This is a genomic window from Peribacillus sp. SRI_006 (assembly GCF_057586375.1).
Window position 1 is genome coordinate 115,344 of record NZ_JBYCZT010000005.1, and the last position, 57,671, is coordinate 173,014.

54 protein-coding genes and 1 pseudogene (2 of these 55 cut by a window edge) are annotated in these 57,671 nt (G+C 40.9%); 42 read left to right on the forward strand and 13 right to left on the reverse strand.

Going from position 1 to position 57,671, the window contains the following annotated elements; translation table 11 throughout:
* Positions 1–134, forward strand: partial view of an acyl-CoA thioesterase gene (locus AC2YHV_RS08500; RefSeq protein WP_034314279.1) — the 3' portion only. 409 nt of this gene lie to the left of the window's left edge; the window shows 134 of its 543 coding nt (coding positions 410–543); its start codon lies beyond the left edge, outside the window; its stop codon occupies positions 132–134.
* 114 nt (positions 135–248) lie between these two features.
* On the opposite strand, the gene AC2YHV_RS08505 is transcribed toward AC2YHV_RS08500, so the two are convergent.
* Positions 249–884 carry a Bax inhibitor-1/YccA family protein gene (locus AC2YHV_RS08505; RefSeq protein WP_034314277.1) on the reverse strand — a complete coding sequence of 212 codons (636 nt, stop codon included), beginning with the start codon at positions 882–884 and terminating at the stop codon, positions 249–251.
* Between the two features lie 494 nt (positions 885–1,378).
* Between AC2YHV_RS08505 and AC2YHV_RS08510 the strand changes: the two genes are divergently transcribed.
* The 8 genes from AC2YHV_RS08510 (at position 1,379) to AC2YHV_RS08545 (ending at position 8,567) form a co-directional block, all read left to right on the forward strand.
* Positions 1,379–2,404 carry an ABC transporter ATP-binding protein gene (locus tag AC2YHV_RS08510; protein ID WP_487373033.1) on the forward strand — a complete coding sequence of 342 codons (1,026 nt, stop codon included), beginning with the start codon at positions 1,379–1,381 and terminating at the stop codon, positions 2,402–2,404.
* Positions 2,382–3,308: an ABC transporter ATP-binding protein gene (locus AC2YHV_RS08515; protein WP_053534228.1), complete on the forward strand. Its 927-nt coding sequence runs from the start codon at positions 2,382–2,384 to the stop codon at positions 3,306–3,308. Before AC2YHV_RS08510 ends, AC2YHV_RS08515 begins: the two co-directional genes overlap by 23 nt.
* Before the next feature lie 15 nt (positions 3,309–3,323).
* Positions 3,324–4,289, forward strand: a complete 966-nt coding sequence (gene opp4B / locus AC2YHV_RS08520) for an oligopeptide ABC transporter permease (RefSeq protein WP_057278962.1) — start codon at positions 3,324–3,326, stop codon at positions 4,287–4,289.
* 22 nt (positions 4,290–4,311) lie between these two features.
* Positions 4,312–5,211 carry an ABC transporter permease gene (locus tag AC2YHV_RS08525; protein WP_057279040.1) on the forward strand — a complete coding sequence of 300 codons (900 nt, stop codon included), beginning with the start codon at positions 4,312–4,314 and terminating at the stop codon, positions 5,209–5,211.
* A 19-nt stretch (positions 5,212–5,230) separates the two neighbouring features.
* Complete coding sequence (opp4A, locus tag AC2YHV_RS08530) at positions 5,231–6,994, forward strand: oligopeptide ABC transporter substrate-binding protein (RefSeq protein WP_487373034.1); 1,764 nt, start codon at positions 5,231–5,233, stop codon at positions 6,992–6,994.
* Positions 6,995–7,099: 105 nt separating this feature from the next.
* Positions 7,100–7,258, forward strand: a complete 159-nt coding sequence (locus AC2YHV_RS08535; protein ID WP_487373035.1) for a hypothetical protein — start codon at positions 7,100–7,102, stop codon at positions 7,256–7,258.
* 32 nt (positions 7,259–7,290) lie between these two features.
* The gene (locus AC2YHV_RS08540; protein ID WP_153246153.1) at positions 7,291–7,428 is read left to right on the forward strand and encodes a hypothetical protein; all 138 of its coding nucleotides are present in this window, start codon (positions 7,291–7,293) and stop codon (positions 7,426–7,428) included.
* Between the two features lie 92 nt (positions 7,429–7,520).
* Positions 7,521–8,567, forward strand: a complete 1,047-nt coding sequence (locus AC2YHV_RS08545) for a M42 family metallopeptidase (protein WP_239860598.1) — start codon at positions 7,521–7,523, stop codon at positions 8,565–8,567.
* A 192-nt stretch (positions 8,568–8,759) separates the two neighbouring features.
* Here AC2YHV_RS08545 and AC2YHV_RS08550 read toward each other — a convergent pair whose 3' ends face one another.
* The gene (locus AC2YHV_RS08550) at positions 8,760–9,182 is read right to left on the reverse strand and encodes a pyridoxamine 5'-phosphate oxidase family protein (RefSeq protein WP_053534231.1); all 423 of its coding nucleotides are present in this window, start codon (positions 9,180–9,182) and stop codon (positions 8,760–8,762) included.
* A gap of 183 nt (positions 9,183–9,365) precedes the next feature.
* Between AC2YHV_RS08550 and AC2YHV_RS08555 the strand changes: the two genes are divergently transcribed.
* Positions 9,366–10,178, forward strand: a complete 813-nt coding sequence (locus AC2YHV_RS08555) for a cyanophycinase (protein ID WP_487373036.1) — start codon at positions 9,366–9,368, stop codon at positions 10,176–10,178.
* The gene (gene cphA / locus AC2YHV_RS08560; protein ID WP_487373037.1) at positions 10,175–12,796 is read left to right on the forward strand and encodes a cyanophycin synthetase; all 2,622 of its coding nucleotides are present in this window, start codon (positions 10,175–10,177) and stop codon (positions 12,794–12,796) included. Before AC2YHV_RS08555 ends, cphA begins: the two co-directional genes overlap by 4 nt.
* Positions 12,797–12,880: 84 nt before the next feature.
* Here the strand turns inward: cphA and yidC are convergent, their stop codons facing one another.
* Both yidC and AC2YHV_RS08570 read right to left on the reverse strand, forming a co-directional pair.
* Positions 12,881–13,666, reverse strand: coding sequence for a membrane protein insertase YidC (gene yidC, locus AC2YHV_RS08565; protein ID WP_222620141.1), 786 nt, complete (start codon positions 13,664–13,666; stop codon positions 12,881–12,883).
* A gap of 28 nt (positions 13,667–13,694) precedes the next feature.
* The gene (locus AC2YHV_RS08570; protein ID WP_034314256.1) at positions 13,695–13,982 is read right to left on the reverse strand and encodes a hypothetical protein; all 288 of its coding nucleotides are present in this window, start codon (positions 13,980–13,982) and stop codon (positions 13,695–13,697) included.
* Between the two features lie 293 nt (positions 13,983–14,275).
* Here AC2YHV_RS08570 and AC2YHV_RS08575 point away from each other — a divergent pair, with 293 nt between their 5' ends.
* The gene (locus AC2YHV_RS08575) at positions 14,276–14,545 is read left to right on the forward strand and encodes a hypothetical protein (protein WP_487373038.1); all 270 of its coding nucleotides are present in this window, start codon (positions 14,276–14,278) and stop codon (positions 14,543–14,545) included.
* Between the two features lie 511 nt (positions 14,546–15,056).
* On the opposite strand, the gene AC2YHV_RS08580 is transcribed toward AC2YHV_RS08575, so the two are convergent.
* Positions 15,057–15,872: a glycerophosphodiester phosphodiesterase gene (locus tag AC2YHV_RS08580; RefSeq protein WP_487373039.1), complete on the reverse strand. Its 816-nt coding sequence runs from the start codon at positions 15,870–15,872 to the stop codon at positions 15,057–15,059.
* 177 nt (positions 15,873–16,049) lie between these two features.
* Here AC2YHV_RS08580 and AC2YHV_RS08585 point away from each other — a divergent pair, with 177 nt between their 5' ends.
* Positions 16,050–17,366, forward strand: a complete 1,317-nt coding sequence (locus tag AC2YHV_RS08585) for an MFS transporter (RefSeq protein WP_487373040.1) — start codon at positions 16,050–16,052, stop codon at positions 17,364–17,366.
* A 53-nt stretch (positions 17,367–17,419) separates the two neighbouring features.
* Here the strand turns inward: AC2YHV_RS08585 and AC2YHV_RS08590 are convergent, their stop codons facing one another.
* Positions 17,420–17,836, reverse strand: a complete 417-nt coding sequence (locus AC2YHV_RS08590; RefSeq protein ID WP_106027726.1) for an organic hydroperoxide resistance protein — start codon at positions 17,834–17,836, stop codon at positions 17,420–17,422.
* 168 nt (positions 17,837–18,004) lie between these two features.
* Between AC2YHV_RS08590 and AC2YHV_RS08595 the strand changes: the two genes are divergently transcribed.
* The 3 genes from AC2YHV_RS08595 to AC2YHV_RS08605 are packed head-to-tail and all read left to right on the forward strand — an operon-like array spanning position 18,005 to position 21,337.
* Positions 18,005–18,388, forward strand: a complete 384-nt coding sequence (locus tag AC2YHV_RS08595; protein ID WP_057278975.1) for a GntR family transcriptional regulator — start codon at positions 18,005–18,007, stop codon at positions 18,386–18,388.
* Positions 18,385–19,284, forward strand: coding sequence for an ABC transporter ATP-binding protein (locus tag AC2YHV_RS08600; protein ID WP_487373041.1), 900 nt, complete (start codon positions 18,385–18,387; stop codon positions 19,282–19,284). Before AC2YHV_RS08595 ends, AC2YHV_RS08600 begins: the two co-directional genes overlap by 4 nt.
* A complete protein-coding gene (locus AC2YHV_RS08605) occupies positions 19,259–21,337 on the forward strand; it encodes a DUF6449 domain-containing protein (RefSeq protein WP_487373042.1) in 2,079 nt (692 codons plus the stop codon). The genes AC2YHV_RS08600 and AC2YHV_RS08605 overlap by 26 nt, the downstream gene beginning before the upstream one ends.
* On the opposite strand, the gene cspD is transcribed toward AC2YHV_RS08605, so the two are convergent.
* Positions 21,315–21,518, reverse strand: a complete 204-nt coding sequence (gene cspD, locus AC2YHV_RS08610; protein ID WP_034314240.1) for a cold-shock protein CspD — start codon at positions 21,516–21,518, stop codon at positions 21,315–21,317. The two genes, AC2YHV_RS08605 and cspD, sit on opposite strands and share 23 nt — an antisense overlap.
* An 894-nt stretch (positions 21,519–22,412) precedes the next feature.
* On the opposite strand from cspD, the gene AC2YHV_RS08615 reads away from it, so the two are divergent.
* Positions 22,413–23,987: a peptide chain release factor 3 gene (locus tag AC2YHV_RS08615; protein ID WP_034314233.1), complete on the forward strand. Its 1,575-nt coding sequence runs from the start codon at positions 22,413–22,415 to the stop codon at positions 23,985–23,987.
* Between the two features lie 150 nt (positions 23,988–24,137).
* On the opposite strand, the pseudogene AC2YHV_RS08620 reads toward AC2YHV_RS08615, so the two are convergent.
* A pseudogene (locus tag AC2YHV_RS08620) lies at positions 24,138–24,305 on the reverse strand (transposase); the annotation flags it as partial.
* Between the two features lie 1,019 nt (positions 24,306–25,324).
* Here AC2YHV_RS08620 and dcuS point away from each other — a divergent pair.
* The 5 genes from dcuS (at position 25,325) to nhaC (ending at position 32,806) form a co-directional block, all read left to right on the forward strand.
* A complete protein-coding gene (dcuS, locus tag AC2YHV_RS08625) occupies positions 25,325–26,920 on the forward strand; it encodes a DcuS/MalK family sensor histidine kinase (RefSeq protein ID WP_487373043.1) in 1,596 nt (531 codons plus the stop codon).
* Position 26,921: 1 nt separating this feature from the next.
* Positions 26,922–27,629: a response regulator gene (locus AC2YHV_RS08630; RefSeq protein ID WP_034314228.1), complete on the forward strand. Its 708-nt coding sequence runs from the start codon at positions 26,922–26,924 to the stop codon at positions 27,627–27,629.
* A gap of 292 nt (positions 27,630–27,921) precedes the next feature.
* A complete protein-coding gene (locus tag AC2YHV_RS08635) occupies positions 27,922–29,616 on the forward strand; it encodes an NAD-dependent malic enzyme (protein WP_487373044.1) in 1,695 nt (564 codons plus the stop codon).
* A gap of 119 nt (positions 29,617–29,735) precedes the next feature.
* Complete coding sequence (locus AC2YHV_RS08640) at positions 29,736–30,683, forward strand: AEC family transporter (RefSeq protein ID WP_063576982.1); 948 nt, start codon at positions 29,736–29,738, stop codon at positions 30,681–30,683.
* A 743-nt stretch (positions 30,684–31,426) separates the two neighbouring features.
* A complete protein-coding gene (gene nhaC, locus AC2YHV_RS08645; protein WP_098865239.1) occupies positions 31,427–32,806 on the forward strand; it encodes a Na+/H+ antiporter NhaC in 1,380 nt (459 codons plus the stop codon).
* A 110-nt stretch (positions 32,807–32,916) separates the two neighbouring features.
* Here nhaC and AC2YHV_RS08650 read toward each other — a convergent pair whose 3' ends face one another.
* Complete coding sequence (locus AC2YHV_RS08650; protein WP_268564740.1) at positions 32,917–34,110, reverse strand: FtsW/RodA/SpoVE family cell cycle protein; 1,194 nt, start codon at positions 34,108–34,110, stop codon at positions 32,917–32,919.
* A gap of 775 nt (positions 34,111–34,885) precedes the next feature.
* On the opposite strand from AC2YHV_RS08650, the gene AC2YHV_RS08655 reads away from it, so the two are divergent.
* From AC2YHV_RS08655 to AC2YHV_RS08670, 4 genes are all read left to right on the forward strand, one after another.
* Positions 34,886–36,445, forward strand: coding sequence for an aldehyde dehydrogenase family protein (locus AC2YHV_RS08655; RefSeq protein WP_487373045.1), 1,560 nt, complete (start codon positions 34,886–34,888; stop codon positions 36,443–36,445).
* Between the two features lie 259 nt (positions 36,446–36,704).
* Positions 36,705–37,487 carry a TerC family protein gene (locus tag AC2YHV_RS08660; RefSeq protein WP_487373046.1) on the forward strand — a complete coding sequence of 261 codons (783 nt, stop codon included), beginning with the start codon at positions 36,705–36,707 and terminating at the stop codon, positions 37,485–37,487.
* A 354-nt stretch (positions 37,488–37,841) separates the two neighbouring features.
* Positions 37,842–38,585, forward strand: coding sequence for an RNA polymerase sigma factor SigI (sigI, locus tag AC2YHV_RS08665; RefSeq protein WP_054397036.1), 744 nt, complete (start codon positions 37,842–37,844; stop codon positions 38,583–38,585).
* Positions 38,582–39,865 carry an anti-sigma factor domain-containing protein gene (locus AC2YHV_RS08670; protein ID WP_487373047.1) on the forward strand — a complete coding sequence of 428 codons (1,284 nt, stop codon included), beginning with the start codon at positions 38,582–38,584 and terminating at the stop codon, positions 39,863–39,865. The genes sigI and AC2YHV_RS08670 overlap by 4 nt, the downstream gene beginning before the upstream one ends.
* Positions 39,866–39,916: 51 nt before the next feature.
* On the opposite strand, the gene AC2YHV_RS08675 is transcribed toward AC2YHV_RS08670, so the two are convergent.
* Complete coding sequence (locus tag AC2YHV_RS08675; protein ID WP_034314196.1) at positions 39,917–40,108, reverse strand: alpha/beta-type small acid-soluble spore protein; 192 nt, start codon at positions 40,106–40,108, stop codon at positions 39,917–39,919.
* 175 nt (positions 40,109–40,283) lie between these two features.
* On the opposite strand from AC2YHV_RS08675, the gene AC2YHV_RS08680 reads away from it, so the two are divergent.
* From AC2YHV_RS08680 to AC2YHV_RS08745, 14 genes are all read left to right on the forward strand, one after another.
* Positions 40,284–41,693: a TrkH family potassium uptake protein gene (locus tag AC2YHV_RS08680; RefSeq protein WP_328097657.1), complete on the forward strand. Its 1,410-nt coding sequence runs from the start codon at positions 40,284–40,286 to the stop codon at positions 41,691–41,693.
* A gap of 190 nt (positions 41,694–41,883) precedes the next feature.
* Positions 41,884–43,206, forward strand: a complete 1,323-nt coding sequence (locus AC2YHV_RS08685; RefSeq protein WP_323602002.1) for an ATP-binding protein — start codon at positions 41,884–41,886, stop codon at positions 43,204–43,206.
* Between the two features lie 106 nt (positions 43,207–43,312).
* Positions 43,313–44,542 carry an acyl-CoA dehydrogenase family protein gene (locus AC2YHV_RS08690; protein WP_098865233.1) on the forward strand — a complete coding sequence of 410 codons (1,230 nt, stop codon included), beginning with the start codon at positions 43,313–43,315 and terminating at the stop codon, positions 44,540–44,542.
* Positions 44,539–45,312, forward strand: a complete 774-nt coding sequence (locus AC2YHV_RS08695) for an SDR family oxidoreductase (RefSeq protein ID WP_187050693.1) — start codon at positions 44,539–44,541, stop codon at positions 45,310–45,312. The genes AC2YHV_RS08690 and AC2YHV_RS08695 overlap by 4 nt, the downstream gene beginning before the upstream one ends.
* A 37-nt stretch (positions 45,313–45,349) precedes the next feature.
* The gene (locus AC2YHV_RS08700; RefSeq protein WP_487373094.1) at positions 45,350–46,960 is read left to right on the forward strand and encodes a long-chain-fatty-acid--CoA ligase; all 1,611 of its coding nucleotides are present in this window, start codon (positions 45,350–45,352) and stop codon (positions 46,958–46,960) included.
* A gap of 72 nt (positions 46,961–47,032) precedes the next feature.
* Complete coding sequence (locus AC2YHV_RS08705) at positions 47,033–47,596, forward strand: TetR/AcrR family transcriptional regulator (RefSeq protein ID WP_487373048.1); 564 nt, start codon at positions 47,033–47,035, stop codon at positions 47,594–47,596.
* Positions 47,597–47,639: 43 nt separating this feature from the next.
* On the forward strand, positions 47,640–48,524 hold the full coding sequence (locus AC2YHV_RS08710; RefSeq protein ID WP_487373049.1) for a 3-hydroxyacyl-CoA dehydrogenase family protein: 885 nt from the start codon (positions 47,640–47,642) through the stop codon (positions 48,522–48,524).
* A complete protein-coding gene (locus AC2YHV_RS08715; protein ID WP_063576974.1) occupies positions 48,524–49,303 on the forward strand; it encodes an enoyl-CoA hydratase in 780 nt (259 codons plus the stop codon). The genes AC2YHV_RS08710 and AC2YHV_RS08715 overlap by 1 nt, the downstream gene beginning before the upstream one ends.
* A 15-nt stretch (positions 49,304–49,318) precedes the next feature.
* On the forward strand, positions 49,319–49,720 hold the full coding sequence (locus AC2YHV_RS08720; protein WP_411739709.1) for an acyl-CoA thioesterase: 402 nt from the start codon (positions 49,319–49,321) through the stop codon (positions 49,718–49,720).
* A 29-nt stretch (positions 49,721–49,749) separates the two neighbouring features.
* The gene (locus AC2YHV_RS08725) at positions 49,750–50,811 is read left to right on the forward strand and encodes a phosphotransferase family protein (RefSeq protein WP_487373050.1); all 1,062 of its coding nucleotides are present in this window, start codon (positions 49,750–49,752) and stop codon (positions 50,809–50,811) included.
* 4 nt (positions 50,812–50,815) lie between these two features.
* The gene (locus tag AC2YHV_RS08730; protein WP_487373051.1) at positions 50,816–51,574 is read left to right on the forward strand and encodes a 2-phosphosulfolactate phosphatase; all 759 of its coding nucleotides are present in this window, start codon (positions 50,816–50,818) and stop codon (positions 51,572–51,574) included.
* Between the two features lie 29 nt (positions 51,575–51,603).
* Positions 51,604–52,383 carry an SDR family NAD(P)-dependent oxidoreductase gene (locus AC2YHV_RS08735; protein ID WP_057278992.1) on the forward strand — a complete coding sequence of 260 codons (780 nt, stop codon included), beginning with the start codon at positions 51,604–51,606 and terminating at the stop codon, positions 52,381–52,383.
* Positions 52,384–52,400: 17 nt separating this feature from the next.
* On the forward strand, positions 52,401–53,180 hold the full coding sequence (locus AC2YHV_RS08740) for an enoyl-CoA hydratase/isomerase family protein (RefSeq protein WP_487373052.1): 780 nt from the start codon (positions 52,401–52,403) through the stop codon (positions 53,178–53,180).
* A 16-nt stretch (positions 53,181–53,196) separates the two neighbouring features.
* Complete coding sequence (locus tag AC2YHV_RS08745; protein ID WP_034314170.1) at positions 53,197–54,174, forward strand: quinone oxidoreductase family protein; 978 nt, start codon at positions 53,197–53,199, stop codon at positions 54,172–54,174.
* A gap of 69 nt (positions 54,175–54,243) precedes the next feature.
* Here AC2YHV_RS08745 and AC2YHV_RS08750 read toward each other — a convergent pair whose 3' ends face one another.
* Complete coding sequence (locus AC2YHV_RS08750) at positions 54,244–54,579, reverse strand: DUF3905 domain-containing protein (protein ID WP_034314168.1); 336 nt, start codon at positions 54,577–54,579, stop codon at positions 54,244–54,246.
* Positions 54,580–54,701: 122 nt separating this feature from the next.
* On the opposite strand from AC2YHV_RS08750, the gene AC2YHV_RS08755 reads away from it, so the two are divergent.
* Both AC2YHV_RS08755 and AC2YHV_RS08760 read left to right on the forward strand, forming a co-directional pair.
* Positions 54,702–54,866, forward strand: a complete 165-nt coding sequence (locus AC2YHV_RS08755) for a hypothetical protein (protein ID WP_057278994.1) — start codon at positions 54,702–54,704, stop codon at positions 54,864–54,866.
* Entirely contained in the window at positions 54,859–55,005 is a 147-nt protein-coding gene (locus tag AC2YHV_RS08760) for a hypothetical protein (protein ID WP_164468810.1), read from the forward strand. Before AC2YHV_RS08755 ends, AC2YHV_RS08760 begins: the two co-directional genes overlap by 8 nt.
* A 35-nt stretch (positions 55,006–55,040) precedes the next feature.
* Here AC2YHV_RS08760 and AC2YHV_RS08765 read toward each other — a convergent pair whose 3' ends face one another.
* Together AC2YHV_RS08765 and AC2YHV_RS08770 are read right to left on the reverse strand one after the other, a co-directional pair.
* On the reverse strand, positions 55,041–56,801 hold the full coding sequence (locus tag AC2YHV_RS08765) for a B12-binding domain-containing radical SAM protein (protein WP_095391730.1): 1,761 nt from the start codon (positions 56,799–56,801) through the stop codon (positions 55,041–55,043).
* A gap of 204 nt (positions 56,802–57,005) precedes the next feature.
* A protein-coding gene (locus tag AC2YHV_RS08770; protein WP_063596374.1) for an acyltransferase family protein crosses the window boundary here: on the reverse strand, positions 57,006–57,671 show its 3' portion. Its footprint extends 360 nt past the window's final position; only the last 666 of its 1,026 coding nucleotides appear in the window; the start codon falls outside the window, past its right edge; its stop codon occupies positions 57,006–57,008.

Below are 57,671 nucleotides of genomic sequence, written 5' to 3' on the forward strand. Positions count from 1 at the left end.
TGAATTTAAATGAATCAGCAAAACAACGGGCCCAAATAAGGAAAAAAAGAAGGGAAGATACACAGTTCATTGCAAGTACTTTCGGTGTGAAACTTCCATGGACCGATCAATCAAATCCAGGATTATATAAATAAGATAGGCATCCCTTCAGCCGTTCTTATTGATGATCGAGACCATATGGAAAAAATTACGTGAAAAGACGCTTGGATAATTCCAAGCGTCTTGTTTATGTTCCCTTGTTAGGTCTTTTAGTCATCGCTAGCTAAAATACCAAAGAAACGCAAGATGTTAATGAATAGGTTAATGAAATCAAGATATAGATTCAACGCCATGAGCGGTACTTCTTCGGCTGTTACCCCGTAATGCTTCATTCGATTGAAATCATATAAAATATAACCGCTGAAAACTAAAATCCCTATAAATGAAAAGACCAGCATGGCTGTAGAACTTAATGGAAAGAAAATGTTGAAAATGCTAATGACGACTAAAGCTAGCAAGGCCGCAAATAACATCCCCCCCAAGAATGAAAGGTCCCTTTTGGTGGTTGTGGCATAAACAGCCAGTCCTCCAAATACGACTGTCGTCGTAACACCTGCCAGGATCACCACATTTGCCCCTGCTGCGGCTAGGTAGTGGGCAATGATCGGATAGGTCGTAATTCCGGAAATCAACGTGAAAATATACAAAAATGTGTAACCGATGGCTTTTTTCCTTCGCAATATGAATGCTCCAATCAACATGGCAATCTCAAGTATCGCCAAGGGAAGAAACAAGGATGGCGGAACAAGAGTGCCGAGAGCCATACCTAAAACGGAAACGGCAAGAGATAAAGCGAACGTCCGCATGACGGACGGCATATATGTTTGTACAGTTTGTGAATACATTCAATCACCCCATCATTTATTTTCTACCGTTTTCTACGAGTCTGTTTTAAAAAGGTTTCATTGCATACAATGAAAATTTGGTGTTTTTTTAAAAGTATTGAAATATATATGAAGTAATTACCTTTTCTATGATATTCTTACAAATATACTAATTTTTCTGAAATATTAAAATACTTTAAACGAAACCTTTCCGCGGTAAGTAAAGCGCTAAGGTCAATAAATAGACATAAACTTCAAAAAAAGCTATCTCGAAATAATAAATCCGAAATTATTGATTCTATATATTTAATAGGACTTCAAAACTTTACTGTATAACAGTTATAAAGGAAACGTTTTTATGTTGCAGAAAATTATTCCTAAAGTTATAAAATATGAAAAAAATGTGATTATTTTCTATAAAAACTATTGTATAATTGTAAAAAAATGATTAAAATTTTAAATAATTATCAGAAGATTAATTATTTTCCCGATAAAATAGTTTAGGGGGAGCAAGGATGAAGAAAGCTATTTTACAAATAGAAAACCTAACTACCTCATTCCGAATCGGTAACAAATATCATGCAGCGGTGGATGATGTTTCGTTTACGGTGAATGAAAATGAAATTGTAGCAGTTGTTGGAGAATCAGGTTGTGGAAAGAGTGCATTGGCCTTATCCATCATGCAATTACATAATAAGCAGAGAACGAAATCCGAAGGAAACATCCATTATAAAGGCCAAAATCTCCTTAAGTTGAATGATGTACAAATGAATAAAGTCCGTGGTAAAGAATTGGGTATGATATTCCAGGAACCTTTAACGGCTTTGAACCCTCTCATGACCATCGGAAAACAGATCGAGGAGAATCTTGATTACCATACTGAACTCTCCAGTGCTGAAAAAAAGAAAAGGACGATTGAACTTTTGACACAAGTGGGAATTCCATACCCTGAACGGACGTACAAGCAATATCCGCATGAGCTTTCGGGCGGAATGCGGCAAAGGGCTATGATCTCGATTGCCATTGCTTGCAACCCTGCACTGGTCATCGCTGATGAACCCACGACGGCTTTGGATGTTACGATCCAAGCGCAAATACTTGATCTGCTGAAGGATATCCAAAGCAGGACAAAAATGGGGATCATCTTAATTACACATGATCTGAGCGTCGTAGCTGAGGTCGCTGACAGAATCGTTGTCATGTATGCAGGTCAGGTAGTGGAAACGGGAAGTGTTAAAGAGATATTCAGCAATCCGCTGCATCCATATACAAGGTCATTATTGAATTCGATTCCTTCGGCCGCAAACGAGAAAAACCGTTTGCATGTTATCGAGGGAATCGTTCCATCGATAGCCAAAATGGATCGGATCGGATGCCGCTTCCAAGATAGGATTACATGGATACCAAAACATGCGCATGAAGAGACACCCCGGCTTCACGAAGTGGGCAACGGTCATTTTGTCCGCTGTACCTGCTATAAAGCATTCTATTTTCAAGCTGAAGGAGATGCATCGGCTCATGACATTACTAAAATTAGATAATCTAAAAGTGCATTTTCCAATAAGGGGCGGTTTTTTTCGAAGGGTGGTCGATCACGTAAAGGCAGTTGACGGTGTCTCCTTTGAGTTGCAGCAAGGGGAAACATATGGTTTGGTCGGGGAATCCGGAAGCGGCAAGTCCACGACAGGCAAGGCAGTGGTCAAACTGAATGAAGTGACATCCGGACAAATCCTGTTTGAAGGCAGGGATTTAGCATCTTTAAGTAGAAGAGAAATTAAGCCGTTCAGAAAAGATATCCAAATGATTTTCCAGGACCCGTATTCATCATTGAATCCCAAGAAGAGGGTACTTGACATCATTGCCGAACCGCTGAGGAACTTCGAACGGTTATCCCCTTCAGAGGAAAAGAAAATCGTACAGGACTTCTTGGACAAAGTCGGACTGAGTCCGGAATCGATTCACAAGTATCCTCATGAATTTTCTGGGGGGCAGCGCCAGCGAATCGGGATTGCCCGATCATTGACATTGAAACCTAAACTGATCATTGCGGATGAACCGGTGTCAGCACTGGATGTTTCCGTTCAGGCACAAGTATTGAATTTTCTTCAGGATCTCCAACAGGAGTTCAATTTGACTTATTTATTTGTCGGGCATGATTTAGGTGTAATCCGGCATATGTGTGACCGGATGGGTGTTATGTATCGAGGTAGATTGGTAGAGGAAGGCAAAAGCGAGGAAATCTATGAAAATCCCCAACATATATACACGAAGCGCCTGATTGCCGCCATTCCTGATTTAGAGCCGGAAGTCCGCGAAGATAAAGTGCAGCTTAGAAAAAAACTCACCTCGGAATATGAGTCTACCTACTCAAAATATTTCGATGAGAACGGACGTGCTTACGATTTGAAGCCAATCTCATCGACACATAGAGTCGCATTACAATAAGGAGGTGGAAGGAATATGTGGAAATTTATCCTAAGACGATTATTAGTAATGATCCCGCAGCTCTTTTTATTGAGCATCATCGTTTTCATGATGGCAAAAGCAATGCCGGGAGATGCACTGTCCGGCCAGGAAATCAACCCTAGGGCCAATCCAGCCGAGCTTGATAGGATCAGGGAAGAGCTGGGTTTGAATGATCCTTGGTACCAACAATATCTAAGGTGGGCATCCAATGCAGTACAGGGGGATTTCGGTGTTTCCTATACACATAAGACGCCCGTTATGGATGTGATCGAAGACAGGCTTTGGAATACGGTGTTCCTGGCGTTGGTCACGCTGATCTTTACATATATGCTTGCGATACCATTAGGCATACTTAGTGGAAGGTATAACGATACCTGGGTGGATAAAACCGTTACGGGTTATAGCTATTTAGGGTTTGGCACGCCAATTTTCATTTTTGCTTTAATCATGTTATTCGTTTTCGGATTTGCCCTTGATTGGTTCCCGTCTGGAGGCAGTGTCGATTCAAAAGTGGATGAAGGAACATTCGCCTATGTTTTAAGTAAGATCAATCATTTAATTTTACCAGCGTTAAGTACAGCTTTAATTGCAACAACAAGTACGATCCAATATTTGCGAAATGAAATCATCGATAATAAAATCAAGGATTTCGTAAGGACAGCGCGTTCGAAGGGAGTGCCCGAATCAAAAGTGTATTCACGGCATATCCTGAGAAATTCCTTTTTACCGATAGCAGCATTCTTAGGTTATGAAATTACTGGATTGGTCGGCGGCGCGGTCATAATCGAGACCATTTTCAGTTATCCGGGACTTGGGCAGCTTTTCCTTAGTTCAGTCAGTCTGCGGGACTTCAGTGTTGTCACGGCCATCGTCATGATGACGGGATTTGCCACTCTGCTTGGCACCCTTCTTTCGGACATCATACTTAGTGCGGTCGATCCGCGCATACGGATAGAATAGGAGCGGGGTGAGTCGTATGGAAATGAAAGTGGAAACCGGTAAGAACATACAAGTTAATGATGTGAGCCCTTCAGGTATCAAGATCATCTGGCAGGAAATCAAGAAAGACAAGCTTGCCATGGGCTCATTGATTATATTAGCAGCCATATTGCTTTTTGTTTACGGTGCGTCGTTTTTCATGGACGCCAAGGAAATAGCCAAGGTCGATTTTCTCTCCATTTATTTGGAACCATCCTCAGACTATTGGCTTGGAACCGATTATGGCGGCCGGGATGTATTCGGCCAACTGATAATCGGTACCAGAAATTCATTCACGATCAGTTTATTCATTACATTATTCACGGCTATCATCGGTTTATCATTAGGGCTTCTGGCGGGCTACTTCGGCGGGGCAACCGATAATGTGATCATGCGTGTCATCGATTTCGTGATTGCCCTGCCGCAATTGATGTTCATCATCGTTGTGGTCACGATTGTGCCGATCTTCAATGTATATGTTTTCATTTTAATCATGACGATGTTTTTATGGACAGGAAAGGCCAGGCTGATACGTTCAAAGGCTTTGTCTGAGCGTGAGCTGGATTATATCCACGCCTCACAGACACTCGGGACGCCACATTGGAAAATCATCCTGTTTCAGCTTCTGCCCAATGTCAGTTCATTGATCATCGTCAACTTCATTTTGAACCTTGCAGGCAATATTGGCTTAGAATCCAGTTTGACTTTCTTAGGGTTCGGCCTTCCGGAGAGCACCCCGAGTTTAGGGACGCTCATCAGTTATGCTCGAAATCCAGATGTTCTGGAAAACAAGTGGTGGATATGGGTACCCGCATCACTCATGATTTTAGTGTTGATGCTGAGTATAAATTTCGTTGGTCAGGCGTTAAAACGCGCAGCCGATGCAAGACAAAGAAGAGGATAAAAAAAGGGGAGTGTAGGATATGAAAATCAAAAGCTACAGTAAGGTATTAAGTGCATTGGCCATTTCGTCTCTACTGCTTGCTGCATGTTCGAATGATACGGAGAAATCGTCAACGAAAGAGAAAAAAGGGAAAGATGTAGAACAGGTCGATACTTCTAAATTCCCGACAAAGACGACAAATCAAGGAGAGCCGATTAAAGGCGGCCATTTGACATATGGTTTGGTATCAGATACCCCGTTTGAAGGGATATTAAACAAGGTTTTCTATCAAGGCGAACCCGATAACCAAGTTATCACATTCTTTGATGAGGATTTATTGGATACAGACGAAAACTATGTATATACGAATGAAGGTGCCGCTTCATATGAGATTTCAGACGATCATAAAACGGTTACGCTGACGATTAAGGATAATGTAAATTGGCAAGATGGAAAACCTGTGACAGGCGCCGATTTGGAATATGCATATCTTGTCATGGGAAGCAAAGATTACAAAGGTGTCCGCTATGATGAACAAATGGCTTTAATCGAGGGTATGGAAGAGTATCATGAAGGGAAAGCGGATAAGATTTCAGGCATTAAAGTCGACGGCAAAAAAATCATATTCACCTTCAAAAAAGCGAATCCTTCCGTCACGACCGGATTATGGACATACCCGCTTCATAAAGAATACTTAAAAGATGTTCCGATTGCAGAGTTGGAATCTTCGGATAAAATCCGTAAAAATCCGATTGGGTTTGGACCATTCAAAGTGAAGAAAATCGTTCAAGGGGAAGCGGTGGAATTTGAAGCGAATAAAGATTATTACCGCGGTGCACCTAAATTGGACAGTATCACATTGAAAGTCGTGAATCCGTCTGTTGTCGTCAAGTCACTTGAAAATGGTGACCTCGATGTAGCGGAGGTCTTGGCTGAACAATATGATCAGGCCAAGGAATTGGATAATGTCGAATTATTGGGGAAAGTTGAATTGGCCTATTCCTATATTGGATTCAATTTCGGCTACTATGATAAAGAAAAAGAAGAAAATATTATGGATGAGAATCCGAAATTCGGGGACAAACGCCTTCGTCAGGCGATGGCATATGCCATCAATAATGAAGAAGTTGGCGAAAAGATGTACAAGGGCCTTCGCTTCCCTGCCAACTCTGTCATTACACCGAACTTTAAATATAATAACAAAGATGTAAAACCATATGAATATAATCCTGAAAAGGCTAAGGAACTTTTGGATGAAGCAGGGTTTGTAGATACGAATAATGATGGCATTCGTGAAGATGCTGATGGAAAAGAGTTCAAAATCAACTTTGCTTCCATGAGCGGTTCCGATGTTTCCGAGCCACTGGCAAGATATTATATCCAGCAATGGGAACAAGTAGGGTTGGACGTCGAATTGCAGGATGGAAGGCTGCATGAGTTCAATTCATTCTACGACCTCCTGAAAAAGGATAATGACGAAGTTGATGTTTATTCAGCAGCATGGGGCGTCGCTTCCGATCCGGATCCATCAGGAATATGGTCAAGGTCTGCAGAATTTAACTATACCCGCTGGGTGAGTGAAAAAAATGATGAGCTTCTTGCTAAAGGGATTTCAGAGGAAGCCTTTGATGATCAATATCGAATCGATACGTATAATGAGTGGCAGGAATTGATCCATGAAGAGGTTCCGGTCATTCCGACATTATTCCGTTATCAATTGACTGGAGTGAATGAACGCGTTACAGGTTACGATTATCTCGCAGGCCGTCAATATCAATGGCATAATGTTGGGGTAACGAAATAATTTAAGCTGACTATCGGCTGCCTTTATGGCGGTCGATTTTTTGCGTTTCAATGGAGTGGATAAAGGTTATATAGATAATAGTAAGTAATTGGAAGGGTGATATTGATGGAAGTGAGAAATCCTAATGAAACAAAGAGAGAGTTAGAAATATTGTTTACTGAATCGGTTGGCCGTTTACTGAAACCTCTCGAAGAGGACGAAAAGAGAATTGCCTTCTTGGAATATATGAAGGAAATGTCCAACAAACAAAGACAATTGAAGTGAAGTTGAACTTTCATCACTAAGGAGGTTTTTTTATGAGAAACGAAGATATGGACAGATACAAGGTATGGCGCGATAAGTGGAAAAGAAGAGTGAATATGGAGAATTTAGCGTTATATGGAATTGCAACATTAGCTATGGCCATCTTGCCTGTCATGGCTTTCATGGGTTAAATCTATTAAAGGGCCGCCTTTTGGCGGTCTTTTAATATGTTAAAAGTTGCCATGAAAAGATATAATGAACAAAGAGGAAAGGAGAGATATGCATGAGCGTGATCGAAGAAAAAGAAATCGTATCTTACATAAAAGAATTGGTGTCCATACCCAGCCCCTCCGGCTATACTGAACAAGCCATTAAATACGCGGCCGATTTCATGGAGCAGAGGAAGGTTTCATATAACATCACGAATAAAGGGGCATTGCTTGCTACATTAAAAGGCGAAGATGATAACAAACATCGCTTGCTGACTGCCCATGTCGATACATTGGGGGCCATGGTAAAGGAAATCAAAGCGAATGGCCGCCTTAAATTGACGATGATCGGCGGATTCCGCTGGAACTCGGTGGAAGGGGAATATTGTAAAATCCATACAGCTGACGGAGCCATTATCACCGGGACCATTTTAATCAACCAGACCTCTGTCCACGTATATAAAAATGCCGGCGATGCGAAGCGTGATGATGAGACAATAGAGGTCCGGATAGATGCTGTCGTGAAAACCAAAGCGGAAACCGAGGCAATTGGCATTTCTGTTGGAGATTTTGTCTCCTTTGAACCGAGAGTGGAAGTGACGGATACAGGCTTTTTGAAATCAAGGCATTTGGATGATAAAGCTAGCGTGGGCATCCTCCTTCATATCATTGACCTCATTTCCACAGGAAAGATAAAATTGGCATATACGACCCATTTCCTGATTTCCAACAATGAAGAAATCGGCTATGGCGGAAATTCCAATATCCCTGAGAAAACAGTCGAATATCTTGCTGTCGATATGGGCGCGATCGGTGATGGACAAACGACGGATGAATTCAGCGTTTCCATTTGCGCAAAGGACTCCTCGGGTCCTTATCATTATAAACTGCGTCAGCATCTGGTCTCACTTGCCCAAGCAAATGCCGTCGACTACCGTGTCGATATTTATCCATTTTACGGATCGGACGCTTCCGCTGCCATCCGGGCAGGATATGATGTCGTCCATGGCCTGATCGGACCGGGAATCGATGCATCACATGCCTTCGAGCGGACACATGTCTCTTCATTAAAGCATACAGCCAATCTGATTTTGCATTATATCCAATCAGAGTTGGTATAATCGTGAGAAAGGCCCGCACTCCTATCATAGAAGTGCGGGCTTTTACTTGTTTTTTAGGATATTTCATTAAAGTCGTGAGTTTGGTGCGTAATACTCGTGAATTTCGGTGTTTTACTCGTGAGTTTGTGCGTAATACTCGTGAGTTTTGGTGTTTTACTGGTGAATGTCGCTCAAATACTCGTGAATGACAAATTATAATGATAATTCTTGTGGAGGTTCACCATTGTTGTTCATCAACCGTATGCTTTCCGGCTTAATTTGCAGAATTAAATAATTTGGATCTTTCGGACCTTCGAACCACTTTTCAAAGGATTCATTCCATAATTTATCTTTCAGTTCCTGTGAATCGTTTATTTTCGAGGTACCTGAGATTTCCAGGTAAGAATCGCCCAATCCTTCATTATCATAGCCGATCAGGATATGAACATTAGGGTTCTTTTCAATTTCGTCGATTTTTTCCGTCTTTCCGCTCGTTGGTGTGTATAAAGTTAATTCATCGTTAAAAAACGTCATATAGCGTGAATGTGGTTTGTTGTTTTCAACTGAAGATAAAACTCCTATTTTATGATCACGGATGATGTTCAATACTTTTTCTTTTATTTGGTTTTGGCTCATTTTTATACACTCCTTTTATTTTTTACTCTATTACTTTTCCTCTTTTTTCATTAAGTTAAACAAAATTATGCAGTTTGCCATTTTTATGAATGAATACCGAAAGAAGTTGCCATACTAGTCATTATGTGTTCTGTTTAGAGCAATTTCATGATGTGAATCCATTTGTAAAGGTGAGTATGATGAATGAATTGTGGTGAATTACTTATCATTGGCGGGGCAGAGGATAAGTGCCTTGAAGGTGAAGTATTAAATAAATTTGTCGAGCTTGCAACCCATAGCGAAGGCGGAATAGGAATATTGCCTACAGCGAGTGAAATTCCTGAGGAAGTGAGTACAGAGTATATCAAGATTTTCAGGGATTTAGGTGTGGACAGGGTGGAAGTGATCAAGCTGGATTCAAGGCAGGATGCAGACGATCCGGCAATTTGTGAACAGCTTGCATCTTTTTCCGCCATCTTCATTTCAGGGGGAAACCAAAGCCGATTGTCTGAACTGATTGGAAAAACAAAGTTCCACGATGCCCTTTCTAAAGCCTGGCATGAAGGAATGGTGATAGCAGGGACAAGTGCTGGTGCTTCGATTTTAGGTAAGTATATGATCGTTGCTGCTGACACGATGCTGAATGACAATAAGTTAAGTGTTGAAATTGGCGTAGGTTTCGGCTTCCTGGACGGACTGATAATCGATCAACATTTTTCCCAGCGTGGCCGGTTTGATCGTCTGTTAAGTGCAATAGCAGGGAAAAAAGAAATTATGGGTATTGGCATTGATGAAAATACAGCAATTTTAGTTAAAGACGGTCATTTTGAAGTAGTCGGCCAACATCAAGTATTGGTTCTTGATGGCAGCTCCAGTGATTATATCAATATCACATCTTCTGATAATGGCAGTGAAGAGTTGACTCTTTCGGGATTCAACCTTCATGCACTAACCAGGGGATACCGTTTTGACCTGCTTAAAAGGAAATTGTTGATGAAAAAGGGGATCCAACAATGAAGATCAATCGAGTCCGTTATTTAAAAGGACCTAATTATTTTGCTTATACACCTACGATTTGCATTGAATTGGATATAGGGGAACTGGAACAGAAACCATCTGATTCAATACCTGGATTCAATGAAAAATTGTTAAAGGTGCTCCCGAACTTGGGAAGCCATACATGTTCAAAAGGGTATCGAGGCGGATTCGCCGAAAGGCTGAGAAAAGGAACATGGATGGGACATATATTGGAGCATATGACGATTGAGCTTCAAAACTTGGCCGGAATCGAAGCCATTCGGGGAAAAACGATAATGATGGAAAAGAAGGGTTTTTATTATGTTACCTTTGACTATCAGGAGCCTCACTCAGGTCTTCAAGCTTTTTTAGCAGCAAAAGATATCGCGGAGGCCATCCTGAATGGTGAAAAACTTATAAATGTACAATCTTATGTAAAACAAATAGAGCAGTTATATTATAAAAATAAACTGGGGCCAAGTACCGAAGCCATTTTTAAGGCAGCGCAAGCAAAAGATATCCCTGTCGAGCGAATGGGTGATGAAAGCTTATTGCGTTTAGGAACAGGTACAAGGCAGAAGTATGTCCAGGCGACAATCTCTAGCCAGACTTCGAATATTGCGGTTGAGAATTCATGTGACAAAGCATTGACCAAATCCATTTTAAGAGGATGTGGCCTCCCTGTACCTGAAGGGGAAGTTGCCCATTCCATTGAAGATATCTTTGCCTCGGCGGACAGGCTGGGTTTTCCGCTGGTCATAAAACCGTATAATGGGAGACAGGGTCAGGGTGTCATCACCCATATCAAAAATAAGGATGAGCTATTCAATGTGATCAATTGTTTGGAGCTGCATGTGGAGAAGTATATTATCGAACGGCATATTGAAGGACATGATTATCGGTTACTGATAGTTAATGGAGAACTTATCGCCGCCAGTTTGAGGCTTCCACCCTATGTTATTGGCAATGGCAAGGAAACGATACGCAGTTTGATAGAAAAGGAAAATTGTAATGATTTGCGGGGAGAAGGTCATGAAAAGCCGATGTCAAAAATCCCACTTACACATACCGTGACGTGTTACTTGGAAAAATCGAATCGGACGCTCGATACGATTCCGAATCAAGGTGAATTGGTTCAAGTTGTCGGCAATGCAAATCTTTCGACTGGCGGAAAGGCAATCGATGTAACGGACCAGGTTCATCCGACCATTAAGAATATGGCTGTTGCAGCTGCGAAAGCGATCGGTTTGGATATCGCCGGAATAGATTTTATTTGTGAGGATATATCAAAACCGATTGAACATTCAAAGACTGCAATTATTGAAGTGAATGCTGCACCGGGAATTCGAATGCATCATTATCCGAGTGAAGGGAAAAAAAGGGATGTAGGCAAAGCCATTGTCGATTATTTATTTCCGACCAGGGAAGAGGCGGCTATACCGATCATTGCAGTGACCGGAACAAATGGCAAGACGACAACAACCCGATTGATTCATTATTTTCTTACTAATGAAAAAACAAAAGTTGGGATGACAAATTCTGATGGAGTATATATCGGCGATGAGGTATTGGATCACGGTGACTGCAGTGGCCCTGTCAGTGCAAGAATGGTATTGGCCCATCCTGAAGTCGATATTGCCGTATTGGAAACGGCCCGGGGCGGGATTCTGCGTGAAGGTCTTGCTTTTCGTAAATGTGATGTGGGAATCATCACCAATGTAAGTGAGGATCACCTCGGCCGTGATGGAATCGATACATTGGATGATCTCATTAAATTAAAGAGGCTGGTAGCTGAAGTCGTAATGAAAACAGGCTATTGTGTACTGAATGCAGATGATCCGAATGTAGCTGCCATGAACGCTTATACTGATGGGGAGGTCATTTACACCTCTACAGATGCCACCCAGCCTCACGTGCAAGCTGCGATAGATAAGGGATGTAAAGTTTGGTACGTCAATGAAAACGGCGTCATTTGTCATTCAGCTGATGGAGTCATCCATCCATTTATGGATTGCACCATGGTTCCAATTACGATTTCCGGCATGGCACGTCATAATATCGCCAATTTACTTCAGGCGTTAGCCGCAGCCGAAACACAAGGCATTTCCATGGAAGAACTAAGAAGGAAGGCTGCCACATTTATGCCTGATACGAATTTGTCCAAAGGACGGTTCAATTTGAAAAAGTTGAAAGAGCGCACGATCATCATCGACTATGCTCATAATGAAGCGGGATTGAAGGCCATATTCGAAACTGTCAGTGCCTATAACAAAAATCATCTTATCACTGTTTTGGCAGGGCCGGGGGACCGTATTGATGAAGAACTTATCAGACTCTCCAAGGTAGCGGCCATTAATTCCGATCTGTTCATCATTAAAGAAGACGATGATTTGCGGGGGAGGGAGCCGTTAGAAGTAGCCGGGCTGCTTCAGGATGCTGCGGTAGAAGCTGGGTTACAAAAAGATCGGACATTCATCGAACCTAATGAATTGGACGCATTCATAAAAGCCTGGGAGAAATCACAACCGGGTGACCTATTATTGTTCTTTTACACGGATTTCGAATATGTAGAGAGATTTTTCGAAAAGGTTTCTACAAATCCGTTGCCGAAGAAATAAAACAAAGTGATCTCACCCAGGAAATCGCTTCACTTTCCAGCGTAAGTGGAAAATGAATGTAAGAAAAAAGCTAATCCAAATGGATTAGCTTTTTTTCATGACCGTTTCATTTGCAGCCGGGACAGCGGCATGGTCTTTTTTATATATTCGCTTAAGCACGATTGACTGAACAATCATGAATATACCTCCGATAGACCAATATAGTGGCAATGCAGCAGGAGCAGAGAAAGAAATGAATAAAATCATTGCTGGTGAGAGCAAGCTCATCATCTTCATTTGTTTCTGCTGTTCTTCCGGCATTTGTCTCACGGAAATGGCCGATTGGAAGTAATAAATGACACCAGCGATTATCGCCATGGCAATATTCGGCTGACCTAGGCTGTACCAAAGGAAACTATGGGTCGCAATTTCATGGGAACCTTGAATCGCATAATAAAAGCCCATTAGGATCGGCATTTGAATTAAGAGCGGCAGGCAGCCCATGTTTAAAGGATTGACTCCATGTTTTTGGTAAAGCTGCATCATTTCCTGCTGAAGGGCCTTTTGTTTAGCAGGATCTTTCGTCTCTTTGATTTTCTGCTGGATTGCTGTCATTTCCGGTTTCAACCCATTCATCTTCGTCTTCATGCTAAGCTGTGTTTTGTATTGTTTGGCAGTCAGTGGTAGCAAAACAAGGCGAATCAAAAACGTCATCATGATGATGCTTAAACCATAGTTGCCATTAAATAAACCAGCATTGAATTCCAGCATTTTTGTCATGGGGTTAACCAATGCAGTATGAAATGGTCCGCTCGTTGCTGCTGAGCAACCAGTCAAAAGGGTCGTTGCCAAAAATAGGACGGCAATTAAAAACATGTTTTTCTTCTTCAATATAATTTCCTCCTCGAATTGTTAATGTTTAAACAACTAGAAGGAGGCTTGGCTCATCGGAATCATCTGGTGAATCTTTTTGCCGGATAAAGGTGAAAAAGCGCTGTGCACCGCGCCAGTCAAAGGTGCTGCCTGTATGAACAGGGGATTTACTTTTATCTGTATGAACGGAAGCTTGATATTTGTCATTCAAGAGCGATTGCTTTTTATTTAAGAAGTAAAACGCGGCCAGTGGAAAGACAAAGGTAAATAAGTAACCTGCCCATACCGCATGGCGAACGGTTTGATAATCGAATTCTAATAATAATTCCCACATAGGAATCCCTCGTTTTTTCTAAGATAAGAAAATTTGTCCAAAAATGATTTAGGGCCTGACATGACTTTTGACCACATTTAAATCATTACCAACACTATATCAATTCTAGGGCAAGAAAGCTAAAAAATATAGGGGTTTTTTCAAAAAATAAACAGGGAATATTTTCTGATGCATAAATTTCAAAAATAGATCAAATGGAAATCAAATTCGAGACCGTTCAGAGCAAAGGTTGCACAAATGGTCATTCGTCTACATACGGATAAATGGAAGTTCAAATTATGAGGTGAAAAGGTATGAAACCATACGATTCATTCAATCAACAGAACGACCATAACGGTAATGAACGAAATGCACATCTCCGAAATATGGGCAATCATTTCATGGCAGGGGCATATCCATTAGAGAATCAGATGATGGATGTAAGGACTCCTCCTGGCCCGCCTGGTCCGTCCTACGGAGGGGGCCAGCCACCGCCTCATATAGCTCCGCCATTATTCACTCCACAACTTCATGAAGGAACGTATAAGGCAATGGACACTGGGTCAATGAAAGGGTGCTTATAAAAACATACGTATATTTGGCTTAAGAATGGCCGTTCATTTTGGTTTTACCCAACATATGTCGGATATAATTCAGTGGCAGGTTATCGTTGGAGACGAAGTCAACAGCGATGGGCCTATTATGGGACGGACGCGCATGAAATACAATACTTTCATTGTTATTAAAAAACAAAAAACAATCCGCATTTGCGGATTGTTCAGAATGTAGACAAACTCGATGAAAACCGAGTTTGTCTACATTTTTTTGCTTGTACAAATTTGGACATTGATTGGAACGTAGGGCACTCGCTTTCCGCGGTCGGTCCGGACTCGGCGCATTTGCGCCTGTGGGGTCTCCCTTGGACTCGCTATTCCCGCAGGAGTCTCGCACACCCGCTCCAATCAACTATGTTTTTGCCTACAGTCTTTTGTTCTTAACCTTTAATCAAAATTTCAAAGTGAATTTTAAAAGGGATTCGGAATGGTCTCACCCTGAACCGTGTAAAGAACTAGTTATCACTTATCATTCAAAGTTTCAATCCAAAAAATAATCTGGAAAATCGGAAATGATCCCATCTACCTGCATCATTTTGAACATATGTATTTGTTTTTTATTGTTGACGGTCCATGTAAATACTTTCATCCCGTGCTTTTGGATTCGCTTTTGCAGCTTCGTACTCAAAATCGTTTGTTTTGGATTCAAAAATGATGCAAACTCGGCAATCTCTTTTATTTTTTGGTCATTGATTCGCCGTTTTATCAAAACGCCCACTTGTATGTCCGGCATTAATTGATGAAACCTTTTCATGGATTCCATATCGAACGAATGAACCATTATCTTATTTTTACTTGTTGAACATTCTTGGAATTTACCTAATTCTTCGGCAAGTTTCTCTTCTATGCCGGGATAAGCAGAGGGATGTTTCAATTCGACTAAAATTCCGGCCTCAGACCCGAAATTCTCCAATACCTCACTTAGTAAAGGTATCCTTTCGTTTTTATAGCGAGAATGATACCAGCTTCCTGCATCCAGTTCCTTTAATTCGGCTGCCGTGTAATCACGGAGGTTCCCTTTGCCGTTTGTGGTTCGATCCAAGGTGGGATCATGATGAACCACAAGGACATCATCTTTACTGAGATGGATATCCACTTCCAGGAAATCAGCACCCAATTCAATGGCTTTTTTATAAGATGCCATTGTATTCTCGGGGCAATATCCAGATGCACCTCGATGTCCAATTTTAATGGGGGAATGCTGCTTTATTAAGCTTTCAGGGAAATCACTTTTTGATCCTTTAGCGTAGAACAGGACAAGCATGGTTATCACGATAATAAGTAAAAATGCGGTCATCTTTCACACTCCTATCAGGCACAATGATTAAAAGTTAGCAGGACAGTCTCATTTCATAATATTACATGTTAGGCAGGAAAAAATCATGTTTTACACAATGTTATAATCCGACTTAAAGGATTTATTGGAAAGGTATGGAATACATATAATTTAAGTATCAATAAGGAGGGAAAGCAGATGGAATTGCAGGTGAAACCGAAGTCTAAAAAATGGAAGGGGAATTTTGGTTTATATTTTTCCCTTCCCATTCTCTCTTGGGCGTTTTACGATTTTGCCAATACGATTTTTTCTTCTAATATCAATACGATTTTCTTTCCATTCTTCCTCCAGGAACAGATTGGGGAAAATGCCGTTCTTGATCAGATTGCGAGTACCTTCATCTCCTACGCTAATGCGATTGCCAGTTTGTTTCTCGTTTTGTTTTCCCCGCTGTTCGGTGTCATGATCGATCGAACGGGAAAAATGAAAAAATACATTATGATTTTCACACTCATTTCCGTTGTATGTACATTTTTAATGGGGGTATTCGGGGGGACGCCGTTGGATGGAAAGATTCTGGGCATTCCCGTTTCCTTGGCGATCGTCATTCTTTTATTTGTGATAGCAAAGTTTTTCTATCATTCGAGTCTGGTTTTCTATGATACGATGATGAGTGATTTAGGCACGAAACAGCAATTGCCGCTAATATCAGGGTTTGGCGTGGCGGTAGGCTACCTTGGAACGTTAGTGGGACTGTCAATCTATCCATTCATAAGTAAAGGGAGTTCACATGAAGCCTTCATACCCACGGCCATTTTATTTCTGGTTTTTTCCCTTCCCTTATACTTTTTTTTAAAAGAATCTCCAAAACAGCAAAAAGCGAAAGAACCTTTTTTATCAGGTTATAAGGAAATTAAATCAACATTTAAAGAGATGCGCTCCTACCGATCGGTTTTTACATTCATGATTGCTTATTTCTTTTTAAATGATGCAATTGCGACCACTATCGGCATGATGGCCGTATATGCCAAGACTGTTGTTGGATTTTCCTCCAGCGGATTCATTTTGCTATACCTGGTATCGACAGTATCGAGCATTGCCGGATCGTTTCTGTTTGGATACATCACACAGTCGAAGGGACCGCGGCTGGCTGTGACGTATGTGGGGGTTCTGCTCTTGGTCGCTTTATTTATAGCGGTCTTCGCACAAACCGCCCTTTGGTTCTGGGTTGCAGGGAGTATGTTCGGAATTTCGCTAGGTTCGATGTGGGTGACATCACGGACCTATATCATTGAATTGACTCCAGATGAGAAGAGGGGGCAATTTTTTGGACTATTTGCATTCTCTGGAAAAGTCTCTTCAATAATCGGTCCGCTATTATATGGAACGATAACGTTGATATTCCACGACCTCGGTACATTGGCGAGCAGGATGGCACTAGGGTCATTGATCATCATGGCGATAATAGGTCTTGGCTTTCTTTTGAAACTGAAGGGATTGGAAGAAGTGAAATAAGAAAAAGGGACTGGAGCCGGTCTTAATGCCGTATCCAGTCCCTTGCTTAAACGTTATACCAAAATCAAGGTGACATCGACGTTTCCGCGTGTTGCTTTTGAATAGGGGCAGGTCATGTGTGCTTTTTTGGCGAACTCTTCGGCTTCTTCCCTGCTTAGGTCGGGAATCGAAACATCCAACCTTACAGCCAATTTAAAACCGCCGTCTTCCTCATCTTTACCGATCGTTACATTTGCCGTCACGGACGTATCGGCCTTTTTCTTTTCTTTTTGCAGTACAAGATTCAAGGCACTGTCAAAACATGCCGCGTAACCGGCTGCGAATAACTGTTCAGGGTTTGTGGCGCGCTCACCGGAACCACCTAATTCCTTCGGTGACCTCACATCGAAATCCAGAATCCCGTCCTCTGATTTAATATGTCCTTCACGACCACCGTGTACGGTAACTGTAGCTGTATATAATGGTTTCAATGAAAACAACTCCTTTATTCATTCTTACTATCATTACTTCCCTGCTGTAAGTCTTGTTAAACAAAATGAAAGCGAGTATTGTTTGAAAATGGTATTAAATTGGAAGATATTGTTTTATAATGTACTGTATTAGGAGATGTAATACACCCATTGCAGGGAGGGTTCATGATGTTTGAATTGGATGTTCAAAGTGGAAAGCCGGTATATGAGCAATTGATGGATAAGTTAAAGGAACTAATGATCAATGAAGTTTTACAGGAACATAATCAGCTCCCATCCATCCGAATATTGGCTCAGGAATTGACCATCAATCCAAATACGATCCAGAAAGCGTACAAGCAGCTTGAGTCTGACGGGTTTATATATACCTTACCAGGCAAAGGGAATTTCGTGGCACCTCCTAAATCCTTCAAAAATTCATTGAAAGAAGAAGAGATCAGAAACGAGCTTTCAAAGGTACTTGCTGAAGCTCTGTATATCGGAATCGATAAACATGAAATTTATAGAATAATAAAGGAAATCAGTCCATTGGCAAAGGGGGGGGATTCATGATTGAAATTAAACAGGTGAGTAAATTATATGAAGGGAAAGAAGCTATCAAAAACGTCACCTTGGTTATACAAAAAGGCTCCATATTCGGGTTATTAGGTTCAAATGGGGCGGGGAAAACGACTCTATTAAAAATGCTATCAGGCAACCTGATACAGGATGCAGGTGAAGTTCTTATTGATGGATCATATGTGTTTGAAAACCGTGAAGTGAAAAATCGTTGTTTCTTCCTTCCTGACACGCCTTATTTCCTGGCTAACTATACCATCACGCAAATGGCAGGTTTTTATAGCCATATTTATAACGAGTGGAATCAAGAACGTTTCTATCAATTACAGGAAGTATTCCCGATACCCGTCCAAAATAAAATACATAAACTATCGAAGGGGATGCAGAGACAGGTTGCTTTTTGGCTAGCACTCTCGACGATGCCGGAAGTTCTAATATTGGATGAACCGTTTGATGGATTAGATCCGGTCATGCGAAAAAATGTGAGACAGTTGTTGATTCAGGATGTTTCGGAAAGGGATATGACGATTTTACTATCGTCCCATAATCTCCGGGAAATTGAAGATTTAGCCGATCATGTAGGGATTTTGCATAAGGGTGAGCTTGTTATCCAAAAGGTTTTGAATGACTTGAAAGCTGATGTACATAAAGTGCAAATTGCCTTTAAGCACAAAATTCCCCATGGTTTATACCGCGGAATTCAAATCCTTAACAAGGAAAGACGCGGCAGCGTGATCGTTTGTATCGTTAAAGGTAGTGAAGCCATGATTAAATCGCATTTTAATCAGTTTCAGCCGGAAATATTAGATATTCTCCCCCTTACTCTTGAGGAGATATTCATTTATGAAATGGGGGATATCGGTTATGTCATCCAGAATAACCTGGTTTAATAGGGAACTGATTATCTATATTTTCAGAAGTACTGGCTGGATAGGTTTCCTATATCTTGTAGGCCTCATATTTGCGCTGCCTCTGGAAATGTTAGCGATTATCTTGAATGGGAACAATGAATATGTGGAATTCGAAAACCTTTTTTCCTGTCAGCAGATGATACAGTTTGTTTTGGTCATCGTTATTCCAGTATTACTTGCCATCTTCCTTTTTCGGTTTTTACAAATGAAACAAGCCTCAGACTTCATTCATAGTTTACCGATTACGAGACGCAGCATCTACGCTCATATGATTGGAACGGGGATTGGCTTCATGGGTTTGCCGATTTTACTTACAGGTTCAATATTGATATTATTTCACTCGGCAATTGATATAGAACGGCTATATACCATGACGGATATATGGTCTTGGATGGGGACAACATTTATTTTGGAAGCTTTGATTTTTTCCGTTGCCGTTTTACTTGGAATGGTTACGGGATTATCAGCCTTTCAAGGAGTGCTGACCTATATTTTTCTTACTTTGCCGGTGGGGCTTTTTGTTTTGTTTGCAGCCAATGTGAAATTTTTGATAGCAGGATTTTCTGCAGAGTATTATCTAAGTGCCAATATGAATGGCATCTCCCCATTATTAGCAGCAACGGAGATGGAAAAAATCACTTTCTTCTCTATTAATACATTAATTTATAGTATATTAACCTTTCTTTTTCTGATCAGCTCTCTTTTTCTCTATGAGAGGAGAAAGCTGGAGCATGTGTCTCAGGCATTTGTTTACCCGAAGATTAAGCCAGTGTTTAAATTCGGCCTGACATTATGCATGATGCTGTTTGCAGGGCTTTATTTTAGCGAAACGACAGGCGAACCTGGGTGGATTTTTTTTGGATATGCCGTCGGTTCTTTGCTTGGATATTATTTAGGGGAAATCGTCCTGCAAAAGACTTGGCGAATACGGGTCAACCTGAAAGGTTATGTAGCGTTTATAGCAGCTGTCATTGTGCTGGCACTCATTATAAAAATAGATCCCCTTCAGTATAAGACCAAGATTCCTGATGAAAAGATGATTAGCCAAATTTATATTGGTGATTCTCCTATATTTTTTGAAGGAAATGACACGTCGAATAATGCTTCCAATTATCTTAAAGAGAAGGAAAATATTGAAGCGATCAGGTTATTGCATCAGGAAATCATCGATAAGGGTAAAAAGGTTTCCATTGGTGAATGGAATGATGGTCAATCCGTATTTCTGATGTATGAACTCAAGAATGGAAAACGGTTAGCAAGAGAGTATCATTTGCAGAATTACGATTCATACATGCCACTATTGGCGAAAATATATGAGTCTAATGAATATAAAAAAATGGTTAATCAGGTATTGAATGTTTCCGCTGAAGACGTTTCTAAAATCAAGATAACGGCAAGCGGCCAAGTGGACAAATCCATAACGATCACGGACCGTCAACAGCTGGAAGCTGCAGTGAAGGCATTGTCGGAGGATCTGAATAATCAATCGTTCGCGCAAATGACTTCTTCTTTTGGTGATTATGCCTCCATAGAGATACTTTTGAAAAATAACAAAACCATTTATATGAATTGGGACTCTTCATATACTCAGTTTTCAGAATGGATGGTAAGTACCGGACAATCGGAACAAGCGCGGTTAATGGCTGATGATATTTCTTATATCCTGGTTGCAAAGTCCGATTCGAAAATTTATCACACGAATTCTGAAAGTGAACTTGCACAGCAGATTGAACAACAGCCAAATCGCTTGAAAATTAAGACCGCTTCTGAAATCGAGACAGCGATTGATAATGCCCAAATTGATTGGAGCGGGGAGTATTCAGCTGCCTTTTATTATAAAGAAAGCAGAGATGTGGACATTCTGGCGAACATGTTCCCGATTTCATTTTGGATCATTTTAATGAAAAATAACGTGAATATTTCGCATGTACATATAAAGGAAAGGATGCCGCCCGATATGGGCGGCATCCTTTTGCATTGCCTATCAATTATGTTTGTGTATCTATGCTTTAGAGTTTTACGACGTTTTTAGCTTGTGGTCCGCGGTTTCCTTCTTCGATCTCAAATTCAACCTCTTGACCTTCATCAAGGCTTTTGAAACCTTCTCCTTGAATGGCGGAAAAATGTACGAAAACATCATCTCCGTTTGGTACTTCGATGAAACCAAATCCTTTGTCACTATTGAACCATTTCACTTTACCTGTTACTGTCATTCGATGAATCCTCCTAAAAAGTTAAAAAATATTAATGGTGATGATTTTACCTAGAGGGAAAAATCAATTTCACACATTATCCAGCACCCTCATTCAAGTTAAAATTATCATACGACGATGCTTGATAATATGTGAAAGCCTACAGGAAAAATTACCACAATAACCTCTGGAGTAATTTCCAGTTTTTTAGTATATACCCACCTTTATAAAGGATAAAACAAATGGAAGTAATTTATACATTCCCATTTGGGGAAAATAATATTAGACAGGTTTTATATGGGGAAATATAACGATATTGTCGCGCGGGATTTTCCTTGATTGAAATTTGACTTGGGATTCCATGTCAAATATGAAATGGCTTTATGGTGAAAACAGGAAAACAAGTTGGCATTAAAGTTTTCTGCGAAAATAATCGGGTATAGGATAAGAAAGAAAGGACTGATGAAAAATGAAGAAATTATTAAAAAGAGCTCTCATTTTTGCTGCTCCAATCATATTCAAGGAAGTAAAAAAACGCTGGAAGAACAAGCGGAATCAAAAATCGTTAAAAACTGCAAGGTAAATAAATAAACCATGAATAAATGAACGGTAATCATATGGATCAAGATAAGGGGCGCTATTAAGCGTCCTTTGTTTTGCATCTGAATAAATCCCCTATTGGGTGTTTCATTCACCTCTACATCTTTCCTTCATATCGTGTTAAAATAGAAAGGTTGATTGAAAATGAATGCTGAGTAGCCAATGCTTAAGCCTTATGATATATTTCTTCTTACATATATTGTGTATGATCAGGATTTTTGCATACAAAGAAAGGTTGCCATTCCAATGTAAAAAATACAGTAAACCTCCTATAAATTTTTTTATTGATGACTCCAATAATGAAAGGAACATATTATGACTAATTTAAAAGACGAGGTTCAATCCCGACGGACCTTCGCAATCATCTCTCACCCGGATGCCGGGAAAACGACTTTGACAGAAAAATTACTGCTGTTTGGCGGCGCGATCCGCGATGCCGGAACAGTTAAAGCTAGAAAAACAGGGAAGTATGCAACCAGTGACTGGATGGAAATTGAAAAGCAACGGGGAATTTCCGTTACATCTTCAGTCATGCAATTCGATTATGATGACTTCCGTGTCAATATTCTCGATACACCGGGCCACCAAGATTTCAGTGAAGACACATATCGTACACTGATGGCTGTTGATAGCGCCGTGATGATCATCGACTCGGCAAAAGGTATCGAGGATCAAACGGTTAAATTATTCAAAGTATGCCGGATGAGGGGTATACCGATTTTCACTTTTATCAATAAAATGGACCGACAAGGTAAAACGCCGCTGGAATTGCTTGCCGAACTTGAAGAGGTATTAGGAATAGAAACATATCCAATGAACTGGCCGATCGGGATGGGAAAAGACTTCGTGGGCATTTACGACAGGTTCAACAATCGGATTGAACAGTTCAAAACTGAAGGGGAAGAGCGTTTCCTTCCGTTGAATGAAGATGGTGAACTCGAAGTGGATCATAAACTTAAGGATTCCCAGTTATATGAGCAAACTTTGGAAGAAATCATGCTGTTGACGGAAGCGGGTAACCAATTCTCTGAAGAAAACATTGCGAATGGAAAACTTAGTCCTGTATTTTTCGGAAGTGCTTTAACGACATTCGGTGTTCAAACGTTTTTGGATGCTTATCTGAAGTTTGCACCAGCTCCACAAGCACGGATGACAACGTCAGGTGAAATGGATCCTGTCAGCAATGATTTTTCCGGTTTCATTTTCAAGATCCAGGCGAACATGAACCCAAAACACCGTGACCGAATCGCCTTCCTTCGCATTTGCTCCGGTAAATTCGAGCGTGGAATGAGCGTCAACTTGAGCAGGACAGGGAAACCGATCAACCTTTCTTCCTCTACCCAATTCATGGCTGATGATCGAAACACTGTAAATGAAGCGGTAAGCGGAGATATCATCGGTTTATATGATACTGGTAATTATCAAATTGGCGATACGATTACCACAAGCAAAGACATGTTTCAGTTTGAAAGGCTGCCTCAGTTTACGCCGGAACTATTCATGAGGGTAACAGCTAAAAACGTCATGAAACAGAAACATTTCCATAAGGGTATTAACCAACTTGTACAAGAAGGGGCAATTCAGCTCTTCAAAACGGTTAGGATGGAAGAATATCTGCTTGGTGCGGTTGGGCAGCTTCAATTTGAAGTATTCGAGCATCGAATGAGGAACGAGTACAATGTTGAAGTCGTGATGGAGCGCATGGGCAGCAAGATTACACGCTGGGCTGAAGATGAAAAGCTTGATGAAAACCTTCATAGCTCAAGAAGCATCCTTGTTAAGGACCGGTTTGATAAATATGCATTCTTATTTGAAAATGAGTTTGCACTTCGTTGGTTCCAAGATAAAAATCCTGACGTGGAATTATATAATCCAATGGATTTGAAATAAAGAAGAAAGCCCGTGTTTTATACACGGGCTTTCAGTTTGTAGACAAAAGGGGTTCGGAATTAAAAAATTCCGAACCCCTTTTGAAATTCCCTTTGAATTTTCGCCTAAAGTTAAGAGATTGCGGCTCTACGAGCTCACATGTTAGGCCATTTATGGACCTCGCCATGTCCAATTGGCCATCTTCTTTAAATTAATGGCAGTGAAAGTAAGCATCGCCTGCATTGACAATTTTTTATGTCCCCTTAAAGTAGTCCAACGCATACCATGCTTTTCTTTTGCATCTGCGAATACACGCTCAATCGTTTCATTACGTTTTGATACTTCTATTTTAAGACAAAAATGACTCTAGGCAAAAGTGTTCTGTCTAAAAGGTAAGAAAAAGTTGATTGGAGCGGGTGTTCGAGACTCCTGCGGGAAAAGCGCGTCTAGGGGAGACCCCGCAGGCGAAAGCCGAGGAGGCTCCCCGACCGCCCGCGGAAAGCGAGTGCCTGTAGTGGAAATCAACGTCCAAATTGTACAGGCCATAAAAATAGACAAACTCGATTTTCATCGAGTTTGTCTACAGTCTGAAAGCCCGTGTTTTATACACGGGCTTTTTCCTCTATCTGGGGCATTGTTTAAATATCGAAAGGTTTTTTTGATAGTACCTTAAACATGTTTCCATACTAGGGAAAATGACGACCCTTTTTGGTCAAAAAGTCTAGATAGGGTAGAAGATTCTTGAGTACTCTCTTTATTACTTTGTTGTTTTGAAATCTGTTGAAAATGCGTGTATTTTAATCATTCCTCCTGTTTTAAACATGTCGATTTTAGATATACGGAAACATGGAGATAGAAGATGGTATACAGCTGTATTTTTGAAAATTAAATAGTAACTAATTGGAAAGGTTAAATAAGAAAATCATAGTAACTTCGAGCATTGTAAGAATTGCTGGGATATTCCGCTAAACTTCTTATGAACCGCATAATACTAATAGAAAACTTGTGGATTTAACCTTGGTGCAGGAGGAGTATGGGCAAAAATTACTTATATTGAACTATCGAGGTAAGTTGGGGTTCAGACATTAAAGGGGAATAATTAATTTATATCCAAGCCTACGAAGGTATAGTCTGTTTTATTATTTGGAAAATATTGCGGTTGAATCAGTGTTTTTAAGGATACATTAGCAAATGGTTAGGTTATATATATCTTCTCTTAATTGATTTAAATCACTTGGCTACCTTTTTGAACTTGATACAGTACCGAATAATTGTGTGATGTAAGCAAAATGAACATAATTAACATAAAAGTATCCCTTAAAGTTAATAGAGTTTTTAGACCAAAGAGGTGTGTAGAAGTGAAGAAAGGTAAATGGAGTCTACAGTTTACTATTATGATACTGGTGTGTGGGGTGGTAGCCCTCTCATTATTCATTACAGATATTCTCATTAGCCAAACAGTTGCAGATACTATAGAAAAGAGCCAGACTGAAAAAGCAGTAAACGTGGCACGCATGGCAGCACAAACCCCGCTTGTAATCGAAGCGTTAAGTGGAAATGAAAACAATCAGGAAGTTCAGCAATTTACCAATAGGATTAAAAAATCGACAGATGTAGAATTTGTAGTAATAATCGATAATAATGGAATCCGGAAAACTCACCCCGATCCAAGTAAAATAGGAAAAAAATTTGTTGGAGGGGATGAGAAAGATGTGTTAAGAGGTAGAGAGCACATCTCTATCTCCAAAGGAACTTTAGGCAGGTCTTTGCGTTCTTTCACCCCTGTTTATGATTCAGAGGATAATCAAATTGGAGCCGTGGTGGTCGGTATTTCCCTTCAAAAAGTTAATGATGCTGTGTTAAAAAGCCGTTTTAATATTTATGTAGGAACCGTTTTTGGAATATTGACCGGAATTGCCGGCGCAATACTTTTGGCAAGGTATATTAAGAAAATATTATTTGGGCTGGAACCTTTTGCTATTGCGAAGGTTCTAAAAGAGCGAAATGCCATTTTACAATCAGTTCGAGAGGGAATCATAGCGGTAGATCAGAGTTCAACCATTACTCTCGTAAACAAAGCAGCTTTAAAGATATTTAAGAAAGCGGGCATTAATGAAAATCCAACGGGTAAAAAGGTAACTGGTTATATGCCTGACTCAAACCTGGATAGAATCCTGAAGACCGGAATAGTCGAATTAGATAAAGAGCAGGATTTAAAAGATAGTGTCTTACTAGTGAATAGGGTACCGGTATTTGTGAAGGCTGAAATCGTAGGGGCTGTGGCTACATTTCGTGATAAAACAGAAATACATCTGCTGGCGGAACAGCTTACTGGAGTCCGCTTATATGCTGAATCGTTAAGGGCCCAGTCGCACGAATTCATGAACAAACTTCATGTAATACTTGGTATGGTGCATATGCATTATTATGATCAGCTTGCAGCATATATTAGTGATCTTGTTGACCACAGAGAAAACGAGATTGGCTTTATTACCAAAACCGTTAAAGATCCAGTACTAGCCGGTTTTTTAATTGGAAAACTAAGTTATGCAAGGGAAGCAGGTGCTAAGCTGGCATTATCCTCTGACTTTCAATTGCCCGAACCAGAAAATGCAGCTATTACTCATGAGCTAATTACGATAATAGGAAATTTGATTGACAATGCTATAGAAGCAGTAGAAAAAAGGCCCGTTAAACGAATTGAATTAAAGTTTGATTATGCAGATGATATTTTAACTATTGAAGTTCATGACACTGGACAGGGAATATCTGATGCCAATCTTAATCATATCCTTCAAAAAGGATATACAACAAAAGGAGAGGACAGGGGGATTGGTTTATATTTAGTTAAGGCAAGCCTGGATAAGCTAGGAGGAGATCTCAATATTAGTTCAAAAGAAGGTCAAGAAACAACGTTTGTGGTTTATATACCATACAAAGCAAGGATGATGTAGGATGATTAAGGTAATGATCGTAGAAGATGACCCGATGGTTGCAGAGTTCAATAAGCGCTATTTGAATCAAGTCGATGGCTACGAATTAGCTGCTGTCTGTTCCTCAGTGGATCAAGCTCTGAATGTATTGGAAGTTCAAAGAATAGGGTTAGTTCTATTAGACATTTTCATGCCTGGGAAAAATGGACTCGATTTACTCTCGCAAATTCGAGAAAGTGAAAAAGAGATAGATGTTATTGTCATTTCTGCTGCGTCGGACATTGAGAGGATTCAGAAAGCATTAAGACTAGGTGCAGTTGATTATTTAATTAAGCCGTTTGAATTTGACCGTTTTAACGCGGCCTTATCAGCATATCGGAACAAATCAGATTTTATTCAAGATAAAAATATGCTAAATCAAGAAGAATTGGATTATCGAATTTTGCATCAAGAAGAAATTCATTTACCAGAGGAATTACCGAAAGGATTAGCACAAGATACCTTAAAGATTATATGGAATGTGATACAGGTATTTAAAAATTCTCCCTTTTCAACAGAGGAAGTCGTAAATGTGGCGGGTATATCCAGGGTATCAGTAAGGAAATATTTAAAATTCATGAAGGATATCGGTGTCCTTGATGTTAAGGTAATCTATGGAACGGTAGGCCGACCAGTCTCCCAACACAAATTTAATGATGAAAAGAGCCATATTATTCAACGTTATCTGTAAGCAGCCAAAGTGCTGCTTACTTTTTTTAATTACATAATACTAAAATTAGTTAAATAAGCTAGTGTCCTCCGTAAATGACTACTAAGATATAGACTGGCGATTGAGTTATTTATATATTTTTCATAAAGATTGAACAAATAAGCAGTAATGAGGAAATATTATTTTTGTGCTGTATATTTATTTTCCTTTTTACAGTTTTCTTTTAGTAATTACACTTCCCCAGGGAAGAATATACTCTATTGCCTGGTAATGATCATTTTTAAATATACATTTTTAGGAAGAGGGAACGTCTATGACAGCTTATGAAAAGACAAAAACGGGTTTGGTTACAACTTTAAGAGGAAAAGGTGTTCTGTCAAACCCATTTATTAATAAAGGGGTCGCTTTCACTAAGGAAGAAAGAAAGGAGCTAGGATTGGTAGGCTTGCTACCATCCCAGGTGCTTACTCTTGAGGAACAAGTAAAAAGAGCTTATGAACAATTCTCCACTCAACCTAGCAATATTCGGAAGAATGGAATGTTATATGATTTATTTAATAGGAATGTGGTCCTGTTTTACCGTCTACTTAAAGACCATCTAAGTGAAATACTGCCGATCATTTACACACCTACTGTAGGAGAGGCTATTCAACAGTACTCCCAGGAATATCACCGTCCAGGAGGTCTTTACCTATCTATTGATAATATGGAGGGAATGGAAGAGGCATTTAAAAACCTGGACCTTTCATCTGATGATATCGATTTAATAGTTGTTACAGATTCTGAAAGTATTCTTGGAATCGGAGATCAGGGAGTTGGTGGAATTAACATAGCCATTGGCAAATTGGCAGTCTACACAGCAGCTGCGGGAATTGATCCAAGCAGGGTGCTGCCTATTGTCCTGGACGTTGGGACAGACAATGAAAGCCTGATTAGTGATCCACTGTATATTGGTAACAGGTTTGGGCGTGTTCGCGGTGATGAATACACCGAATTCATTGATTTATTTGTTAAAATGTCTCAGGCCTTCTTCCCAAGGGCATTACTTCACTGGGAAGATCTAGGAAATATAAATGCACGAAATATAATCGATACTTATGGCGAGAAAATTCTCACTTTTAATGATGATATACAAGGTACAGGTGCAGTAACACTAGCCGCCGTAATGTCTGCCTTACAAGTAACTGGTGTTCCTTTAAAGGAACAAAGGGTGGTTGTTTTTGGTCCAGGTGCAGCAGGAATCGGTAATGCTGATCAAATGGTTGAAGCCATGATCCTAGATGGTGTTTCCAGAGAAGAGGCATATGGTAACTTTTGGGCCGTCGATTATCGTGGATTGTTGATAGATGACATTCCAGATGTTTTGAAATTCCAAAAGTCGTATTGCCGGAAAGCTGAGGAAGTCGAGGACTGGGAGCGGAATGAAGTCGGAATTATTCCATTGCTAGAGGTAATAAAAAAGGTTAAACCAACCATCTTAATCGGCACTTCTGGTCAAACAGGGGCTTTCTCAGAAGAAGTTGTAAAAGAAATGGCAAAGCACGTGGAACATCCTATAATTATGCCGATGTCAAATCCGACTTCCTTAGCGGAAGCTGTTCCTGAAGACCTTATAAAGTGGACTCAAGGTAAAGCCTTGATAGCGACAGGAAGCCCATTTGATGATGTTGACTATAATGATGTGATTTATTCAATCGGACAATCTAATAATGCATATATTTTCCCAGGACTTGGACTTGGTGCAATTGTCGCAGAAGCAACAAAAGTCTCTAAGGGAATGCTTGCAGCAGCCTCATCTGCTGTTTCAAGATTATCGGATAGCAGTAAGCCTGGTGCTTCTTTACTCCCTTCAATCAAACAATTGCAAGAGGTTTCTAAATCTGTCGCCATTGAAGTGGCAAAGACTGCCATTGAAGAAGGCATTGCGAAAGCGGATATAACAGATATTGAAAAAGCAATAACAGAATCCATGTGGAAGCCGGAGTACAAAACTATACGTGGGAAATAAATCCAGATTATTTTGTTGTCTCAAAAGAAAGGGGATCCGTTTTAGGGGAATCTCCGTATAAGTCAGTCATAGTTATCTTTTAAATAGGACAATTTTTTGGAAAGAGAAGTGCATCTCGAGTGAATATTGGGAATATATTTTTAACATTAATACCAATCTTTTTTACAATTATTATTGGTTATTTGGGTGGGTATTTTAAAGTTTTTAATTCAGAATCATCCAAAGGGCTTAACACGTTAGTTACAAAATTTGCATTACCTGCACACTTATTCATTGGGATCACAACAACCTCAAAACAAACCTTAATTAATCAATGGTCATTTTTCTTAACTATGACCATAGGTGTTATTGGCTTTTACATTATCCTTTTAATAGTGGCTCGTTTTGTGTTTAAATTCGATTTAACTAAAGCATCTATGTTTTCATTAAACGCAACTCAGCCAGCTTTTGCTTTTATGGGGATATCTGTATTAGGCAGCTTGTTTGGGGCGCAAGAGATAGCTATACCTATTGCGATTACCGGTATTGTGGTGAATGCCCTTCTGGATCCATTAGCAACAATAGTTGGTACGGTCGGACAATCCGGATTGGGTAAATCTAAAGATGAAAAAACAAACATTCTGGGTATCGTTTTGCATGGTCTTAGCGAACCGCTTGCATGTATTCCCTTACTTGCTGTTGTATTAACACTATTAGGGTTCCAGGCACCGGATATCATAAAAAATGCGCTCGATCAAATTGGGTCAGTGACATCTGGGGTTGCATTATTTGCTGTTGGTGTAACCGTGGGTATCCGTAAGATTAGCTTACGACCAATTGCTTTTGGTATTTCCATTTTAAAAGTTGTGGCTATTCCATTATATATGATTCTGGTTGCTCATCTAATTGGACTTGATCATGCAGATACAATTAAAGCCATTTTGCTAGTATCATTTCCGGGATCTGCTGTAGCGGCAATGATTTCAACTAGATTTGATTCGTTATCAACTGAAACAGCATCTTCATTTGTAATTAGTACCATTCTTTCTTTAATTACATTACCTATCTATATATCCTTGTTAATGTAGCCTTCTAAGTATCCATCCTTCTTGGATGGATACTTTTCAACGGAAGTTTGTGAAATACTTAACAAACTTATTGTATAACATTAACCTTTTTTTGAAAAGAGGAGATGTGTTGGCTATTTTATTTAAGGCTATGTTAAAGGTAAAGGTAAAGGTAAAATAATAAAATAGATAGTTTAAAAGGCGTGGATGGCGTTTTAATAAAGGTAAAAGCCCAGGAAAATGCGTCGCAAAAAGTATCAATTGCAAAAATTCGCTATAAATCAAAATAAGGTTATAATAAAAGAATTTGTGTAATTACACATTCGAATGCAGCAGTTGATGAAATTTTAAATCTAAACCTTCGGCGTACAGGAATCATAGTTAAAAGCCAAATTATCTATGATCAGGAACGGTTTGCTGTTCATTTAGGTGGGACTGCGACATAACTGAAAGAATTTTAGGGACATCGGTATTGGATTAAGACAGGGCCTTATTTGGGGGCAAAGCAAAGAAGAGGACTTATATCTTAGGGTATACTAGGCTGAGCCGATACGAAGCAAAGTATGGGTTTTCGTTTTGTGATAAAAAGGAATGAAGAATCGCATTCTACTAAAATAGATTATTATTCCTTTGACAATCACCTGAAACTCCTTTATATTTAGCTAGTAACTTTAGTGCTTAAAAGCGTTTCAGTAATTATGAGGAGTGAAAAGGTCCGATCCTTACCTCAGTGAATACACAACATGAAAGCGGGGAAATACATCATGCGTCTTGAAGATGCAAAGCTAAAACTCTCCTTACCTGAAGCAATCGGGGTTTTGGCAGTTCTTTTCTTAATCATTGCAACTGGCATCATTCATTATGGACTTGCCCCCCATATTCCAATTATAGCGGCAATCCTATTTCTATTTGTTTATGGAAAGTTCAAGAAGCTGCCATTTTCGATTATGGAGGCAGCTATCGTAAAAGGTGCAGGCACTGGTATGGGAGCCATCTATATATTCTTTTTCATTGGAATGCTGATTTCGATCTGGATGGCAAGCGGGACAATCCCTACCATCATGTTCTATGGGTTTGACTGGATTTCTGGTGAATATTTCTATGCAATCACATTTCTGGTGTGTTCGCTAATTGGGCTCTGTATCGGGAGTTCACTTACAACATCAGCAACAATCGGCGTTGCTTTGATAGGGATGGCGGCGGCGATGGATTTATCGTTGGCGATTACAGCAGGTGCTATCATTTCCGGTGCATTTCTTGGCGATAAAATGTCTCCATTATCCGACTCTACCAACCTTGCATCAGGAACGGTTGGAGCACCATTATTTGAACATATTAATAATATGCTTTGGACTACGATTCCAGGTTTTTTCATATCGCTTATCATCTTTTACTTCCTTTCACCGAATGTCAAAGTTGCTCGCGTTGAGGAAATCGAAGCCATGACCAAAGCCCTGGAAATGGAAACGAATATAAGCATATGGAGTTTGATTCCGTTTGTCATCGTTCTAATCATGGCTTTGAAAAAGGTGTCAGCGATTCCGACATTGTCAGCAGGAATCATTTCGGCGGCTGTCATTGCTTTCATACAAACCCCAAGTTTGACGGTTGCAAAACTAGCGGATATCTTATACGGCGGTTTTGTACTGAAGAGTGGAATGGAACAACTTGACTCAATCCTATCGCGGGGCGGAATTGAAAGTATGATGTTCTCCGTTTCGATGGTGCTGCTGGCTTTGGCGATGGGCGGATTATTGTTTGAATTGGGAGTCATTCCTTCTATTTTAAATGCAATCCAGGATTCATTGACGAGTGTAGCGAAAGTGATTTCCGCTACTGTATTTGCAGGAATCAGCGTGAATTTCCTAGTGGGTGAACAGTATTTGTCAGTTATACTGCCTGGGAAAGCTTTTCAGCAGAAATATGAAGATTTAGGCCTGCAGCCCAAAACGCTTGCGAGGGTACTAGAAGATGCGGGAACAGTTGTGAATCCTTTAGTTCCTTGGGGTGTCTGCGGTGTATTCCTGACACAGGTATTGGGTGTTTCAACCCTTGAATATGCTCCGTTTGCATTTTTCTGCCTACTTTGTCCTTTGCTTAGCCTGATTTCTGGCTTTACTAAAATCGGTATCCATTATAAATGAAAAAACAGGCGGTCGGATTCGACTGCCTGTTTTTTTTGTGATAACTTCCATAACCTTATTGAGAAGGGAAACCCCTGCCATGAACAGAAATGCCAGGGGTATTTGATCGTTTATTTTGAAGATGCGATCTCATCTTTTGGGATGGATACGACTTTTTCTTTCTGTTCAAGTAAATTCATTCGCATGACGACATTTTGGAATATGCCCATTGAAAGCATGAGCAGCAGTAAGGAAGATCCTCCATAACTGATGAATGGAAGGGTGATCCCTGTAATTGGGATAAGTCCGGTCACTCCGCCGACGTTGATACCGACTTGAATGCCGATCATGGATGAGATGCCGATCAATAAAAGACTTCCAAATGGATCTTTGCATTTGGCTGAAAGTACAAATCCCCTCAGGACAATAAAACCTAGTGTCAATAGAACGAATCCCACTCCGAATATCCCGAGCTCTTCTGCAATGACGGCCATGATGAAATCAGTATGTGATTCAGGCAGGTACCCGTATTTTTGTACACTGTCACCAAGTCCCACTCCAGTAAGGCCGCCGGATCCTATTGCGAATAAGGAATTCACGAGTTGATACCCGCTTTCTCCTGCTTTTCCGAAAGGGTCTGCAAACCCGGTAAAACGAGATAACTTATTTTCAGAAAGAACGGCTGAGAAATTTCCTGTCACGAGCACCCCCAATGCAAATATGGCAACGAATATCGCAGTGATCAAAGAGAGTTTGAATATACTCTTAAAAGACATCCCGGATGAAATGATCATGGTACTTGAAATCAGGAAAATGACCGCTGCCGTTCCATAATCAGGCTGTATTCCGATTAAAAAGCAGATGAATACCAGAAAGAAAATCGGCGGGATGACGGCTTTATCAATACTATTGATTCGATCCTGCCTTTTTCCGTAAATGGCTGCCAGATAAATGATCATGGCTAACTTGGAAAATTCCGCAGGTTGTATCGATGCTGTCCCTAACTTGAACCAGCTTGTGGCATTTCCTGCTGTATGGCCGAAGACAAACAACAGGAAAAGGATACCGGCCATGCCAAACATCATAGACATCAAGAACATTTTGTTTTTGTACATCTTATAAGGAAGAATCATCGTGACGATCATTGCCACGAATGAAATGAGAAAGGCCGTTTTTTGTTTCTCAAAGAAGAAATCCATGGACTGGCCGTATCGAGCGACAGCAGTGACCATGCTCGAACTGTAAATCATGACTAAACCAAACAAACAGAGTAATACGACAGCGATGAAAATAGGGAAGTCGTATGCTTTAATTATTCTTTTCACTTGTGCGCTCACCTCAAATATGTATGCGCGAAAAAATCGCCTTCTTATATAGTAACGGAAAATCGGTTATATAGATAATAATTTATATTCGATAATATGAATTTATCCTCCATTACCCGGTATTAAACACTAAAACCGATAAACTTGTCTGCCGGATTAGCAGAATTTCGATTCTTATATACATTACCTTCGATAAAAAAGTGAATATTCCTTTTAATAACGAAAAAAATTTACTATATATTCCATTTTAAAGTGCTATCATGTCTGGAAGTTAACTAGTTAATGGTATTTGCGATGGAGGTGGATTCATGGAGCTTCACCAATTGAGTTGTAAAACGTGATGTGATGCAGTGGCTACTGTAAACTGTAAACGAATTTGTTAGTGTAATTCATCTTAAGGGGAATACACCGATTAAGCGGCAGGGAGTCGGTCAGGAATCTTATGAAGAGAAAGAACCGGTTGTGAAGTTGGTTCCAAGCGATTATATTATACAGGCTGCTTTGTCTCTGGCATTATATAAAGAGGGTTCAGGGGAGAATTTTCGTACGTTTTGTGAAGTATAAGAACGTATATCTGTTCAAGAAAAGTGCTCAGGCGCTCTAATCAATTCTTCCAGGCATCCTAATTTCACTTTTAAAAGGGCGTTTTGAGAGCTGTGCAGCCGATAAGTTTTGCTGCATTTCAGAGGAGGTGTTCCTCCTCGGTCGATCTTTATTTAAAGCATAAAAATGATATGGAGTACCGATAAAAAAAGTTAAAGCAAGGGGAGTAGTTATGGAAGAAATACATGACAAGTTGGAAGTGTTTTCTCCGGCAACAGGTGAGAAGATTGCGGAAATCGTCCCAACACCATTGAATTCGATTCCTCATATATATATGAAATCAAGACATGCGTTCCAATCATGGTCGAATCTTCCCATCAAGGAACGGCTGCACTATTTAAAACGGCTCCGTTTATTGATGGTTGAAAGGATGGATGAAATAGCAGAAGTCATTTCAAAAGATGCGGGAAAAGTGAAAATTGAAGCGCTGGTTGCTGACATCATGCCAACGATCGATGCAATCAAGCATATCGAGAAACATGCAGTGAAAACTCTTTCCGGGCGGAAGGTCACCACTCCACTCTTGTTAATTGGTAAAAAATCTTATGTCCATTATATGCCCCGTGGAACGATTCTCGTCATTTCACCCTGGAATTATCCGCTGCAGCTTTCCATGGTTCCCATTCTTAATGCCCTAGCGGCTGGAAATACTGTCATCGCCAAACCATCAGAGGTAACTCCTTTAGTTGGGGCGTGCATCGAAAATCTGTTTCTTGAAGCTGGTTTCCCAGAAGGAACAATACAGTTTGCCCATGGAGGGAAAGAATTGGGTGCGGCATTAACTGAGCAAAAACCAGATTATATATTTTTTACTGGATCTGTAAGGACCGGAAAAATGATTGGTGAGGTTGCAGCAAGAGACCTGATCCCAACGACTTTGGAGCTTGGCGGTAAGGATCCGATGATCGTTCTGCGTGATGCTAACCTGGAACGGGCTGTGAATGGGGCTCTTTGGGGGGCTTTCACAAATAGTGGGCAGGTGTGCATGAGTGTTGAAAGGGTTTATGTGGAACGTCCTGTTTATAAGGAATTCCTGATGCTTCTTAAAGAAAAAACGAAGTCCATGAGGCAGGGGGTGCAATCGCAGGATGATATCGGTTCAATGACTTTCCCTAAACAAGTCGATATTGTGGCTGACCAACTGGAGGATGCACTGAATAAAGGGGCCGTACTTGAAACCGGAACACCTCCGAAAGAGTGGAAAACGGGGCAGACCCATTTCATTCCGCCGACGATTCTTTCCAATGTCGATCATTCCATGAAAATCATGAAAGAAGAAACGTTCGGACCCGTGTTGCCTGTTATGCCTTTCGATACGGAGGAAGAAGTGATCGCCCTGGCAAATGAAAGTGAATATGGACTCAATTCCAGCGTTTGGACAATGGATAGGGAAAAAGCAAGTCGGATTGCATCACGGTTAGTAACCGGTGCGGTGACGATCAATGATGTGCTGATTACGGTTGCTAATCATCATTTACCATTTGGCGGTGCCAAACAAAGTGGGGTTGGCCGCTATCATGGCGAGCATGGATTGAAGATTTTCTGCCATGAAAAAGCAATCATGATCGATAAAGGGAAAAACGATACAGAAATACAATGGTATCCATATGAAGGGAAATACACGAGTTTTTTATCGCTGTTTCAGGACTATTTTTCTGCCAAACCGAACTGGATTCGTTTCGGCAAAGAATATTTATCGTTGGTAAAATTATCTAAAAGGAACAGAAAATGAGATTCACTTTAAAAAAAGATTGTTATTTTCATAACGAGCGCGTATACTATTAATATACTTAATAACTGATTTTCCTTTTCAAAGGGGAGTAGCGTTAGGGTTCGCCCTAAAACAAAGTCGTCATTACGTGAATGTTAAACATTCATCGGCTTTGTTGACATGATTTCATGTTCAGCAAGACCTTTGCCTATACGGCAGAGGTCTTTTTCTTTTTGCCAATGCCAATAGGAAGGAAATACCACTATTGGAGGTTGAATGGATGGAAGTATCAATGTTATTGGAATATGGCTGGGTCCTACTTATCTTGGTTGGATTAGAAGGGATACTGGCTGCAGATAATGCAGTCGTCATGGCTGTCATGGTTAAGCATTTGCCAAAAGAACAACAGCGGAAAGCCTTGTTTTATGGTCTGATGGGAGCTTTTGTTTTCCGTTTTGCCAGTCTATTCCTTATTTCCTTTCTTGTCGAGGTGTGGCAAGTTCAAGCAATCGGTGCGATTTATTTACTTTTCATCGCTTTTCAGCACATTTACAAAAAATACGCTGGTAAAGGTGAGAAGGAAATCACGAAACCTAAAAAGCAATCCGGCTTCTGGATGACCGTGGTAAAGGTTGAAGCGGCTGATATCGCTTTCGCAATCGATTCCATGTTGGCTGCCGTCGCGCTGGCTGTTACACTTCCTGCAACAGGCTGGATGCAAGTCGGCGGTATTGACGGAGGGCAATTCGCTGTCATGTTCCTCGGCGGCATGATCGGGTTGATCATTATGCGATTTGCGGCAAATGCGTTCGTTAAGCTGCTTCATCGGCGTCCTTCACTTGAAACGGCAGCATTTTTGATTGTGGGTTGGGTTGGTGTGAAATTGGCGGTACACACACTTGCACACCCTTCACTTGCTTTCATTGATCATCATTTCCCTGAATCAACTCTTTGGAAATCGATTTTCTGGACTGTATTGATTGGAATTGCAGCAGGTGCATGGATCATTTCAAGCAAAAAAGAAAAAAAAGAGAAAGAAGAGAAAAAAATACAGGAAGCGTAAAAAAACAGGCGTGCCGGTCACGCCTATTTTTTTTGCTTCTTAAAGTATTTATGGAGATGACCCTCAAAAGCGCAGGTATGTTTACGAATGATATGTTAAAAGATGTGAATATTAAATTCCGGTTATAAAAATGACAATTGTCCCATTGTATTGGGCAAAAAAACGGAAAAAGATATTTTACTGTAATTGCACTGTAACAAACGAGAAAAAACTAAGTATTTTATCATGTTGATAAATTATGTGATTTCATTTTTATCGCAAAAATAGTTCTTTTGGTACTGTCTTTTAGACTCCCTCCGCTTAAGATAAGTATGTTGATGCGTATTTTATGTTCAACAGGAGCGAGGTGAGCAAATGCTTGGTTTGTTGTTTACAGCATTCAAAAAAAAGCGTTCTTTAGAAGAAACCGTATTGAAAATTCAACAAGGCGATAATAGCCTTCGTAATGATACTATAGAGTCATTCAAACCTTTTATTGCAAAAACAGTCTCATCGGTTTGCAAACGTTACATATACGAATCAGATGATGAATTCAGTATTGGAATGATTGCTTTTAACGAGGCAATTGAAAAATACTCCCCGGAAAAAGGCCGTTCTTTATTGGCATTTGCCGAAACCCTCGTTAAACGAAGGGTTATAGATTATTTAAGAAGCCAGTCCAAACATAAAGAAATCCTATTGGATTTAACACTGAATGATGAGAATGATCAAAGCCAAATATATATCGATAATGAAAATTCCATCAATGAATACGAGATGCAGAAGGAATCGGAAAGAAGAAAAGAAGAAATTCAGCTTTATATAAGCCATCTAGAGGATTTTGGTCTGTCATTTGAGGATTTAGTTGAAAACTCTCCCAAACATGCAGATGCCAGGAAGGGAGCTATTATGATCGCTAAATTGTTAATGGAAGATGACGAACTGAAGGAAATCCTGTTTGCAAAAAAGCGGCTGCCCGTAAAACAGCTTGAGGGAAAAGTGGAAGTAAGCAGAAAAACGATTGAACGGAACAGAAAATACATCATTGCCGTGGCAATCATAATAAACGGAGATTTTTTGTATTTGAATGATTATATAAAAGGGGCTATCGATGAATGAAAAAAGGAGTTATTCTTTCAGTTAATAAACGATTTGTAACCCTATTGACCCCCGAGGGTGAATTTCTGAAAACCAAAAGGCAGGAAAGGGAATATGAAGTGGGTGAGGAAATCACTTTTTCACCTGCAAAACAAAAATTCACTTTAGCCTTTTCCAATATTCATTCATCTTTCAAAAAAACGGCCGTGCTAAGCATTGCCTCCACCTTCCTGATTCTCTTTTCAATTCTTCCTTCTTATTTCTCTGGTCCTGTGTCGGCATATATGACGATAGATGTGAATCCAAGCATTGAATTGGAGCTTGACGATGATTTAGAAGTTCTTAAGCTTACAGGATTAAATGAAGACGGAAAGCTTGTGATCGGTCAGCTGAAGGACTGGAAAGGCAAGGATATAAAGGCTGTTACAAACCGAATCGTTGAAACGACGAAGCAACTTGGTTATTTGAAAGGAAATAAACAAATAGTCGTTTCCACAACGTTAATGGAAAAAAATAAAGAACTGGATAAGAATTTAAAAGCGGAGATAAAAGAAATATCTAAGCAGGATAATGTTTCCAAAACAAAGATGAAAGTGATCCAGGCAACAAAAAGCGATCGGAAGCAAGCTAGGGAACAAGGCATATCCACGGGTAAGTATCTCGAAAAGAAGTTGAATGAAGATAAAGATAAGATAAAGGTCAATAAGAGGGAGCCTGCCCCGGCGCCAGTTAAAAAAGTCGAGGAAAACGTTGTTATTCCGAAAGAAAAGGGCGTAATGCTAAGTGCGGAAAACAAATCGGATGGAGAAAAGAAAAAAGAGAATAATGAAAATGAAATAAAACAAAAGCCGGCCAATGAAGCCAAACCGACTGAACGGAAAAACGCGGGAGTTACCGAAATTAAGGAACAAGCCGAACGGGAAGATACAAGTGGAAAACGGAATGCGATAAATGGATATAAAGAAAAAAGCAACGAGTCAAAAGGGAAATCGGATAGATATCAAAGCGAACAATCAAAGGACAAGCAGAAAAATGAACAGAATGATAAAAAGTTCGATGAAAAAAAAGTTTCATCACTCAAAGAAAAGAATAGTGATGATTCTATAAAGCCCGACAATAAAAATAAGCAAAATAAACAGGGTAGGCATGATAGACAAGATAAACAGGATAGGCAGGAAAAACAAGGTAAACAAGGTAAACAAGGTAAACAGGGTGAGCAGTATAAACAAGATAGGAAAGATTGGGATAAGTCGAAAAGGGGTAAAGGCAATAATGGAAACGGAAATGGACATAATCATTAAAAAGAGTCCAGCATGCAGCTGGACTCTTAGCCATGGATATTTAATTGTGAATTATTGACCTTTAAGTTGAGATTGTGCTTGTTGTACAAGACGTTTCGTGATTTCTCCGCCAACTGAACCATTGGCACGTGCTGAAGTATCGGAACCTAATTGTACACCGAATTCAGATGCAATTTCATATTTGATTTGTTCTAATGCTTGTTCGATTCCTGGAACAAGAAGGTTGTTACTGCTGTTAGCCATTTGAATCTCCCCTTTACTTTTTCAACGGCTTTTGCCGCTGTAATGATAGTATAAGTAGAATGTGGAGTTTTACTTATGCGAGCAGCATCAAATTTATTGGTAAACCTGCCTTTTTGTTGAAAGTAAGACAGTTTTAAAAGAGAATGGAAAAAAGAATGAAAAAAGGGTAAACTAGATTTTTAATGGTTATGTGATTTGCATAACTATAAAGGAGCAAGAAAGGAAACTCTTTATGTTTGCTATCAAAAAAATATTATCAAAGTTAACACCAGCTCAGCTTATCGTCGGTTATTATGTTTTGGCAGTCAGCATCTCGACCGTACTGTTGAGTCTGCCGGTCGCTCTTAAGCCAGGCGTGGAATTTGGATTCATGGATGCTTTATTCACAGCCGTAAGTGCAGTTAGTGTAACAGGTCTAACAGTTGTAAGTTTGCCCGAAGTGTATAATGAGGTAGGCTATTTCATTCTCATGTTCGTTCTCCAATTTGGCGGTATTGGCATCATGACACTCGGAACCTTTTTCTGGCTTATAGTGGGCAAGAAAATCGGCTTGAAGGAAAGACAATTGATCATGACAGATCAAAACCAATCGAATCTTTCCGGTCTTGTTAAATTATTGATCCAAATCATTCAGATATTTGTCGTAATTGAAATGATAGGGGCTCTCGTTTTAGGCATTTACTTTCTGAATTATTTTCCAAACGGGAAAGAAGCCTTTTTAAATGGCTTATTTTTAGCCGTAAGTGCCACCACGAATGCTGGTTTTGATATTACCGGTATATCGATGATTCCATTTAAAGACGATTATTTTGTACAGTTCATAACGATTATCCTGCTTACCCTTGGAGCCATTGGGTTTCCTGTCTTGATTGAGCTGAGGGAGTTTTTGTCCAATAAGGCCCGTACTTATAAGTTTCATTTTTCTTTGTTCACGAAGCTGACCTCAGTCACTTTCTTTTCCCTTATCGTTGGGGGAACGATCCTGATTTACCTTCTGGAAATTAATGGGTTCTTTAAAAATAAGAACTGGCATGAATCGTTCTTTTACTCATTATTTATGTCCTCCAATACGCGGAGCGGCGGGTTGGCAACCATGAATGTGAGTGACTTTTCGGAACCGACCCTTTTGTTGTTGAGCATATTGATGTTCATTGGAGCCTCCCCAAGTTCAGTCGGGGGAGGAATCCGGACAACTACACTGGCCATCATGATTCTATTTTTATGGAATTTCATGAGAGGAAGGCGTTCCATAAAAGTTTTCAAACGGGAGATTCATCCCGATGATATCCGAAAAGCGACAGCGGTTATGATCATGGGATCGCTTCTTTGCATAATGGCGGTCTTCATATTATCCATTACCGAAAATTTCACTTTGATGCAAATCATTTTTGAAGTATGTTCGGCTTTCGGTTCAGTCGGCCTTTCGATGGGAATTACACCTGACCTCAGCAATACCGGTAAAATTGTCATTATGATCATTATGTTCATTGGCCGTGTTGGGATAACCTCCCTCCTGTATATCATAGGCCATAAAGAAGTTAAGGAAAATTTCCATTATCCAAAAGAACGCGTCATCATTGGGTAAATGATTTAAGTTGAACAGTGACCTTTCCACTCCTGGGAAGGTTTTTTGTGTTGTTTGCAGGAATCATGGATAAAATGTTGAAATTTACCTATAAGTGAGTGTCCTACCATTTCAAATATGCATAATTTGATCCCTTTCTTGGAATTCGATCGGATGAAGTATAAATCATTTTGGTAAGGAGGTGGAGAATGTGAAGAAATATACTGGAAGGATCATTGTCCCTGTTCTTTTTTTTGTATTGATATTACCCTATGTAGGGTGGCTGGGTCATGAAGAACGCGGTTTTTCCGCCTTTGCAGGAATATATTTAGTCGTAATTTTAACCATAGCCTGGTGTTTGGGTGCCATCTATGATCATAAACGGAAAACGATAGCTTTATTGCAGGATAGTGAAGGGCGTTATCGCATTTTCTCCAATTACTCTAAAGAATTGGTCAATAGCTTCAATGAGGTTATTTTCCAAACGGATGATAAAGGAAAATGGTTGTACTTAAACCCGGCATGGAAATCGATGAGTGGTGCATCCGTGAATGAATCCCTGGGGCTTCACTTTTCTAAACATATGGATAACAATTCTTATCAAGACGTATTAAAGGCCTTTGCGGACTCCTTTCATCGAGGGGATAAATATTTTCGTGCGGACATTAAACTAAATGCGAAAAAGGGAACAAGCTGGGTGGAGGCATTCGTTAAACTTATTTACGATGACGCTGGGAAATTCATCGGGACGGCGGGCATATTATCGGAAATTAATGAACGTAAACATGCGGAGGAAAAGCTTGTGAGCCTAAACGAACATTTGGCAATCACATCAAGCAAGTTATCAACGGCTGCCCAACTTGCGGCTGGGATTGCACATGAAGTCAGGAATCCGATGACGGCGATAATGGGATTCGTGAAGCTGATTAAAGATGGCGGTGCCGAAAAGGAGGAATACTACGATATTATTTTTTCGGAAATAAATCGAATCGAGAAAGTGCTGAATGAACTCTTGCTGCTATCAAAACCCACTGGGGCGGTATTCCTTGAGAAGGATATAAAGGAAAGCTGTAACCATGCCGTAACGCTGTTAGAGACAAATGCCGTACTGAACAATATTCAAATTCATAAAAATTATGATTCAGAACCAATTTTTATGTACTTTGATGAAAACCAAATCAAGCAAGTGCTAATAAACATGATAAAAAATTCCATAGAATCGATGCCGAATGGCGGAAATATTTTTGTGAGCATAAATGAAAAAAATGGGGAAGTTTTTTTGAGCATTTTGGATGAAGGGGATGGTATTCCGGAAAACTCCCTTCAAAAAGTAGGAGAACCATTTTTCACTACAAAAACATCAGGAACGGGTTTGGGTCTTTCCGTTTGTTTTAGAATCATCGAAAAGCATGGAGGAAAAGTATTCATCACAAGTGAACTGAAAAAAGGTACGAAAATCGTTTGTATATTTCCAACCGTGCAACAAAAGCAATATAGTGAGAACGAAAAGGTCAAGATACGGGATCTTGAATGACAAGAAAAGAAAAGATTTAATTGTTGAAAAAATCAGAATCTTGTGTATATACTTTAAAAGTAATAACATACTAACCGGTTAGTAAGTTTAAAAGGAGGAATTCAATTTGCACTTTGAACATACTGAAAAGGTGAAAAATCTGGAAAAGAAGTTAACGGAATTCATGGAGAAGCACGTTTACCCAAATGAATCGACCTACAAAAAGCAGCTCGAAGCACAGAAAAGCCGCTGGAGTGAAATTCCCCCGATTTTATCTGAATTGACGGCAAAAGCAAAAGAAGAAGGATTATGGAATTTATTTTTACCTGATAGCGGTTATGGCGCGGGTTTAACAAATCTAGAATATGCCCCGCTTTGCGAGATCATGGGTAGGTCGACGATAGGACCTGAAATCTTCAACTGTAATGCGCCGGACACTGGTAATATGGAAGTGTTGGTGAGATATGGCTCGGATGAACATAAAGAACGCTGGCTGAAGCCCTTGCTTGCTGGGGAAATCCGTTCTTGCTTCTCGATGACGGAACCGGAAGTGGCGTCTTCCGATGCGACCAATATCGAATGCAGGATTGAAAGGACGGGTAATGAGTATGTCATCAACGGCCGAAAATGGTGGTCTTCAGGAGCAGGCGATCCCCGATGCAAGATTGCCATCGTCATGGGTAAGACAGATCCTGAGGCGGCCAAGCATGAACAACAGTCAATGATTCTTGTCCCGCTCGATACACCTGGTGTCAAAATCGAAAGAATGCTCCCTGTGTTTGGTTATGATCATGCCCCGCATGGCCATGCCGAAATCACGTTTGAAAATGTAAGGGTCCCGGCAACGAATATTCTATGGGGTGAAGGAAAAGGATTTGCGATTGCCCAAGGAAGGCTCGGACCGGGAAGGATACATCATTGCATGAGGCTGATCGGCGCTGCTGAAAGAGCACTTGAAGAATTATGTAAGCGCATTCAAGAACGTGTCGCTTTTGGTAAAACATTGGCGAGACAAGGTGTAATCATGGAGTGGGTTGCTGATTCACGGATTGAAATCGAACAAGCAAGACTTCTGACCTTAAAAGCTGCCTATATGATGGATACCGTCGGGAACAAGGAAGCGAAGGCGGAGATTGCGATGATAAAAGTGGTGGCGCCAAATATGGCTTTGAATGTGCTGGACCGGGCCATCCAAGGCTTTGGAGCCGCCGGGATTTCCGATGATTTCCCTTTTGCTGCTCATTGGGCCAATGCACGGACTTTAAGGCTTGCTGATGGTCCCGATGAAGTTCACCGCTCACAAGTTGCTAAAATAGAACTTCGAAAGTACCAACAAAAGCATGAGGTGAAAATATGAAAGTTACCGACTTATTCGATCTAACTGGAAAGACGGCGATCATAACCGGTGGAGGGAGGGGATTGGGAGCACAAATAGCGACCGGCTTTGCCGAAGCTGGGGCAAATGTCGTACTTTGTTCAAGGAAGAAGGAAGCATGTGACGAAGTTGCCTCGCAAATCGAAAAGCTTGGAGTCAAGGCGCTTTCCTTCAAGTGTGATATCACCAATCCGTCAGATGTCCAGGAAGTCGTTAACGAAACTTACCGTGAATTTGGAACCATCGACATATTAGTGAACAATAGCGGGGCATCCTGGGGGGCACCAGCCGTCGACATGCCCCTTGAAGCGTGGCAGAAGGTGATGAATGTCAATGTAACCGGAACCTTTATCATGAGCCAGACAACAGGCAGGGTCATGATTGAGCAGGGACATGGGAAAATCATAAACATCGCTTCCGTTGCCGGATTAGGGGGTACCGACCCGAGGGTGCTCGATACGGTCGGATATAATACGAGTAAAGGGGCGGTCATTACTTTAACGAAGGATTTAGCCGTTAAATGGGGTCAGCATAATATCAATGTTAATGCAATCGCACCCGGTTTCTTTCCGACAAAAATGACGAAAGGGGTACTTGAGCAAGGAAAGAATCCTATCTTGGATTCCACGCCGCTAAAAAGGTTAGGGAGTGATGATGATTTGAAAGGGGCAGCGGTTTTCCTGGCCTCAAAGGCATCTGATTTTGTGACTGGTAATATTTTGATCGTCGATGGGGGTTCACATGCAAAGTAATGAAAGGTAAGTAAATATGGCTGGAGGGTATGAAATGATGAATGAAAAAAAATGGCTTTCGGTTTATCCTGATTCAATTTCAAAGGAAATAAAAGTCCCTGAGTTCCCGATGCAAAGAATCCTTCAAAATGCATGTGAGTCCCATCCAAACAATACAGCTATTACTTTTTATGACCGGAAGATATCTTATCAGGAACTTTTTCATGCGTCGCAAGCCTTTGCTTCAGCCTTGCAAAAAAAAGGTGTTCAAAAAGGTGATCGTGTCGCCATCATGCTGCCTAACTGTCCGCAGTACGTCATAGCTTATTATGGATCATTGACAATAGGAGCCATTATCACCCAAATCAACCCAATGCTGGTTGAAAGGGAGCTGCAGCATATTTTACAGGACTCCGGTGCAGAAACGATCGTTGTATTGGATGGATTATACCCGAAAGTGAAAAGTGTGCAGCAACATTCAAATTTGAAAAATATTATCGTCGTAAGCCTGCAGACTTCGGATGCAGATTTTCAGCCTGATGCGTCTTTTGATCAATTCATGAAGACAGGAGACGGAAAAATCAATCCCGTATCAATCGATCCGGAAAATGATATAGCCGTTCTTCAGTATACAGGAGGAACGACTGGCCGTTCAAAAGGGGCGATGCTGACACACAGCAATATTCTGGCCAATGTCGTTCAAACGTATGAATTTTTCAAGCATGAATTAAAAATAGGTACTGAAAGAACGCTGTCGGTCATCCCGCTTTTTCATGTTTTTGGAATGTCGTCCGCAATGAATTTATCCGTGTATATCGCGGGTGACTCCATCATGCTGCCACGATTTGAAATAGAAGAAGTGCTGGAAACGATTAAGCATGAACAGCCGACCACTTTTCCTGGTGTACCGACCATGTATGTAGCGTTGACGAATCATCCGAAGGCAGAAGAATATGGAATGGGCTCCATTCAGGTCTGTAACAGCGGAAGTGCACCGATGCCCGTGGAACTGCTGCGTGAGTTCGAACGAAAATCAGGTGCGAAGATATTGGAAGGCTACGGTCTTACGGAAGCTTCGCCAACAACGCATTGTAATCCGGCATTTGCAAAAAGGAAACCTGGGAGCGTGGGGATTGGTGTCCCTTCGACTGAATATAAAGTGATGGACCTGGGAGACGGAACAAAAGAAGTGGGATCTGGCGAATTGGGGGAATTGGTCGTCAAAGGGCCTCAAGTGATGAAAGGTTACTGGAATATGCCAGAGGAAACGGCGGTTACCCTAAGGGATGGTTGGCTTTATACGGGTGATATCGCCAAAGTTGATGAAGATGGATACCTCTATATTGTCGACAGGAAAAAAGATTTGATCATCGCAAGTGGTTATAATATATATCCGCGAGATGTCGAGGAAGTACTCTATGAACATCCAGCTGTCCAGGAAGCCGTTGTCATCGGAGTTCCAGATGCTTACCGAGGGGAGTCGGTAAAAGCGGTGCTTGTACTTAAAAATAATAAAACGGCCAATGAACGGGAAATCATCGATTACTGCCGTGCAAACCTATCGGCTTATAAAGTTCCGCATTTCGTTGAATTTCGTGAAGAGTTACCGAAAACAAATGTCGGAAAGATTTTAAGGAGGGCTTTAAGAGAAGAACTTTCCAGGAAATAAAAGGGCTTTGATGGCACGAAAGCGTATGATATCAATTCAGCTGAAATTTTAACAGATTGCGAGGATGCATACATGAAAGAAAAAATGACAGAACATAGCATACGCTTATTTGAAAAGAAGGGCTTTAGTGAAACGTCGATTTCTGATATCGTCGAATCGGTCGGGGTGACGAAGGGAACGTTTTATTATTACTTTACGAGCAAAGAGCAGTTGCTAATGGATATTCATCTAGCTTATATCGACGAGTTACTTAGTGAGCAGGAAAGAATCATGTTGGAACCTGGGAAAAGCTGCAAGGATAAACTTTTCGATATGGTCTTGATGCTTTTAAAGAGCATTAAAACCAAAAAATCCAGCGCAACGGTCTTTTTCCGTGAAATGAAGAATCTAAGTGACGATAAGCTTGCACAAATCCTTCCTAAGCGGGATGAGTTCCGTAATAAAATCGAGCAAGTTCTGATTCGTGGCATCGAGTGCGGAGAACTGCGTTCCAATCTCGATGCATCGATCATCTCTTTTGCTATTTTGGGTGTGGCCAATTGGAGCTATCATTGGTTCGACCCAGAAGGTGAAAAAACCGAACAGGAAGTTGCAGCCATTTTTATGGGGATGATTCTGCAGGGAATTGAAGCGTGACCAGGTTACATACTAACCGGTTAGTCGAAGGGAGATAGAAGGCATGGCCAACAAGCAAATCCAATCAATTACCGTTATTGGGGCTGGGCAGATGGGGCATCAAATTGCGATGCTTGCTGCACTGGGAGGTTACGAAACGATTCTTCAGGATGTTCATGAAAAGGCGTTGAATGCAGCCAAAGAAAAATTGGACGTCATTTTGACTAAATGGGTTCAAAAAGGAAAATTGTCTGAAGATCGTAAATTGGCTGCTTTTAGCCGTCTTCAATATACCACCGATCTTGAGAAAGCGGCCAGTGGGGCTGATTTGATCATTGAAGCGGTAGTTGAAAAACTTGATGTGAAGCAGGAGGTTTTCGCCAAACTTGAAGAACTGGCCCCAGCAGAAACCATCTTTGCCACGAATAGTTCAACGATTGTCAATAGCCTGATTGCGAGTGTAACGAATCGTCCGGATAAGTTCATTAATATGCATTTCTTTTTCCCGCCTCTAGTAATGGATTGTGTTGAGGTTGTAATGAGTGACCAAACATCCGAGGAAACAGCGAAGCTTGCAATGGAAGTCACAGAGAATATGAATAGGACAGGAGTTTTGTTGAGGAAAGAGATATCGGGATTCGTAGCCAACCGAATTTTGGGAGCGTTGCAGCGTGAGGCCTTATATTTGTATGAAAAAGGAATTGTTGACTATAAGGATATCGATTTGATTTGCAGGAAAGCTTTAGGCCATCCCATTGGTCCTTTTGAACTGATGGATCTATCAGGTATCGATGTAGGGTATTTTGTCATGCAGCAGCGTTTCAATGAAACTGGAAATCAAGAAGACAAGCCAAATGCTTGTATAGAAGAAAAGGTGAATAAAGGACATTTAGGCAGGAAAACAGGAAAAGGCTGGTATGATTATCCAAACCAAGGAGTGAAGAATTGATGCCAAAATTAATTAAAGTGGTTAAGGAAAATAAGCTTGCGGTCATCACCATCGATAATCCTCCATTAAATGTAATCAGTAAACAAGTATTCAGAGAATTGGGAGAATCTTTCGATGAACTTTCAAAAGATACTGAAACTGTTGCGGTACTCATAACCGGTGCAGGCAATATCGCATTTGCGGCCGGGGCTGATATAAAAGAATTCCCTAGCATGATGGGGAACCCGAATATGAAAGAAATGGTTAAGGAAAGTCATGCCGTCCTAACTAAAATCGAACAGTTTCCTAAACCTACGATGGCTGTATTAAACGGCCTGACCTTGGGCGGCGGATGCGAACTGGCACTGGCCTGTGATTTGCGAGTAGCTGAAACACAAGTTCAAATCGGACTGCCGGAAGTGAAATTAGGCTTATTCCCTGGAGCTGGCGGTACACAGCGTTTGTCAAGACTTGTAGGAAATGCAAAGGCAAAAGAGATTATATTTACCGGTGATCCGCTTGGTGCCGCGGAAGCGGAAAAGATCGGGCTTGTCAATAAAGTCGTTGAGCAAGGCAGCGGCTTATCGGAAGCGAAAATCTTGGCCTCACGAATGACAAGGCACTCACTTCAGTCACTTTCGAGAATCAAGAAGGCGATTAATGAAGGAAGTGAGGCAACACTTGAACAAGGTCTAGAGATTGAAACGAATCTTTTTGAGGAAATCTTCCAAACTGAAGATGTTAAAGAAGGGGTTTCCGCTTTCTTGGATAAACGTAAACCTGCTTTCGTACATCGTTAATCAAGGAGGGGTCTTATGCATGAATTGGAAGTCAACGTCCGTTTTTCCGAAACGGATGCTTTGGGCCACGTCAATAACACAAGCTATTTCGTATACCTCGAAGAAGCACGCCTGAAATTTTTTGAAGCTTTAGGCCTAGCGACAAATGTAGAATCTTGGAATTTTTTGTTAGCCTCCACTAAATGCGACTTTATTGCTCAGGGATATTTCAATCAACTCTTGACCATTCGTACATCTTTGACAAAGGTAGGTACGAAAAGCTGTGATATGGTCCATGATATCCTCTGTTCACAAACTGGGGAAGTGATTGCTAAAGGAAGTGCAGTTTTAGTCTGTTTTAATTTTTTGAAACAAAAAAGTGAACCTATTCCTGAATTTATTAAAGAAAAGCTCATTTCACATCTTGTTCATAATTAGAATGACAAAGTCTAAAGGAGTGGAAGAACATGGTTGACGATACGATTCCTGTTCGGCCCGGCGAGGAATTGAATATTGGTGCATTAGAAGGTTTCCTAAGAAAAAATGTATGGGACCTTCCAAATGAACCGTTGGAATTACAACAATTTTCTATGGGCTATTCCAATTTGACCTATCAGCTGAAAGTTGGTGAGTGGGAGGCTGTTCTCAGAAGGCCGCCGCTTGGCCCTGTTGCTCCAAAGGCACATGATATGAAGCGTGAACATCATATCCTTTCCTCAATCAACCCATATTTCCAAGCAGCTCCCGAGCCTATTCTGTTCTCGGATGATGAATCGGTTGCGGGGGCCCCTTTTTTCCTAATGGAAAGGAAACATGGAATTGTAATAGATACTGAATTTCCGAAGGGAATCGAGCCTACTGTTGAAAAGTGCCGACAGCTTTCATATGTGATGGTGAATCGGCTTGCTGATCTTCACTCGATTCCCTATGAGAAAACGGGTTTGGCCGAAATATCCAAACCTGAAGGGTTCATTGAAAGACAAGTACACGGATGGATTTCCCGCTATGAGAGAGCAAAGACTGATGAAATAAAGGAAATACGTCCGCTTATTAATTATTTTCAACAGAATATCCCGAAGTATAGCCAGACTTCGATAATCCATTATGACTATAAGATCAATAATGCCATGTTCAATCAGGACCTTACAGAGATGGTTGGTTTATTTGATTGGGAAATGTCCACCGTTGGTGATCCGCTAGCCGATCTAGGAGTGGCATTAAGCTACTGGACTGAAAGCGGTGACCCGGAACTTATCAAAATCGGTGTGGGTCAAGCGTCCGTCACGACTTTAACTGGTTTCCTGACTCGAAGGGAGTTTATCGAGACGTATGCAGCAAGAAGTGGCAGGGATGTTACCAACGTCGATTTTTATTTAACCTTTGGTTATTTTAAGTTAGCTGTCATCCTTCAGCAAATCTATTATCGATATAAAAAAGGCCAGACTGATGATCCCCGTTTTTCCAATCTTGGAAAAACGGTGAAAAGCTTACTCACTCATGCTGCAAATGTAGCTGCGAAGGAAGTTTAATAAAATGGAATATATTCAAAACATTCATTTACTACTAAAAAAAGAAGAGATAGATGTGGAAAAGCTTCAAGAAGGGGAGAAAGTTGCGGTCATCCTGGATGTGTTATTAGCGACTACCACGATTATTTCAGCACTTCATGATGGAGCACGCCAGGTGATACCTGTCATGGATCCACTGGATGCCTTGGTGAAAAGCCAGGAATTGGACCATGGCGATTTTGTAGTGGCAGGAGAACTAAAAGCAAAGCCGGTTGATGATTTAATGTATCCAAGTCCAACGCTATTGAGTAAGTTGGTACGCGGCAAAACTTTAATATTGTCCACTACTAATGGAACGGTCGCGTTGAGGAATTCAGCCGCTGCCAATAGGGTTTATATTGCTTCTTTGTTGAATAATCCGTCTGTTGCGGAAAAAATAAAAAAGTATCATAAAACAGAAACGATCCTCATCGTTTGTTCGGGAAATTCAGGTGAATTCAGTCTGGAAGACTTTTACGGTGCAGGCCATTTGATAGATTGCCTGATTGCTGGATCACAAGGTACGTTCATACTCAACGATGCAGCAAAGGGTGCCAATGCGCTTTATCGCACGAATAGCGAAAATGCCTTTGATATCCTGAAATCATCGTATGTCGGACAGTTGTTTGACAAACATAGTTTGATCGCCGATTTGGAATTGGCGGCGCAAAAAGGTTCGTTGGATCTTGTCCCAGAGTTGGTGGATGGAAGGATCGAGGCGGAATTGAAAAGGCAGGAATCGTAGTTCAAAAATAAAGATAAGGAGTGAAGGGGATGAGGTTTTCGCAGTCAATAGCGGTGGTGACAGGTGCAGGCTCTGGTATTGGGAAAGCTACGGCGATGCGCTTGTCGGACGAAGGGGCAAAAGTGCTGTTGGTAGGGCGGACGAAAGGAAAGCTGGAGGAAGCAGCTGCAGAAATCAATGCCAGGCACCCGATTCCGGTTGCTGATATTTTCCCTGCAGATGTTACCGTCGAGGAAGAGGTAATGGAGCTGGCCAAGTTTGTGAAGGAAAAATATCGTGACCTTCACATTTTAATCAATAACGCAGGTGGTTCAAAGTCCTCGAAGCTTCTGGATACATCTGCAGCTGATTGGGATATGATTCAACATGTCAATTTGAAAAGTGTCTTTCTAGTTTCCAAGTATTTGGGGAAATTGATGGAAGAAGGAGCTAGTGGCGGAAATGAAGGTTCCAGCAATCGGGCAATCGTGAATGTTGCTTCACTGTCAGGACATCAGGCAGGAGCGTTCATCCCGCATTACAGCTCTGCTAAAGCCGGAGTCATCAGTTTAACGAAATCTTTGGCACTGGAACTCGCTGCTGTCGGCATTCGGGTCAATTCCGTATCACCGGGATTCATTGAAACGCCATTGACGGAGGATGGACTGCAAAATGAAAAATTCGTAAAGTCCATTCAACGGAACACGGCACTGGAAAGAGTGGGGAAAGCGGAGGAAATAAGTAATGTCATCACCTTTGCTGCTTCCCCGGAGGCTTCCTATATGACTGGTACGGATTTATTGGTGGATGGCGGCTGGTTAATCAAATAGAAAAAGGGGATGGGTAAATGTTAAAAGAACACTTATTGAAAGAAGTAATCGATAATGTAATGATCCTGACTTTGAATCGCCCTGAAAGCTTGAATGCATTTAGTCCGGATATGATTGCAAGCTTAACGAAAGCGATTAAGGATGTTAAACAAACACCGCATATAAGGGCTGTCATCATCAAAGGTGCGGGAAGGTCATTCACTGCAGGAGGCGATGTGAAGTCAATGGGGCAGGCCTCTGCAGGTCAATTGTATGATCATGTTGGCAGAATGAATAAATGCATATTGGCTCTGGATGCTTCCGAGGTTCCTGTAATCGCTGCCGTCCATGGATTTGCTGCTGGTGCCGGATTCAATTTGGCACTCGCCTGTGATCTGATCGTGGCTTCCGATGATAGTCAATTTGCCATGAGTTTTTCACAGGTAGGCCTGATCTCTGATGGAGGGGGTTCGTATTTTTTACCTAAATTAGTAGGGCCCCACCTTGCAAAGCAGCTCTTCTTTTCGGCCGAGCCAATTTCTGGGGAACGCTTATATCAGCTAGGTGTCATTAATTATTTATATCCACTCAATCAACTTGAAGAGGAATCATTGAAACTTGCGGTAAAACTGGCAAATGGACCGACAAAAGCATATGGGATGATGAAAAAGCTCGTCAGTCATTCATTTACGGCTACACTTGATGAAATACTGGAACAGGAACGTATTACGCAAACCTTGATGGCTTCCACGGAAGATCATCTGGAGGGGGTAGCGGCATTCAAAGAAAAAAGAAAGCCGGAATTTACAGGAAATTAATAAGGGAGGGATAAAGATGAAAGCTATTCATTTTGAAGAATACGGCGGACCGGAAGTACTGAAATTGACTGAAATGGAAAGACCTGTGCCAACAGGGCATGAAGTCCTGATTGAAATCGATTGTGTAGGCGTCAATTATGCAGATACAGCCAGAAGGGAAGGGCAATATGTAGTTCCTACGCCGCTACCGTTCATTCCCGGTGCGGAAGTGGCTGGCGTAGTGGTGGAAGTTGGTGGAAAGGTGACCAAAATCAAACCTGGTACAAGGGTCGTCAGCTTAATTGAATCTGGTGGATATTCAGAATATGCCCTTTCTGATGAATTCTCGGCCATTCCGCTTCCTGATGCCATTCAGTTCCATGAAGCTGTTGCCTTGCCCCTCCAAGGTCTGAGCGCCTATCATATTCTTAAGACAATGGGACGCATGCAACAGGGTGAAACGGTATTGGTCCATGCTGCTGCTGGGGGAGTGGGATCGATTGCCGTACAGTTAGCCAAAATCTTCGGGGCTGGAAAAGTGATTGCCACCGCCAGTACAGTGGAAAAGTTGGAACTGGCTAAAGAGATGGGGGCAGATGAACTCATTGATTACACGCAAGAAGGATGGGAAATGAAAGTCCGTGAGGTCACGGGAGGAAAGGGAGTAGACGTCGCGCTGGAAATGGCTGGAGGGGATATTTTCAATAAAACGTTGAAATGTTTGGCTCCCTTTGGACGTCTTGTTGTTTTTGGCAATGCAAGTCGTAAGCCTTATACGATGAACCCGCAGCAATTAATGAGGCGCAATCAATCCGTCGTGGGTTTTTTCCTGCCACAGATCATGAAACACCCGGATTTGCTGTTGCCTAGCATTCAAGCCCTTTTTGCATACGTTGCGTCCGGGGAGCTTAAGTTAACTATCGGGGGCATCTACCCAATTGAAAAGGCAGCAGCCGTTCATGAGGAAATGAACGCCCGGCAAACAAAAGGGAAGTTGATTTTGCAGGTTAAATGAGAATAAGGGGTGTATGATGCACCCCTTCTAGGATTTCACTTGTTCCTTTGACCCTAAAGAAAGCACGCCTCAATCCGTATCAGTGCTAACATCTTTATCTGGATGCATGAAAGGCGGCTGCGGCGCTATTTTAGACTCTAATAGTTGGCGGTTTTCAGTTGAATTCCAGCCTATATCATTGGTGGGGTGTACCCATTCGTCTCCAGCCATGATTTCCGGGTCTGTATCTTCGCTCCAGTTTTCGAGTGGTGAGTTTTCAGAGGCATATTTACTGTCGCCAATGACGACTCCATAATCATTGACGAATGGAGCCTGTGGTTTTATGCCGGTCCCCTTAAAGCTTGGTGCGTTAATTTGGTGTGGTTGTGTATCGTTGACAATTGGTGAATCCAATTTCTTTTTCATGTAGTGTCTCCCTTTTCGTTTTACGGTTATTTTTCTCGTCTGTCCCTATATTATCCCTGAATAATTTCCGGCATTTTTACCCCATTCTAAAAGGTAAACTATATTAAAAAGGGTGGATGAAAATGAAACGGAAAGCCAATGTGGATGGAGCTGTCAAAGCAAGTAAAACGCCAAAAAGAAATCAAGCTGAAAATGAATTTTCCAATGAGTTCGCAATGGAGGAAAATGCAATGAAAGGTGCCAACCGCAATTCAAAGCAAGGCAGAAAAGGAAGAAGTAATGGATAAAGAAAAACGGAACAGCGGGGAAAAGATGGGGGAACATGTACGAACTGAATTTGGAATAGAGTTCAGCGGCGATATGAACGCAACTAAAATTTATGAAATTTTGGCAAAAGAAAATAAAAAACGTGAAAGTGATAAGTAAAAAGGACGGACCCAGCCTTGGGTCCGTCCTTATTATTAAAGCATGATGCTGCCGGATTTTGAAAGAGGGAAAATCGTTGATCCCTTACCACTCGGATCAAAATAGGCAAGCATGAATGAAGGTTTATCGACGATTGTTCCCTCGGCTAAATACGTTTCCAGATCAAAGGGAAGTGCCTCGAGCAACGTGTGTTTGTGTATTTCTTTTTCATTCAGGGCCAAAGCGGTGAAAGAGGAACCAAGCTGTTCAGGCTTATTGAGAATATATTCATATATCTCTTTCCGACCACTTTTATCTAATGAAGCTTCCCACCAAGGTTTACGTGGTTTGTATTTTTGATTCATGAAATAATCCAATTTCATGAGTCCGATAATGTTTTTCAGTTCGGCAGATTCCCGGGAAGCCAAAAACTGCTGTAAACGTCTGAACAAGTCTTCAAGCTGATGGCCGATTCGTGACCACCCTTGTTCATCCCAATAGGTACCGAAATCTTGAAAGAAGTCGAACGGTGATTGAAATACCGTTTTGACAAGATATTCCGTAGTATGATCCATTCTATGATCGTTCCAGTATTTTTCAAGTACATCTTCAACTTGTTTAATGCGGACAATGTCATCGAAGGATAAAACATTATTCCCCAATATTTCATAAGGAGCATGTTCGCTGTATATATATTGGTGTTCATCGGCTCGTATCCGTAAGCCGGTTCCACGAAGCATCTTTAAGAAACCAAGCTGCATCTCTTCGGGTCTAAGCTCGAAAACATCATTGAAGGTCTTTCGGAAAGAATGATAATCTTCTTCCGGTAAACCGGCAATAAGGTCTAAATGCTGATCAATTTTCTGACCATCTTTTACCATGGTTACGGTCCTGGTCAGTTTTTCGAAATTCTGTCTTCTCATTACTAGATCATTCGTATGATCATTCGTCGATTGTACCCCTATTTCAAAGCGGAACAGTCCTGCAGGGGCATTGTCGTTCAAGAACTGGATAACTTCCGGACGCATGATGTCCGCCGTGATCTCGAACTGGAAAACCACACCGGGAAGATGCTCATCGATTAAGAATTGAAACATCTCCATGGCATAGCTTCGGCTGATATTGAAGGTTCGGTCAACGAACTTAATGGTCTTTGCACCATTAGCCATAAGGTACCTGATATCTTCTTTAATCTTTTCACGATCAAAATACCTGACACCCACTTCAATCGATGAAAGGCAAAATTGGCAGCTGAACGGGCAACCTCGGCTAGTTTCGATATAGGTGACACGTTTAGATAGGTCGCCGCGGTCTTCCTCCAAACGATATGGAGAAGGGAGGGATTTTAAATCAACCTTGCCGTTCTGAGGCTGGATGATTTTTTTTCCATCCTGTCGGTACGCAATGCCGCCGATCTTCTTATAGTCATTCGAACCTTCAATTTCAGATAAAAGGGCCTTGAAGGTGACTTCACCTTCACCGATTACGATGAAATCAGCCCCGGGAATCTGATCAAGCCATTCCCCAACATCATAGGTGACTTCAGGTCCGCCGAGAATGATGACCAATTCCGGGTTGATTTTTTTAAGCATGGCTACGACTTTCATTGTTTCCTCGATGTTCCAAATATAGCAGCTGAACCCTATGACATCAGGTTTTTTGGAATGAAGGTCACCAACGATGTTCATAATTGGATCTTTTATCGTATATTCTGCCAGCTGGACATCATAATCAGGCTGGGCGTAAGCTTTTAAATATCGGATGGATAGCGATGTATGGATATATTTTGCGTTAAGAGTACTGATTATTATATTCATGTTAAAGGGCGTAAAAGAAACGCCTGGCTCCTTTCGTGTACATGTCTTTTTAAGCCAACAAGCACTAACGAGTTATTTTACCATAGCGTGCTCCATTTGAAAAATGAGTTATGGTATTGAAGGGGAATCTTTTCTGCTTGAAAGTCGGATAAGAAATCGAATTTGAAAAAACGGATAAAGCAGGAAATGCTTCATCCGTTTTATTTAAAACGCTTGTTTAATATAGTCTTTCGTTTTAGTCATGAATCGTTTTGTTTTGGTCGCCTTCAATTCGATGATCGGCTGTGCCATGGAAGCGATCATTTCACTTGATAATAACACGGTAATCAAGAAAGAGAGTCCGGCGAGCATGATAAAGCTCTCTGTATTGCTGAAGTATTCCTGTATGGTGCTTTCGCGGAAGAAACGAATGAAGAAACCATGCAGCAGATACACATAAAGGGTTTGTTTACCCCAATTCGTAAAGAAATATTGTCTGCGTGGGATGAACGAAAGGAAGCTGAACACTGAAATGATGCTCAATCCATAAAACCCCAGGCGTTTAAACATGGACACGATTGTCGCATCTTCAAGTTCGGCATATGGTTTCGAACCGAGCAGCCATTTATAATTAATATCGGTATTTAAATAAAAACCGATAAAAATCACTAACATGACAATAAGTGATGCCAAACGAACTTTGGGAGTGAATAGTTTTTTTAAATGTTCCTTGCTTAAATGGTACCCGATCAAAAACATCGGGAAAAAAACGAATGTCCTGGAGAGACTAAGGTAATTGGAAATATTGTCTATATAACCAATCAATAATGCGATTATTAAAGATAAACCTATGCCTACTGATGGCTTTAGCTTTGAGAAACCAAGCAGCAT

Excerpts from the sequence above, each read along its gene's own strand:
- opp4B (WP_057278962.1), top strand. The coding sequence starts at position 3,324 with ATGTGGAAATTTATCCTAAGACGATTATTAGTAATGATCCCGCAGCTC.
- AC2YHV_RS08760 (WP_164468810.1), top strand. The coding sequence starts at position 54,859 with ATGGATAAAGAAAAACGGAACAGCGGGGAAAAGATGGGGGAACATGTA.
- AC2YHV_RS08600 (WP_487373041.1), top strand. The coding sequence starts at position 18,385 with ATGATTGAAATTAAACAGGTGAGTAAATTATATGAAGGGAAAGAAGCT.
- cspD (WP_034314240.1), bottom strand. The coding sequence starts at position 21,518 with ATGACAGTAACAGGTAAAGTGAAATGGTTCAATAGTGACAAAGGATTT.
- AC2YHV_RS08535 (WP_487373035.1), top strand. The coding sequence starts at position 7,100 with ATGGAAGTGAGAAATCCTAATGAAACAAAGAGAGAGTTAGAAATATTG.
- AC2YHV_RS08735 (WP_057278992.1), top strand. The coding sequence starts at position 51,604 with ATGAGGTTTTCGCAGTCAATAGCGGTGGTGACAGGTGCAGGCTCTGGT.
- AC2YHV_RS08675 (WP_034314196.1), bottom strand. The coding sequence starts at position 40,108 with ATGGCTAACAGCAGTAACAACCTTCTTGTTCCAGGAATCGAACAAGCA.
- AC2YHV_RS08615 (WP_034314233.1), top strand. The coding sequence starts at position 22,413 with ATGACTAATTTAAAAGACGAGGTTCAATCCCGACGGACCTTCGCAATC.
- sigI (WP_054397036.1), top strand. The coding sequence starts at position 37,842 with ATGCTTGGTTTGTTGTTTACAGCATTCAAAAAAAAGCGTTCTTTAGAA.
- AC2YHV_RS08540 (WP_153246153.1), top strand. The coding sequence starts at position 7,291 with ATGAGAAACGAAGATATGGACAGATACAAGGTATGGCGCGATAAGTGG.
- AC2YHV_RS08660 (WP_487373046.1), top strand. The coding sequence starts at position 36,705 with ATGGAAGTATCAATGTTATTGGAATATGGCTGGGTCCTACTTATCTTG.
- AC2YHV_RS08715 (WP_063576974.1), top strand. The coding sequence starts at position 48,524 with ATGCCAAAATTAATTAAAGTGGTTAAGGAAAATAAGCTTGCGGTCATC.
- AC2YHV_RS08505 (WP_034314277.1), bottom strand. The coding sequence starts at position 884 with ATGTATTCACAAACTGTACAAACATATATGCCGTCCGTCATGCGGACG.
- AC2YHV_RS08525 (WP_057279040.1), top strand. The coding sequence starts at position 4,312 with ATGAAAGTGGAAACCGGTAAGAACATACAAGTTAATGATGTGAGCCCT.
- opp4A (WP_487373034.1), top strand. The coding sequence starts at position 5,231 with ATGAAAATCAAAAGCTACAGTAAGGTATTAAGTGCATTGGCCATTTCG.
- AC2YHV_RS08670 (WP_487373047.1), top strand. The coding sequence starts at position 38,582 with ATGAAAAAAGGAGTTATTCTTTCAGTTAATAAACGATTTGTAACCCTA.
- AC2YHV_RS08630 (WP_034314228.1), top strand. The coding sequence starts at position 26,922 with ATGATTAAGGTAATGATCGTAGAAGATGACCCGATGGTTGCAGAGTTC.
- AC2YHV_RS08730 (WP_487373051.1), top strand. The coding sequence starts at position 50,816 with ATGGAATATATTCAAAACATTCATTTACTACTAAAAAAAGAAGAGATA.
- cphA (WP_487373037.1), top strand. The coding sequence starts at position 10,175 with ATGAAGATCAATCGAGTCCGTTATTTAAAAGGACCTAATTATTTTGCT.
- AC2YHV_RS08725 (WP_487373050.1), top strand. The coding sequence starts at position 49,750 with ATGGTTGACGATACGATTCCTGTTCGGCCCGGCGAGGAATTGAATATT.
- AC2YHV_RS08740 (WP_487373052.1), top strand. The coding sequence starts at position 52,401 with ATGTTAAAAGAACACTTATTGAAAGAAGTAATCGATAATGTAATGATC.
- AC2YHV_RS08570 (WP_034314256.1), bottom strand. The coding sequence starts at position 13,982 with ATGTGGGAATTATTATTAGAATTCGATTATCAAACCGTTCGCCATGCG.
- AC2YHV_RS08750 (WP_034314168.1), bottom strand. The coding sequence starts at position 54,579 with ATGAAAAAGAAATTGGATTCACCAATTGTCAACGATACACAACCACAC.
- AC2YHV_RS08580 (WP_487373039.1), bottom strand. The coding sequence starts at position 15,872 with ATGACCGCATTTTTACTTATTATCGTGATAACCATGCTTGTCCTGTTC.
- AC2YHV_RS08755 (WP_057278994.1), top strand. The coding sequence starts at position 54,702 with ATGAAACGGAAAGCCAATGTGGATGGAGCTGTCAAAGCAAGTAAAACG.
- AC2YHV_RS08510 (WP_487373033.1), top strand. The coding sequence starts at position 1,379 with ATGAAGAAAGCTATTTTACAAATAGAAAACCTAACTACCTCATTCCGA.
- AC2YHV_RS08595 (WP_057278975.1), top strand. The coding sequence starts at position 18,005 with ATGTTTGAATTGGATGTTCAAAGTGGAAAGCCGGTATATGAGCAATTG.
- AC2YHV_RS08575 (WP_487373038.1), top strand. The coding sequence starts at position 14,276 with ATGAAACCATACGATTCATTCAATCAACAGAACGACCATAACGGTAAT.
- AC2YHV_RS08635 (WP_487373044.1), top strand. The coding sequence starts at position 27,922 with ATGACAGCTTATGAAAAGACAAAAACGGGTTTGGTTACAACTTTAAGA.
- AC2YHV_RS08765 (WP_095391730.1), bottom strand. The coding sequence starts at position 56,801 with ATGAATATAATAATCAGTACTCTTAACGCAAAATATATCCATACATCG.
- AC2YHV_RS08550 (WP_053534231.1), bottom strand. The coding sequence starts at position 9,182 with ATGAGCCAAAACCAAATAAAAGAAAAAGTATTGAACATCATCCGTGAT.
- AC2YHV_RS08605 (WP_487373042.1), top strand. The coding sequence starts at position 19,259 with ATGTCATCCAGAATAACCTGGTTTAATAGGGAACTGATTATCTATATT.
- AC2YHV_RS08655 (WP_487373045.1), top strand. The coding sequence starts at position 34,886 with ATGGAAGAAATACATGACAAGTTGGAAGTGTTTTCTCCGGCAACAGGT.
- AC2YHV_RS08710 (WP_487373049.1), top strand. The coding sequence starts at position 47,640 with ATGGCCAACAAGCAAATCCAATCAATTACCGTTATTGGGGCTGGGCAG.
- AC2YHV_RS08705 (WP_487373048.1), top strand. The coding sequence starts at position 47,033 with ATGAAAGAAAAAATGACAGAACATAGCATACGCTTATTTGAAAAGAAG.
- AC2YHV_RS08695 (WP_187050693.1), top strand. The coding sequence starts at position 44,539 with ATGAAAGTTACCGACTTATTCGATCTAACTGGAAAGACGGCGATCATA.
- AC2YHV_RS08720 (WP_411739709.1), top strand. The coding sequence starts at position 49,319 with ATGCATGAATTGGAAGTCAACGTCCGTTTTTCCGAAACGGATGCTTTG.
- AC2YHV_RS08745 (WP_034314170.1), top strand. The coding sequence starts at position 53,197 with ATGAAAGCTATTCATTTTGAAGAATACGGCGGACCGGAAGTACTGAAA.
- AC2YHV_RS08515 (WP_053534228.1), top strand. The coding sequence starts at position 2,382 with ATGACATTACTAAAATTAGATAATCTAAAAGTGCATTTTCCAATAAGG.
- nhaC (WP_098865239.1), top strand. The coding sequence starts at position 31,427 with ATGCGTCTTGAAGATGCAAAGCTAAAACTCTCCTTACCTGAAGCAATC.
- AC2YHV_RS08700 (WP_487373094.1), top strand. The coding sequence starts at position 45,350 with ATGAATGAAAAAAAATGGCTTTCGGTTTATCCTGATTCAATTTCAAAG.
- AC2YHV_RS08585 (WP_487373040.1), top strand. The coding sequence starts at position 16,050 with ATGGAATTGCAGGTGAAACCGAAGTCTAAAAAATGGAAGGGGAATTTT.
- AC2YHV_RS08555 (WP_487373036.1), top strand. The coding sequence starts at position 9,366 with ATGAATTGTGGTGAATTACTTATCATTGGCGGGGCAGAGGATAAGTGC.
- AC2YHV_RS08545 (WP_239860598.1), top strand. The coding sequence starts at position 7,521 with ATGAGCGTGATCGAAGAAAAAGAAATCGTATCTTACATAAAAGAATTG.